Source organism: Streptomyces smaragdinus, from assembly GCF_009604385.1.
GTDB classification, from domain to species: domain Bacteria; phylum Actinomycetota; class Actinomycetes; order Streptomycetales; family Streptomycetaceae; genus Streptomyces; species Streptomyces smaragdinus.
In genome coordinates this window covers 1-57272 of record NZ_WEGJ01000028.1, presented here as the reverse complement: position 1 = coordinate 57272, position 57272 = coordinate 1, and the positions used below count along the sequence as shown (strand labels likewise).

Annotated in this window: 49 protein-coding genes and 1 tRNA gene (1 of these 50 running past the window's edge); 28 read left to right on the top strand and 22 right to left on the bottom strand. The window is 72.5% G+C overall.

Annotated features, from left to right (window positions below):
* Positions 1 to 1001: the 5' portion of a mechanosensitive ion channel family protein gene (locus SRB5_RS26370; RefSeq protein ID WP_323378503.1), read on the bottom strand. 25 nt of this gene lie to the left of the window's left edge; the window shows 1001 of its 1026 coding nt (coding positions 1-1001); it begins with the start codon at positions 999 to 1001; its stop codon lies beyond the left edge, outside the window.
* 291 nt (positions 1002 to 1292) lie between these two features.
* Between SRB5_RS26370 and SRB5_RS26365 the strand changes: the two genes are divergently transcribed.
* Entirely contained in the window at positions 1293 to 1832 is a 540-nt protein-coding gene (locus tag SRB5_RS26365) for an HNH endonuclease (RefSeq protein WP_323378502.1), read from the top strand.
* Between the two features lie 51 nt (positions 1833 to 1883).
* Here the strand turns inward: SRB5_RS26365 and SRB5_RS26360 are convergent, their stop codons facing one another.
* Positions 1884 to 3110 (bottom strand): threonine synthase, encoded by a 1227-nt coding sequence (locus SRB5_RS26360; protein WP_153455920.1) that lies wholly within the window; start codon positions 3108 to 3110, stop codon positions 1884 to 1886.
* Positions 3111 to 3328: 218 nt separating this feature from the next.
* On the opposite strand from SRB5_RS26360, the gene SRB5_RS26355 reads away from it, so the two are divergent.
* The 7 genes from SRB5_RS26355 to SRB5_RS26325 all read left to right on the top strand — a co-directional run bounded on the left by SRB5_RS26355 (position 3329) and on the right by SRB5_RS26325 (position 13905).
* Positions 3329 to 4792, top strand: a complete 1464-nt coding sequence (locus SRB5_RS26355; RefSeq protein ID WP_323378501.1) for a hypothetical protein — start codon at positions 3329 to 3331, stop codon at positions 4790 to 4792.
* Positions 4793 to 4830: 38 nt separating this feature from the next.
* Entirely contained in the window at positions 4831 to 5805 is a 975-nt protein-coding gene (locus SRB5_RS26350; RefSeq protein WP_228390458.1) for a glutamate ABC transporter substrate-binding protein, read from the top strand.
* A gap of 118 nt (positions 5806 to 5923) precedes the next feature.
* Complete coding sequence (locus tag SRB5_RS26345; RefSeq protein WP_153455951.1) at positions 5924 to 7195, top strand: hypothetical protein; 1272 nt, start codon at positions 5924 to 5926, stop codon at positions 7193 to 7195.
* A 40-nt stretch (positions 7196 to 7235) separates the two neighbouring features.
* Positions 7236 to 9863 (top strand): serine/threonine-protein kinase, encoded by a 2628-nt coding sequence (locus SRB5_RS26340; protein WP_153455918.1) that lies wholly within the window; start codon positions 7236 to 7238, stop codon positions 9861 to 9863.
* A gap of 15 nt (positions 9864 to 9878) precedes the next feature.
* Positions 9879 to 11258: a protein phosphatase 2C domain-containing protein gene (locus tag SRB5_RS26335; protein WP_153455917.1), complete on the top strand. Its 1380-nt coding sequence runs from the start codon at positions 9879 to 9881 to the stop codon at positions 11256 to 11258.
* Between the two features lie 101 nt (positions 11259 to 11359).
* On the top strand, positions 11360 to 12718 hold the full coding sequence (locus tag SRB5_RS26330; protein WP_153455916.1) for a vWA domain-containing protein: 1359 nt from the start codon (positions 11360 to 11362) through the stop codon (positions 12716 to 12718).
* A gap of 23 nt (positions 12719 to 12741) precedes the next feature.
* Positions 12742 to 13905 carry an FHA domain-containing protein gene (locus SRB5_RS26325; RefSeq protein ID WP_153455915.1) on the top strand — a complete coding sequence of 388 codons (1164 nt, stop codon included), beginning with the start codon at positions 12742 to 12744 and terminating at the stop codon, positions 13903 to 13905.
* Positions 13906 to 13914: 9 nt separating this feature from the next.
* Here the strand turns inward: SRB5_RS26325 and SRB5_RS26320 are convergent, their stop codons facing one another.
* Positions 13915 to 14898: a methyltransferase domain-containing protein gene (locus tag SRB5_RS26320; RefSeq protein ID WP_153455914.1), complete on the bottom strand. Its 984-nt coding sequence runs from the start codon at positions 14896 to 14898 to the stop codon at positions 13915 to 13917.
* An 80-nt stretch (positions 14899 to 14978) separates the two neighbouring features.
* Entirely contained in the window at positions 14979 to 15872 is an 894-nt protein-coding gene (locus tag SRB5_RS26315; protein ID WP_153455913.1) for a LysR family transcriptional regulator, read from the bottom strand.
* Positions 15873 to 15978: 106 nt separating this feature from the next.
* Here SRB5_RS26315 and SRB5_RS26310 point away from each other — a divergent pair, with 106 nt between their 5' ends.
* From SRB5_RS26310 to SRB5_RS26290, 5 genes are all read left to right on the top strand, one after another.
* Positions 15979 to 16809: an oxidoreductase gene (locus SRB5_RS26310; protein ID WP_153455912.1), complete on the top strand. Its 831-nt coding sequence runs from the start codon at positions 15979 to 15981 to the stop codon at positions 16807 to 16809.
* Positions 16810 to 16886: 77 nt separating this feature from the next.
* Positions 16887 to 17258, top strand: coding sequence for a globin (locus SRB5_RS26305; protein WP_153455950.1), 372 nt, complete (start codon positions 16887 to 16889; stop codon positions 17256 to 17258).
* Positions 17259 to 17408: 150 nt separating this feature from the next.
* Positions 17409 to 20741 (top strand): ABC transporter permease, encoded by a 3333-nt coding sequence (locus SRB5_RS26300; RefSeq protein WP_323378500.1) that lies wholly within the window; start codon positions 17409 to 17411, stop codon positions 20739 to 20741.
* Position 20742: 1 nt separating this feature from the next.
* Positions 20743 to 23616: an FtsX-like permease family protein gene (locus SRB5_RS26295; RefSeq protein WP_323378498.1), complete on the top strand. Its 2874-nt coding sequence runs from the start codon at positions 20743 to 20745 to the stop codon at positions 23614 to 23616.
* A 13-nt stretch (positions 23617 to 23629) separates the two neighbouring features.
* On the top strand, positions 23630 to 24610 hold the full coding sequence (locus SRB5_RS26290) for an ABC transporter ATP-binding protein (protein WP_407703982.1): 981 nt from the start codon (positions 23630 to 23632) through the stop codon (positions 24608 to 24610).
* Here the strand turns inward: SRB5_RS26290 and SRB5_RS26285 are convergent.
* The 3 genes from SRB5_RS26285 to ettA are packed head-to-tail and all read right to left on the bottom strand — an operon-like array spanning position 24607 to position 27330.
* Entirely contained in the window at positions 24607 to 25251 is a 645-nt protein-coding gene (locus SRB5_RS26285) for a hypothetical protein (RefSeq protein WP_153455911.1), read from the bottom strand. The genes SRB5_RS26290 and SRB5_RS26285 overlap by 4 nt on opposite strands.
* Positions 25248 to 25619 carry an acyl-CoA thioesterase gene (locus SRB5_RS26280; protein ID WP_153455947.1) on the bottom strand — a complete coding sequence of 124 codons (372 nt, stop codon included), beginning with the start codon at positions 25617 to 25619 and terminating at the stop codon, positions 25248 to 25250. Before SRB5_RS26280 ends, SRB5_RS26285 begins: the two co-directional genes overlap by 4 nt.
* A gap of 46 nt (positions 25620 to 25665) precedes the next feature.
* Positions 25666 to 27330, bottom strand: a complete 1665-nt coding sequence (ettA, locus tag SRB5_RS26275) for an energy-dependent translational throttle protein EttA (protein ID WP_153455910.1) — start codon at positions 27328 to 27330, stop codon at positions 25666 to 25668.
* A 183-nt stretch (positions 27331 to 27513) separates the two neighbouring features.
* Here ettA and trxA point away from each other — a divergent pair, with 183 nt between their 5' ends.
* On the top strand, positions 27514 to 27903 hold the full coding sequence (gene trxA / locus SRB5_RS26270) for a thioredoxin (protein ID WP_153455909.1): 390 nt from the start codon (positions 27514 to 27516) through the stop codon (positions 27901 to 27903).
* Positions 27904 to 27971: 68 nt separating this feature from the next.
* Here the strand turns inward: trxA and SRB5_RS26265 are convergent, their stop codons facing one another.
* The 6 genes from SRB5_RS26265 to SRB5_RS26240 all read right to left on the bottom strand — a co-directional run bounded on the left by SRB5_RS26265 (position 27972) and on the right by SRB5_RS26240 (position 34739).
* Positions 27972 to 28247, bottom strand: coding sequence for a metal-sensitive transcriptional regulator (locus SRB5_RS26265; RefSeq protein WP_323378495.1), 276 nt, complete (start codon positions 28245 to 28247; stop codon positions 27972 to 27974).
* Between the two features lie 139 nt (positions 28248 to 28386).
* Complete coding sequence (locus SRB5_RS26260) at positions 28387 to 28890, bottom strand: cyclic nucleotide-binding domain-containing protein (RefSeq protein WP_153455908.1); 504 nt, start codon at positions 28888 to 28890, stop codon at positions 28387 to 28389.
* Positions 28891 to 29095: 205 nt separating this feature from the next.
* Positions 29096 to 30496, bottom strand: a complete 1401-nt coding sequence (locus tag SRB5_RS26255; RefSeq protein WP_153455907.1) for a thioester domain-containing protein — start codon at positions 30494 to 30496, stop codon at positions 29096 to 29098.
* A 243-nt stretch (positions 30497 to 30739) separates the two neighbouring features.
* A complete protein-coding gene (locus tag SRB5_RS26250) occupies positions 30740 to 31186 on the bottom strand; it encodes a single-stranded DNA-binding protein (protein WP_153455906.1) in 447 nt (148 codons plus the stop codon).
* A 119-nt stretch (positions 31187 to 31305) separates the two neighbouring features.
* Positions 31306 to 33120 carry a GTPase gene (locus SRB5_RS26245; protein ID WP_153455945.1) on the bottom strand — a complete coding sequence of 605 codons (1815 nt, stop codon included), beginning with the start codon at positions 33118 to 33120 and terminating at the stop codon, positions 31306 to 31308.
* The gene (locus tag SRB5_RS26240) at positions 33120 to 34739 is read right to left on the bottom strand and encodes a dynamin family protein (RefSeq protein ID WP_323378494.1); all 1620 of its coding nucleotides are present in this window, start codon (positions 34737 to 34739) and stop codon (positions 33120 to 33122) included. Before SRB5_RS26240 ends, SRB5_RS26245 begins: the two co-directional genes overlap by 1 nt.
* Before the next feature lie 317 nt (positions 34740 to 35056).
* Here SRB5_RS26240 and SRB5_RS26235 point away from each other — a divergent pair.
* The 10 genes from SRB5_RS26235 to SRB5_RS26190 all read left to right on the top strand — a co-directional run bounded on the left by SRB5_RS26235 (position 35057) and on the right by SRB5_RS26190 (position 45948).
* A tRNA-Arg gene (locus tag SRB5_RS26235) sits at positions 35057 to 35129 on the top strand.
* A 323-nt stretch (positions 35130 to 35452) separates the two neighbouring features.
* Positions 35453 to 36457, top strand: a complete 1005-nt coding sequence (locus SRB5_RS26230; protein WP_153455905.1) for a hypothetical protein — start codon at positions 35453 to 35455, stop codon at positions 36455 to 36457.
* A 73-nt stretch (positions 36458 to 36530) separates the two neighbouring features.
* Positions 36531 to 38063, top strand: a complete 1533-nt coding sequence (locus tag SRB5_RS26225; RefSeq protein ID WP_153455904.1) for an amino acid permease — start codon at positions 36531 to 36533, stop codon at positions 38061 to 38063.
* A complete protein-coding gene (locus SRB5_RS26220; RefSeq protein WP_323378492.1) occupies positions 38060 to 40501 on the top strand; it encodes a nitrate- and nitrite sensing domain-containing protein in 2442 nt (813 codons plus the stop codon). Before SRB5_RS26225 ends, SRB5_RS26220 begins: the two co-directional genes overlap by 4 nt.
* Complete coding sequence (locus tag SRB5_RS26215) at positions 40498 to 40941, top strand: roadblock/LC7 domain-containing protein (RefSeq protein ID WP_153455903.1); 444 nt, start codon at positions 40498 to 40500, stop codon at positions 40939 to 40941. The genes SRB5_RS26220 and SRB5_RS26215 overlap by 4 nt, the downstream gene beginning before the upstream one ends.
* Positions 40941 to 41297: a DUF742 domain-containing protein gene (locus SRB5_RS26210; RefSeq protein ID WP_153455902.1), complete on the top strand. Its 357-nt coding sequence runs from the start codon at positions 40941 to 40943 to the stop codon at positions 41295 to 41297. Before SRB5_RS26215 ends, SRB5_RS26210 begins: the two co-directional genes overlap by 1 nt.
* On the top strand, positions 41284 to 41892 hold the full coding sequence (locus SRB5_RS26205; protein ID WP_153455901.1) for a GTP-binding protein: 609 nt from the start codon (positions 41284 to 41286) through the stop codon (positions 41890 to 41892). Before SRB5_RS26210 ends, SRB5_RS26205 begins: the two co-directional genes overlap by 14 nt.
* 39 nt (positions 41893 to 41931) lie before the next feature.
* Positions 41932 to 43359: an FGGY family carbohydrate kinase gene (locus SRB5_RS26200; RefSeq protein ID WP_323378490.1), complete on the top strand. Its 1428-nt coding sequence runs from the start codon at positions 41932 to 41934 to the stop codon at positions 43357 to 43359.
* Positions 43352 to 44722: an NAD(P)/FAD-dependent oxidoreductase gene (locus tag SRB5_RS26195; RefSeq protein ID WP_323378489.1), complete on the top strand. Its 1371-nt coding sequence runs from the start codon at positions 43352 to 43354 to the stop codon at positions 44720 to 44722. The genes SRB5_RS26200 and SRB5_RS26195 overlap by 8 nt, the downstream gene beginning before the upstream one ends.
* On the top strand, positions 44719 to 45948 hold the full coding sequence (locus SRB5_RS26190; RefSeq protein WP_323378487.1) for an NAD(P)/FAD-dependent oxidoreductase: 1230 nt from the start codon (positions 44719 to 44721) through the stop codon (positions 45946 to 45948). Before SRB5_RS26195 ends, SRB5_RS26190 begins: the two co-directional genes overlap by 4 nt.
* Here SRB5_RS26190 and SRB5_RS26185 read toward each other — a convergent pair.
* Both SRB5_RS26185 and SRB5_RS26180 read right to left on the bottom strand, forming a co-directional pair.
* On the bottom strand, positions 45945 to 46460 hold the full coding sequence (locus SRB5_RS26185; protein WP_228390457.1) for an N-acetyltransferase: 516 nt from the start codon (positions 46458 to 46460) through the stop codon (positions 45945 to 45947). The two genes, SRB5_RS26190 and SRB5_RS26185, sit on opposite strands and share 4 nt — an antisense overlap.
* A 31-nt stretch (positions 46461 to 46491) precedes the next feature.
* A complete protein-coding gene (locus SRB5_RS26180) occupies positions 46492 to 47412 on the bottom strand; it encodes a helix-turn-helix domain-containing protein (RefSeq protein ID WP_153455899.1) in 921 nt (306 codons plus the stop codon).
* Between the two features lie 371 nt (positions 47413 to 47783).
* On the opposite strand from SRB5_RS26180, the gene SRB5_RS26175 reads away from it, so the two are divergent.
* Together SRB5_RS26175 and SRB5_RS26170 are read left to right on the top strand one after the other, a co-directional pair.
* Entirely contained in the window at positions 47784 to 48938 is a 1155-nt protein-coding gene (locus SRB5_RS26175) for a pyridoxal phosphate-dependent aminotransferase (protein WP_153455898.1), read from the top strand.
* Entirely contained in the window at positions 48935 to 49864 is a 930-nt protein-coding gene (locus SRB5_RS26170) for a 2-hydroxyacid dehydrogenase (RefSeq protein WP_194293036.1), read from the top strand. The genes SRB5_RS26175 and SRB5_RS26170 overlap by 4 nt, the downstream gene beginning before the upstream one ends.
* A 120-nt stretch (positions 49865 to 49984) precedes the next feature.
* Here the strand turns inward: SRB5_RS26170 and SRB5_RS26165 are convergent, their stop codons facing one another.
* Positions 49985 to 50314, bottom strand: a complete 330-nt coding sequence (locus SRB5_RS26165; RefSeq protein ID WP_153455896.1) for a helix-turn-helix domain-containing protein — start codon at positions 50312 to 50314, stop codon at positions 49985 to 49987.
* A gap of 117 nt (positions 50315 to 50431) precedes the next feature.
* Here SRB5_RS26165 and SRB5_RS26160 point away from each other — a divergent pair, with 117 nt between their 5' ends.
* Positions 50432 to 50716, top strand: a complete 285-nt coding sequence (locus SRB5_RS26160) for a ribosomal protein L7/L12 (protein ID WP_153455895.1) — start codon at positions 50432 to 50434, stop codon at positions 50714 to 50716.
* A gap of 15 nt (positions 50717 to 50731) precedes the next feature.
* Here SRB5_RS26160 and SRB5_RS26155 read toward each other — a convergent pair whose 3' ends face one another.
* Positions 50732 to 50956, bottom strand: coding sequence for a GntR family transcriptional regulator (locus SRB5_RS26155; protein ID WP_323378485.1), 225 nt, complete (start codon positions 50954 to 50956; stop codon positions 50732 to 50734).
* Positions 50957 to 51119: 163 nt separating this feature from the next.
* On the opposite strand from SRB5_RS26155, the gene SRB5_RS26150 reads away from it, so the two are divergent.
* Positions 51120 to 51422, top strand: a complete 303-nt coding sequence (locus tag SRB5_RS26150; RefSeq protein ID WP_153455893.1) for a hypothetical protein — start codon at positions 51120 to 51122, stop codon at positions 51420 to 51422.
* A gap of 51 nt (positions 51423 to 51473) precedes the next feature.
* Here the strand turns inward: SRB5_RS26150 and SRB5_RS26145 are convergent, their stop codons facing one another.
* The 5 genes from SRB5_RS26145 to SRB5_RS26125 all read right to left on the bottom strand — a co-directional run bounded on the left by SRB5_RS26145 (position 51474) and on the right by SRB5_RS26125 (position 56771).
* Positions 51474 to 51995, bottom strand: a complete 522-nt coding sequence (locus tag SRB5_RS26145) for a hypothetical protein (protein WP_153455892.1) — start codon at positions 51993 to 51995, stop codon at positions 51474 to 51476.
* Positions 51996 to 52010: 15 nt separating this feature from the next.
* A complete protein-coding gene (ctaD, locus tag SRB5_RS26140) occupies positions 52011 to 53648 on the bottom strand; it encodes an aa3-type cytochrome oxidase subunit I (protein WP_323378512.1) in 1638 nt (545 codons plus the stop codon).
* Between the two features lie 263 nt (positions 53649 to 53911).
* Positions 53912 to 54712 carry an endonuclease I family protein gene (locus tag SRB5_RS26135; protein WP_153455891.1) on the bottom strand — a complete coding sequence of 267 codons (801 nt, stop codon included), beginning with the start codon at positions 54710 to 54712 and terminating at the stop codon, positions 53912 to 53914.
* A 162-nt stretch (positions 54713 to 54874) separates the two neighbouring features.
* Complete coding sequence (locus SRB5_RS26130) at positions 54875 to 56131, bottom strand: neutral zinc metallopeptidase (RefSeq protein WP_153455890.1); 1257 nt, start codon at positions 56129 to 56131, stop codon at positions 54875 to 54877.
* A gap of 151 nt (positions 56132 to 56282) precedes the next feature.
* Positions 56283 to 56771, bottom strand: coding sequence for a hypothetical protein (locus tag SRB5_RS26125; protein ID WP_323378483.1), 489 nt, complete (start codon positions 56769 to 56771; stop codon positions 56283 to 56285).
* Between the last annotated feature and the right edge of the window lie 501 nt (positions 56772 to 57272).

The window sequence follows — 57272 nt, the reverse complement described above, 5'->3', positions numbered from 1 at the left end:
GAAGCCACCGACGACTGCGGCGACGCCGGATTGGCCAGCGCCGACGGCGGCGCCACCGTCGCCGTCAGGTCCTCCGTCCCCGCCGCGGGCGCCGGCACCGACGCCTGCATCCGGATCCCGACCGCGTCCAGCGACCGCTTGATCCGCCAGCGCAGCTCCCGCTCCACGTCCACGGCCTTCCCCGGCATCGTCTTGGCCTGCACCCGCAGCACCACCGACTCCAGCGTCACCTCGGACAGCCCCAGGACCTCCACCGGCCCCCACAGCTGCTCGGCGAACGGCTCCGTCTTCGCCAGCTCCTCGCCGGTCTCCGCGATGAGCCGCCGCACCCGGTCGAGGTCCGCGTCGTGCCGGATCTGGACGTCGACGCAGGCCGTGGACCAGCCCTGGGAGAGGTTGCCGATGCGCTTGACCTCGCCGTTGCGCACGTACCAGACCTCGCCGTTGTCCCCGCGCAGCTTCGTCACCCGCAGCCCGACCTCGACGACCTCGCCGGAGGCGACGCCCGCGTCGATGGTGTCGCCGACCCCGTACTGGTCCTCGACGATCATGAAGACTCCCGAGAGGAAGTCCGTGACGAGGTTGCGCGCGCCGAAGCCGATCGCCACACCCGCGACACCCGCGGACGCGAGCAGCGGCGCGAGGTCGATCTTCAGCTGGCTGAGGACCATCAGGAACGCCGTGCCGAGGATCATGAACGACGCCACGGAGCGCAGCACCGAGCCGATGGCCTCCGACCGCTGGCGGCGCCGCTCGGCGTTGACCAGGAAGCCGCCGAGCGCCGTGTCCTCCACGGCCTCCGCGGTCCGGTTCATCCGCTGTATGAGCCGGGTCAGCATCCGCCGCACCAGCGTCCGCAGCACCACGGCGATCGCCAGGATCAGCACGATCCGCAGCCCGGCCGCCGTCCAGTTCTCCCAGTTCCGGTGGATCCAGCCGGCCGCCGCGAAGGCTTCGGCCGCCGAGGCGGAGGTGTGCGGGGCGGCGGCTGACGAGAGCACTGCGGGGCCTTCCGGGAGCGGGGCGCGGGACCCCACCACAGTATCCGGAGCCCTTCCGGCCGCCCGGAAGGCCCGGAGAAGACCGCCCGCCAACGGGGGTGTGGACCGCCCCGGTTGCGGGGATCATGCGTACGAGCAGGGCTCCCGGGGGTGCGACGCGGTCTGCGATCTACGTCACGTTCCCTGCCCCGTTTACCTGTCCGTGGTGGCGCGAACAGAGTGCGCCGGGACACACTGTGACCAGATCGTCCACGGCGCGAGCCACGCGCCGCCGGCGTATGAGGAGGCACCGTGCCGCATGTCCTGGTCCTCAACGCGTCGTACGAGCCGCTCGGCGTCGTACCGCTTCGCCGAGCGCTCGTCCTCGTGCTTGACGGCAAGGCCGTCAGCCTGGAGGACTCGGGCGCCTTTCTGCACAGCGCCACGAAAGTCGTCGCCGCGCCCAGCGTGGTCCGCCTGAAACGCTTCGTGCGGGTCCCCTACCGGGGGCCCGTACCGCTGACCCGCCGCGCCCTGTTCGCCCGCGACGGCGGGCGCTGCGCCTACTGCGGCGCGGTCGCCACCAGCGTCGACCACGTCATCCCGCGTTCCCGGGGCGGCCAGCACCGCTGGGACAACGTGGTGGCCGCGTGCCGCCGCTGCAACCACGTCAAGGCGGACCGCCATATCGCGGAGCTCGGCTGGCGGCTGCGCCATCAGCCCGCGCCGCCGTCGGGGCTCGCGTGGCGGATCATCGGGACGGGCCATAGGGACCCGCGCTGGCTGCCTTACCTGCAGCCATTCGGCGCGGACGAGGCCCTGGCCCGGATCGACGGCGTTCCCGCCGCTTAGATCCGGGCCTTTGTTCGCTCTGCGTGAGCTCGCGGAGGCGGGTGACCGGCGCTAGACGTCGATCCCCGCCTCCCGCAGCGCCGCCGCCACGCTCCCCCACGAGGGGTCCATCGGCTCCGGCTGCTCCCCGGCCCCGGTCGTCCGGTCCTTGAAGCCGCCGGACGTCGACACGACCACCACCGGCCCGTCCGCCGGTGGTCCGCCCCGCTGCCGCAGCCCCGCCAGGCCCGCGGCGGCGGAGAGCTCCGTCCACAGTCCCGCCCGGCCCAGCTCGGCCCGGGCGGCGCGCATCTCGTCGTCGGTCACGAGCAGCGCCCCGCCGCCGGACTCCGTGACGGCGTGCACCCCGCGGTAGCCGCCCACCGGGCAGGCGATGCCGTACGCGTCGGTCGTGCCCACGGTGACGGACGCGGCGGGGGTGCCGGCGCCGAGGGCGGCGTGCAGGGGGCCGCCGGCGGCCGGTTCGCAGGCGTACAGGCGGGGGACGACGGTGGTCAGGCCGAGGGCGCGCAGTTCGGCGAAGCCCTTCCAGACGCCGAAGAGGGTCTCCGCGTAGCCGGTGGGGACGTACACCGCCTCGGGGACGCCGAGGTCGAGGAAGATCTCGTACGCGATGGTCTTGTAGCCCTCGGGGCCGAAGGGGTGGCCGGTGTGGGTGACGGTGCGGTTGCTCACGGGGTGGAAACCCAGGCGTTCGACGAGCTGGGTGGTGAGCGCCCAGGTGTGGTCGGGGGTGACCGGGAGCACCGCCGCGCCGTAGCCCCGGAGGAAGGACCGCACGGCGGGCGGGGCGGTGGCGTTGAGGACGACGCAGCGCAGGCCCGCGCGGGCGGCGTAGGCGGCGGCGGAGGCGCCGTGGTTGCCGGAGGAGGCGACGACGATCCCGGGCGCGCCGGCGCCGATCGCGGCGCTCACGGCCACCCGGTTGAGGCGGTCCTTGTGGCTCCAGGTGGGGTTGCGGGACTCGTCCTTGACGTACACCCCGTCGCCCAGGCCGATCAGCGGGGTGCCGCCCTCCCCCAGCCCCGGCGCCCGCAGCGGCGGCAGCAGGGGCGCCCACCGTTCGAGGCCGGTGCCGCCCGGGACGGCGGTGGGGGTGAACAGGGCGGGGTCGAGGGCCTCGTAGGCGTAGGTGACCTCGAGGGGGTAGGCCACCTCGGGCGTGCTCGTCCGGGGGCAGCCGGACGTCAGGGGCGGCCAGAGCGGATAGTCGAGCCCCGTGTCCCCGAGCGAACGCTGCCCGGTGGCGAGGGACTCCCCGAAGTCGGCGTCGTCCATGGTGGGAGTCTAGATCGGCGGGAACCGCCGCAGGCTTGTGTCGCGTATGAATGAGCAGACACGCATCGTCGAACTACCGGCCGGGACTTCTGTCGCAATACGAACAAGATCCCGTCATAAATGGTGTGGCCACACGCACTCGCGGCCATACTCGACAGCGGTGTCACGCGCCGCCCGTATGGTGGGGCGGTGAGCAAGTGACCACAGGGGGAGGTCTCGTGTCGTACCCGTCGCCCGCCGGCAGTGCGGCGCCGCCGGTGCAGCCGGCGGCTGCCGCCGTGCCCGCGCAGCCAGGTCCCGGGGGCCCGCCGGTCCCGCCGCCGTCCGCCGCGCCGCCGGAGCGGCGCAGCGCGTTCGCCGAGGGGATGGATCGTTTCCGCAGGGCGGCGGTGACCGAGCCGGGCCGGCTGCGGATCATCGGGGCGGTCCTGGCCGTGCTGGTGGTGGTGTTCGGCGCCGTGACGGCCTGGCAGGTCACGGACCGGTCGTCCGCCGCCGACGACGTACTGCTGCGCAGCCAGCCGCTGAGCCGGGACGCCGCCGAGATCTACCGCTCCCTCGCGGACGCCAACACCACGGCCGCCAGCGGCTTCCTGGCCGGCGGCGAGGAGCCGCGCGAGGTGCGCAAGCGGTACGAGGACGACATCGACCAGGCGGGCACGCTGCTGGTACGGGCCGCGGCGAACAGCCAGGGCGCGGCGGCGGCCCGGACGAAGATCACCGAGATCAACCGCTGGCTCCCGCAGTACACGGCCGCGATCGAGACGGCCCGCGCCAACAACCGCCAGGGCCTGCCGCTGGGCGGCGCCTATCTGCGGTATGCCAACGGGCTGATGGACGAGAAGCTGCTGCCGGCCGCCTCGGAGCTGTACGAGGCGGAGACCGCCCAGCTGAACGACGACTACGCGGCGGCGAAGAGCTGGCCCTGGCTCGCGCTCGCCCTCGGCGTGGTGGCGCTGGGGGTCCTTCTCTGGGCGCAGCGCCGGCACTACCGGCGGACGAACCGGGTGTTCAACCAGGGCATGGTGGTCGCCTCGGCGCTGACCGCGGTGGTGCTGCTCTGGCTGGCGGTCGGCCACACGCTCGCCCGGGCGGGGCTGAACGACTCCGACAAGAACGGCGCGCAGTCGCTGATGGTCCTCAACCAGGCGCGGATCGAGTCCCTGAAGGCCCACGGCAACGAGGGGCTGAAGATGGTCTCCCGCGGCGCGGTGACCAAGGGGAACGACCAGGACGCGTACGAGGTGGACTACGGCGCGAGCATGACGGACCTGGCCGGGAAGGACGCCGAGACGCTCGACGACTCCCTGATGGAGAAGGCCCTCGCGCTGGCCGGCGACGACGACGCGGGCCGGGTGCCCGTGGAGAAAGCCGTCGACGGAGTACGCGAGTGGCAGACCCGGCACAAGGCGATGCTCGAGGCCGACAACGCCGGCAACTACGACAAGGCCGTGCACCAGGTGATCGGCGGCGCGAACGAGAAGGCCACCGGCGAGTGCTTCGACGTCGTCAACAAGGCGCTGGCGCAGGCCATCGACCACGAACAGCAGCAGTTCGACGCGGCGGCCGCCGACGGCCGGGACGCCCTGGGCGGACTGTGGATCGGTGCCGCGGTGCTCGCGGTGCTGGGCGCCGCGGGAGCCCTGCTCGGCATCGGCCGCAGGCTGTCGGAGTACCGGTGAGGGGGAACGCCGAAATGCCAGGGAAGAAGGCAAGGACCATGAGGCTGCGCGGCTGGGGCGGGGTGGCCGCCATGGCCGCCGCCACGGCGCTCACCGCCGCCCTGCTGCCGCTGGCCGCCGGTGACGGCGCCGGCGGCGCCGCGTCGGGCTCCGCGCCGGCGCACGGCAGCCAGGTGCTGGACCGGCAGTCCTCGGACGACGAGTGCGCGGGCGGCCGGCCGCCGGGCGAGCCGCAGCGCAGCTGGCGCCCGTCCGGCGCGAGCGGCCCGGCCGTCCAGCGGATCCTGGACAACGAGCAGCTGGTCGTGGGCATCGACCAGAACAGCTACCAGTGGGGCTACCGCGACCCGGAGTCCGGCGAGCTCCGGGGCTTCGACATCGATCTGGCCAAGGCGATCGCCGCCGATCTGGGTCTCGACGAGAGCGACCTCGTCTTCCGGGCCATCCCCACCAGCCAGCGGGTGCCGGCCCTGCAGGACCGCAAGGTGGACATGGTGGTCCGTACCATGACCATCAACTGCGACCGGCTGAAGGACGTCGAGTTCTCCACGGCCTACTTCGAGGCCGGCCAGCAGGTGCTGGCGCCCAAGCACTCGGACATCAAGGGCTTCGACGACTCCCTCAACGGCAAGCGGGTGTGCGCGGCGGAGGGTTCCACGGCCGAGGACTTCATCAAGGAGAAGCTGACGGACGCGACGGTCGTGCCCGTGGCGAACCAGCTCGACTGTCTGGTGCGGGTGCAGCTGGGCCAGGCCGACGCCGTGATCACGGACAACGCGCTGGCGGCCGGGCAGGCCGCGCAGGACCCCTCGATGGAGCTGAAGGGCGTACCGCTCACCGAGGAGTACTACGGCGTCGCGATGAACAAGAACGACCGGGATCTGGTGGCACGGGTCAACAAGGTGCTGGCGGACTACGACAAGAGCGGCAAGTGGGACCGGGCGTACGAGGACTGGCTCAAGGACGTCATGCCGGGTATCACGGGCCCGCCCAGGCCCGAATACCTCGACTAGCGTGACACTGGGGGCACTTCCGCCGCGGACGGTGCCCGTCCACAGTGGGGTGAGAGGCCGGCGGCACAGGAACGTGGAAGGGGATTAGATGGGGGCTCCGGACGAGGCCGGACCCGTCATGGGCCGCGAGGAGGTCGACCGTGCCCTGGCCCGGCTGGGCGCGGAGCACGAGGCGATCGAGACCTCGCTGCTCGCCCTCCAGGACCACGCGGGCCGCCGGCTCCTCGAGGGCGCCGAGCTGTCCGGGGTCACGGCCGAGCGCTGGGCCGCCGCGGAGGCCGCCGTCACCCTGCTGTGGTCGTACTTCGACGCGTACACCGACGCCCTGACCAGGGCGCGGGAGATCCGCGGCCGGCGCCGCTGGCCGGGCGGCGCGGAGCTCGCCGAGCTGACGCTGCTGCTGCGCGACTCGGGGATCACGATCCCGGCGGCGGGCCCCGCCGCGGGACCGGTGTCGATCACGGGCCCGGCGAAGCTGTCCGAGCGGCTGCGGCTGGACGTGCTGGTCGAGCGGATGAACGGGTACTACGCCGAGGTGCTGGACGTGGTGGCCGCCGCCGACTCGGTGTGGTCCGCGCTGCCCGCGCGGATCGATCTGCTGGCCGCCGAGCTGCAGCGCACCCGTTCGCTGGCCCAGTCGGTGGGCGTACGCCCCGGCGAGCATCCGGCGGGCGACGACCTGGAGCACATCACCCACGAGCTGTCCGCGCTGCGCCGGCAGGTGATCGCGGATCCGCTGGAGTTCTGGCGCCGCTCCTCCGCCAGCGCCGCCCCGGGCGGCGGGCGGCCCGACACCACGCGGTACGACACGGCGGCGCGGGCCCTGGAGGACGTGCGCCGGGAGATCGAGGCGGTGCTGCACGTCCGGCAGGACGCCGAGGCCCGCCTGGTGCGGCTGCGCGACGTGCTGGGCCGCGCCGACCGGGTGCTGACGGAGGCCCGGACGGCACGCGGGGAGGTGCTGGCGAAGATAGCGGCGTCGGAGGTGCCGGCGGTCAGCGGGACGCCGACGGTGCTGCACGAGCAGCTGCGCGCGGCGTTCGACTACCGCCGCAGCGCGCAGTGGCACAAGCTGTCGCCGCTGCTGGAGGCCCTCGAGCAGCGCGCGGACGACGAGCTGACCCGGGCCCGTGAGTCGCTGTCGGCGGTCACGGCGCCGCTGGCGGTGCGGGCCGAACTGCGCGGCCGGCTGGACGCGTACAAGGCGAAGATGGCCCGGCACGGGCTGGCGGAGGACCCGCTGCTGATCGAGCGGTACGAGCGGGCCCGGCGGATGCTGTGGTCCGCGCCCTGCGACCTGATCGCCGCCGAGCAGGCGGTGCTGCGCTACCAGCAGGCCGCGGCGGAGGCCCTGAGCGGGCCGGTGGACAGACCCAGGGGGACGCGATGACCGGCGCGCCCGGACAGGTACACGGATACATGGGGGTGTCATGAGCGAAGCAACCTCCTGCCAGCGGCCGGGCTGCGCGGGGACGTACGAGGACATGGGCGGCGGTGAGATGTACTGCGACACCTGCGGCCTGGCGCCGGTCGTCGCCCCCGACGCCATGCTCGGCGCGGCGCCCACGGGGCTGACCGCCCACCGGGCGGGCTCGAGCAGCGCGTCCTCCGCCTCGTCCGGGACCTCCTCGCGTTCGTCGCGCAGTTCCTCGCGCTCCTCGCGCCGCTCGGTGTCGGGCCGGCTGTCGCGCGCCCTGACGGGGCAGCAGACCACCGGGCGTTCGGTGTCGGTGCGTTCGTCGCGTACGTCGGCCGTCGGCAGCGGGCGGGACAAGCTGGGCGCCGGTCTGGTCAAGGTGCCGGAGGTGCCGCGGCCCGACCCGCGCGCCGCGGTGCTCGAGGACCCGCAGGTGCCGGAACGCAAGCGGTACTGCAGCCGCAGCGACTGCGGCGCCCCCGTCGGCCGGGCGCGCGGCGAGCGGCCGGGCCGTACCGAGGGCTTCTGCACCAAGTGCGGTCACCCGTACTCGTTCGTGCCGAAGCTCGAGGCGGGCAACGTGGTGCACGGGCAGTACGAGGTCGTGGGCTGTCTCGCGCACGGCGGGCTGGGCTGGATCTATCTGGCCATAGACCGTGCCGTGTCGGACCGCTGGGTGGTGCTGAAGGGCCTCCTGGACACCGGGGACGAGGACGCGCTGGCCGCGGCGGTCTCCGAGCGGCGGTTCCTGGCGGAGATCGAGCACTCCAACATCGTCCGCATCTACAACTTCGTCGAGCACCTCGACCAGCGCACGGGCAGCCTCGACGGCTACATCGTGATGGAGTACGTCGGCGGCAAGTCGATGAAGGAGATCGCCAACGACCGGCGCACGCCGGACGGCAGACGTGATCCGCTGCCGGTGGAGGTGGCCTGCGCGTACGGGCTGGAGGCGCTGGACGCGCTCGGCCATCTGCACAGCCGCAATCTGCTGTACTGCGACTTCAAGGTCGACAACGCCATCCAGCAGGCCGACCAGCTGAAGCTGATCGACATGGGCGCGGTGCGCCGGATGGACGACGAGGAGTCGGCCATCTACGGCACGGTCGGCTACCAGGCGCCCGAAGTGGCGGAGCTGGGGCCGTCGGTGGCCTCGGATCTGTACACGGTGGCGCGGACGCTGGCCGTGCTGACGTTCGACTTCCAGGGCTACACCAACGTCTTCGTCGACAGCCTGCCGGACCCCGACTCGATCGACGTGTTCCAGCGGTACGAGTCCTTCTACCGCTTCCTGGTCCGTGCCACGGACCCCGACCCGGCCCGCCGGTTCGCCTCCGCGGAGGAGATGTCGGAGCAGCTGACCGGGGTGCTGCGGGAGGTCGTCGCGCTGCAGACCGGGCGGCCGCGGCCGACGCTGTCCACGCTGTTCGCGCCGGAGGGGCGGGTGGTGGACACGCTGCTGTTTGCCGACGCCGCGCAGGTCGCCCGCGAACCGGCGGGCGGCGGGGTGTCGTCGCTGGGCGCGCGTGCCCTCGTACGGGGCAAACGGGACAAGCTCCCCGCCAAGCAGCTCCCCGCCGCGCTCCCGGCCCAGCTCACGGGCGGCGCCCCCGCCCCGGGCCAGCTGCCGCCCCCGCCGCCGCAGGGCCCGCCCGGGCACCCCGCGCAGCCCCAGCAGCAGCCGCGGGTCCCGGGGCAGATCGCCGTGACGCTGGAGCTCGACGGGCGGGCCGCGGCGCTCGCCCTGCCGGTGCCGCGGGTGGACGCCGGGGATCCCAACGCCGGTTTCCTCGCCGGTCTGCTGGCGTCCGCGCCGGCGGAGGTGTCGGCGGCGCTGCAGGCGGCGCCCTCGCCGTCGCTGGAGCTGAAGCTGCGCCAGATCCGGGCGTGGCTGGACAACGGGGACTACTTCACGGCCGCCGAGGCGCTGCGCGGGCTGGAGTCCGAGTACCCCGACGACTGGCGGGTGGTCTGGTACCGCGGGCTGACCTCGCTGACCACCGGGGACCGTGAGACCGCGGCGCTCGCCTTCGACGCGGTGTACGACGCCTTTCCCGGCGAGCCGGCGCCGAAGCTGGCCCTGGCGGTGTGCGCCGAGGTGCTGGGGCAGCTGGACAACGCCGCCGAGTACTACCGGCTCGTCTGGTCCACCGACCCGTCGTACGTGAGCGCGGCGTTCGGGCTGGCGCGGGTGAAGCTGGCCGCCGCCGACCGGACCGGCGCCGTACGGGCGCTGGAGTCGGTGCCCGAATCATCCATCCACTACACGGCGGCGCGCGTCGCCGCCGTCCGCGCGCGGCTGCGCCAGCGCGGTCCGCACGAGCCGCTGCTGCCCGATCTGCAGGCCGCCGCGACGCAGGTCGAGAAGCTGCACGACTTCGGCCTCGACCCGCTGCGCCGGGAGCGGCTCTCCACGGAAGTGCTCGGCAGCGCCCTGGACTGGGTACTGTCGGGGCGTTCGGGCGGCCAGCAGGCGCCGTCCCCCGCGGAGGGTCTGCTGGGCAGCCCGGTCGACGAGAAGGGCCTGCGGTTCGGCCTGGAACGGTCGTACCGTGCCCTGGCCCGGCTGGCGCAGCGCGGCGACGAGCGGATCGCCCTGATCGAGCAGGCCAACCGCTTCCGACCCCGGACCTGGCTCTGAGAGGTGTCCCTGAATATGGCTCTTAAGGCAGGGCAGCTCGCCATGTGCCCCAACTGCGCGGCGCCGACGGTGTCGGGCGACCTCTTCTGCGAGGAGTGCGGTACGAATCTGTCGGCGGCCCCCCGGAGCGCCAACGGCACCCCCCCGGTGCCGGGCGGCGCGCCGTCCACCGACAGCTTCCGTATCGCCCCCGCGGCGGCGGCCCCGGCCCCGGCGGCACCCCCCGCCGCGCCTCCCCGTAACGCTTCCCCGCGCGCGTCGGCGCCCCCCGCGTCGCCGCCCCCCGCCGCGGCACCCCCTGCCGCGGCACCCGCCCCCATGGCGCCGACCCCCGTGGCGCCCGCCCACGAGCACCCGGGCGACGGCTATCAGCCGGCGGCGCCCGAGGCCGACCCGGAGCACTACCGGATCGCCGAACCCCTGTCCGGTGCCGTGGATCCGCGGGCCGCTCTCGGCGCGCCTGACCCCGCGCCGGCGGTCGAGGCTGAGACCGTCCCGGAGATGAAGACCTGTGTCGCCTGCCGTACGGGGACCATCGACGCCGACGGCTACTGCGAGAACTGCGGGCACGCCCAGCCCCGCGAACGCGACCGGATGGAGCGGGAGCTGGACGGCCCCCCGTATCTGGCCGCCGTCAGCGACCGCGGGCTGCGCCACCACCGCAACGAGGACGCGTTCGCCATCGACTCCGTCCGCCTCCCCGGCGGTACGACCGCGGTAATCGCCGTGGTCTGCGACGGCGTGTCCTCCGCGACCCGCCCCGACGAGGCGTCCGAGGCCGCCGCGCGGGCCGCCCGGTCCTCCCTGCTCGGCGGGCTGGCCCAGGGCACCCACGCCCAGCAGGCCATGCACGAGGCCGTGCTGGCCGCCGCGCACTCGGTGTCGGCCCTCGCCGAGGACCCCGCCAACCGCGTGGCGCACACCAACGCCCCCGCGTGCACCATCGTCTCGGCCGTCGTGGCGGGCGGGATACTGACCGTCGGCTGGGTCGGCGACTCCCGGGCGTACTGGGTGCCCGACGACCGCACCGCGCCGTCCGCGCGGCTCACCGAGGACGACTCGTGGGCGGCGCAGATGGTCGCCGCGGGTCTGATGTCGGAGGCCGACGCGTACGCCGACCAGCGGGCGCACGCCATCACCGGCTGGCTCGGGGCGGACGCCCACGAGGTCGACCCGCACACGGCGTCCTTCAAGCCCGAGGGGCCGGGGGTCGTGGTGGTGTGCACCGACGGCCTGTGGAACTACGCGGAGTCCGCCCAGGAGATGGCCGCGGTCGTCACCCCCGACGCCCGCGTCCGGCCGCTGCACAGCGCCCAGGCGCTCGTCGGGCACGCGCTGGACGGCGGCGGGCACGACAACGTAACGGTCGCCGTGGTCCCGTTCCCCGCGGGGTAGAGGTTCAGTCCCGGAGTCTTCCGGCGCCGGTCCCCCGGCGGCGGAAGACGTATCGCCCACTCATGGTCTTTCGAGTTCTCAGGATTCGCGGGAGCGGATAGATGGCCAACTTCTCCAAGTCCAACGCGCCGGAGTTCTCCGTCGAGGTCTACCAGAACGAGTTCCTGCCGGAGGGCGGCCGCGAGGTCAACGCGATCGTCACGGTGACCTCGACCGGCGGCGGCACGACCGGCGGGCTGCCGCTGCCCGCCGCCGACCCCGGCCGGGTCACCCTGTCCGCCGGCGGGTCGGACGCGGCCGTCGTCCTGATGGTCGACTGCTCGGGCTCCATGGACTATCCGCCGACGAAGATGCGCAACGCCCGCGACGCCACGGCCGCCGCGATCGACACCATCCGCGACGGGGTCTCCTTCGCCGTGGTCGGCGGTACGCATCTGGCGAAGGAGGTCTACCCGGGCAACGGCCGTCTCGCCGTGGCCGACTCGGCGACCCGGGGCCAGGCCAAGGAGTCCCTGCGCCGCCTCAGCGCCGGCGGCGGTACGGCCATCGGCACCTGGCTGCGGATGGCGGACCGGCTGCTGAACTCGGCCGACGTGTCGATACGGCACGGCATCCTGCTCACCGACGGCCGCAACGAGCACGAGTCGCCGGAGGCGCTGCGCGACGCCCTCGAGGCCTGCGCGGGCCGCTTCACCTGCGACGCCCGCGGCGTCGGCACGGACTGGGAGGTCAAGGAAGTCACCGGGATCGCCTCGGCGATGCTCGGCACGGCCGACATCGTCGCCGACCCGTCGGGGCTGGCCGCGGACTTCACGCGGATGATGGAGACCGCGATGGGCAAGGAGGTCGCGGACGTGGGTCTGCGGCTGTGGACGCCGCAGGGCGCGGAGATCAAGTTCGTCAAGCAGGTCGCGCCGACCATGGAGGAGCTCACCTCCCGGCGCACGGAGTCGGGGCCGCGCTCGGGCGACTACCCGACGGGTTCGTGGGGCGACGAGTCCCGCGACTACCACGTGTGCGTGGAGGTCCCCTCGGCCGGAGTGGGCCAGGAGATGCTCGCCGCCCGGGTCTCCCTCGTCCTCCCGCAGGGCGACGGGAGTGTGACAACTCTCTCGCAGGGTCTGGTGCGCGCGGTCTGGACGGACGACATGGCGGCCTCCACGCGGATAAACCCGCAGGTCGCCCATTACACCGGTCAGGCCGAACTGGCGCAGGTCATCCAGGCCGGACTGGACGACCGCAAGGCCGGCGACGTCGACGGCGCGACCGCGAAACTGGGCCGCGCGGTGCAGCTCGCGGCGGCTTCCGGCAACGAGGACACCGCCAAACTGCTGTCGAAGGTGGTGGACGTGGTGGATGCGGCGAGCGGTACTGTTCGATTGAAGGCAAAGGTCGCGGAGGCCGACGAAATGACGCTCGAGACGCGGTCCACGAAGACGGTCCGCGTCAAGAAGCAGTAACCGAGACAGGGGGATCCACCACCATGGCGACCTGCCAGAACGGCCATACCTCGGCGGCCGATGACTGGTGCGAGGTGTGCGGCATCCGCATGGCACCCCCCGCCGGGCCGCCCGTGGCGCCCATGACGGGCGCGCCCGTGCCCCCGCCCCCGCCGCCGGGCCCCGCGATGGGCGGCGGCTACGGCTACCCGGGCGCCGGACCCGAGCCGACGCAGCAGGCCGAGCTGTGCCCGCAGTGCCGGACGCCGCGGGAGGCGATGGCGCCGTTCTGCGAGGAGTGCCGGTACAACTTCCTCACGCACTCGCCCACCACGTACATCCCGACCGGGTCCGCGATGGGGATGACCGGCGGCGCCGGCTATCCGTCGCGCCAGGACGGCGGGTACACCTCGTCCCGCCCCTCGCAGATGAACCGCCCGGCCGAGCCCCTGCAGGGCTTCCCCCAGCAGGACCCGCGCGGCGCCGGACCGGGCACGGGCGGCGGCGACTTCCTGCTCCCCCCGCCGCCCCAGGACCCGTACGCCCAGCCACCGCAGCAGCCGCAGCAGCCCCAGCCCCCGCGCCAGCCGCAGCCGGACCCGTACGCGGCGCCCCAGCCCCCGCAGCAGCCGCAGTCGCCGCTGCACCAGGCGCCCCCGCAGACGCCCCTGCACCAGCAGCCCCCGCAGCCCGACCCGTACGCCCCCCGCCCGCAGGATCCGTACGCGCCGCCGCCCCAGCAGCAGCAGCCGGACCCCTACGCGCAGGGCGGCCCCGGTCCCGGCCAGCAGTACGCCCCCCAGGCCGGCTGGGTCGCCGTGGTCGTCCCGGACCGCGAGTACTTCACCGCGATGATGTCCCGCAGCGGCCCCGAGGCGTCCGGGCTGAACCTGCCCGCGTACTCCCCCGAGCAGAAGATCCCGCTGCAGGGCCCGCAGATCACCATCGGCCGGCGCCGGCAGTCGACGGGCGAGTCGCCCGACATCGACCTGTCCCGCCCGCCGGAGGACCCGGGCGTCTCGCACAACCACGCGGTGCTGGTGGAGCAGCCGGACGGCTCCTGGGCGGTCGTCGACCAGAACTCGACGAACGGCACGACGGTCAACGGCGGAGCCGAGCCGATCCAGCCGTACGTCCCGGTCCCGCTCCAGGAGGGCGACCGGGTGCACGTCGGCGCCTGGACGACGATCCGCCTCCAGCGCGGCTGACGGACGGCGTCAGCGCGGGACGGGCCACCGGTACGGCCCGTCCGCGCTGTCCAGCCACACCCACTGCTCCCCGCCCCGCACGCTCACCCCGAAGCGCTCGCGCTCCGGCTGCCCGGCGTCCTCCCACACCTCGTACAGCTCCCGCGCCGGCACGACGCCCGCGGTGAGCGCCAGCGCGAAGCGGAACGCGTCGGAGCCCAGCGCCCGCCGCGGCACACCCGAGGTGTCCTCGTACGGCTCCTCCCGTCCGCCGCCCCGCAGCGGCACGAAGTACGCCGGGGTCTCCAGGAACCGCCCGGACCCCTCGCCGGGGGCGGTGACGCGCAGCCGCAGCAGCCCGGTGCCCAGCGGCGCGAGGATCAGCGCGTCCGGGGCGCACTGGGCGAGCCAGGCCGCGGGGACAGCGGTCAGCATGCAGGTGGCGATGATCCGGTCGTACGGGGCGTGCGCGGCGCAGCCCCTCGACCCGTCGCCGGTGACGACCGCGGGGTGGTGGCCGGCGTCGGCGAGGTGGGCGCGGGCGGCCTCGGTGATCTCCGGGTACAGGTCGACGGTGGTGACGAAGTCGTCGCCGAGGCGGTGGCAGAGCAGCGCCGCGTTGTAGCCCGTGCCGGCGCCGATCTCCAGCACCCGGTGGCCGGCGCGGACGTCCAGGGCCTCCAGCATGCGGGCCATCAGGGACGGCTGGCTGCTGGAGGAGATCAGCTCCCCGTCCCGTACCCGCGTGGCCAGCGGCGTGTTCGCGTACGCCCCCTCCAGCCAGCGGCGCCGGCGGTCCTCGTCGGGGTCGTCGCGCCACAGGCGTTCGTAGCCGCCGGGGGTGCCGGCGTAGTAGTACGGCACGAACAGATGCCGCGGCACCTCCTCGAACGCCCGCCGCCACGCGGGGTCCGTGAGCGCCCCGTCCCGCCGGATCGCCCGGACGAGCGCGGCCCGCTCCACGGCCCCTCGGCCGGCGAAGGGGTCGGACTGCCGCGCGGTCCCGGTACCCATGCCTCCAGGGTGCTGCGCGAACGGCGGGGACGCGACCTCCGGCGGGCCGGTCACCCCACGGCCGGTCACCCCACGGGCGCTCACCCCACGGCCGCCGCCGCCCGGGCGCAGGCGTGCACCAGGGGCCGGGTGTCGCCGGCGCGCCAGGCCAGCGCGTACCGGCTCGGGGCCACCCCGCGCACCGGGACGGTGACGACGCCGCCGCGGGTGAGCAGCGGCGCGTTGCCGGCGGCGACCAGGCAGACGCCGAGGCCGGCGACGAGCGCCTCGTAGGTCTCGTCGACGCCGGCGATCTCGCCCCCGATCACGGGCTCGCGGCCGGCGCGGGCGTCCAGCGCGAGCCAGTGGTCGCGCAGCTCCGGCGCGGAGTCCGGGAGCGCGAGGAACGGCTCGTCCAGCAGCTCCGCGAAGTCCACCTCCGTCCGCCCCGCCAGCCGGTGTCCCTCGGGCAGGGCGACGGACAGCGGCTCCTCGGCCACCACCACCCAGCGGAAGCGCTCCGGCGCGGGCAGCGGCAGCCAGACGAACGCCACGTCGCTGGCGCCGTCCGCCAGCCCGGCCGTCGGGTCCTCCCAGCCGACCTGGCGCAGCCGCATCCCGGCCCCGGGCCGGGCGTCGGCCAGGCGCGAGCGGATCGCCGGGAGCAAGCCGCCCCGGCCGGGGCCGGTGCTCATCCCGACGGTGAGGGTGTTGCTCCCCTCGGTCCGGGCGGCCCGGACGGCTCCGGCCGCCGCGTCCCAGGCGGCGAGCACGGCGCGGGCGTGCGGGAGGAGCGCGGCGCCGACGGGCGTGAGGGCGACGGAGTGCCGGTCGCGGTCGAAGAGCCGCGCGTCGAGCTGCCGCTCCAGGGCCCGGATCTGCTTGCTCAGCGCCGGCTGGGAGACGTACAGGCTCTCGGCGGCCCGGGTGAAGTGCAGCTCCTCCGCGACCGCGACGAAGTACCTGAGGTCCCGGACGTGCGCGTCGTCGGTCATGCCCGTTGGCTATCACGAAAGGTCTTGGACGGACAACCGGGTTGTGGCGCAGGCTCGTTACCGGCGTCCGGGAGAGACCGGGACGCGCACGACAAGGAGTACCGACATGGACAAGGTATGGCTGATCACCGGCGCCAACAGCGGGTTCGGCCGCGCCTTCACCGAGGCCGCGGTCGCCGCCGGGGACGTGGTGGTGGCCGCCGCGCGCCGCCCGGAGACCCTGGCCGGTCTGGTCGAGGCCCACCCCGACCAGGTGGACGCGGTGGCGCTGGACGTCACCGACCCGGCGGCCGTGGCGCGGGTGGTGGCCGGGGTCGCCGAGCGGCACGGGCGGATCGACGTGCTGGTGAACAACGCGGGCCGTACGCACGTCGGATCCGTCGAGGAGACCGGCGACGCCGAGCTGCGCTCGCTGTTCGACGTGCACCTCTTCGGCGCGGCGGCGCTGACCCGCGCGGTGCTGCCGCACATGCGGGCCCGGCGGTCCGGGGCGATCGTGCAGCTGAGCAGCGTCGGCGGGCAGATGTCGATGGCCGGGTTCGGGGCGTACAGCGCCACCAAGTTCGCCCTGGAGGGGCTGTCGGAGGCGCTCGCCGCCGAGGTGCGGCCGCTCGGCATCGACGTGCTGATCGTGGAACCGGGGGCGTTCCGTACGGCCCTGTTCGGCAACCACAGCCTGAGCGAGGACGGCATCGCCGACTACGCGGACACCGTGGGCGCCACCCGGCGGATGGTCGAGACGTCCGGCGGCACCCAGCCCGGCGACCCGGCGAAGGCCGCGGCGGCCGTGCTCGCCGCCCTGGACGCCGATCACACCCCGCTGCGGCTGGCCCTCGGGGACGACTGCATCGACACCCTCCACGGCCATCTCGACCAGGTACGGGCGGACCTGGCCGCCTGGGAGAAGACGGGCCGGGACACCAGGCTGGACGCGTGAGAACCCGGCGGAGGCCTACGCCCGGAGTCCTCCGCCGGGGCGGGTGAGAGCATGGACGGGTGAGCGATACGCAGCAGATGAGCTTCTACGACCAGGTCGGCGGCGAGGCCACGTTCCACCGGCTGGTGCACCGCTTCTACGAGGGCGTCGCGGGGGACCCCGACCTGCGGGCGATGTATCCCGAGGAGGACCTGGGGCCGGCGGAGGACCGGCTGCGGCTCTTCCTGATCCAGTACTGGGGCGGCCCCCGCACGTACAGCGAGAACCGCGGCCATCCGCGGCTGCGCATGCGGCACGCCCCCTTCACGGTGGACCGCGCGGCGCACGACGCCTGGCTGCGCCATATGCGGACGGCCGTCGAGGAGCTGAAGCTGGACCCCGCGCACGAGCAGCAGTTGTGGGACTACCTGGTGTACGCGGCCGCCTCGATGATCAACACTCCCGACTGACCACCGGTCCGTACCGGGCCGGTCACCACCGGTGATCGGCTCGGTCACGAATACATTCCGACCGTTATCCGGACGCTGTGTTCGGCAAGCGCCTTCTGCCACGATCGGACCCAGCACCGGGGGGTGCACATCTGAGCTACGGGGGGTTGTGTGCCCGGATTTGTCTTTCTGCGGGTACGGGCACATCGGCTGCTGCTGGCGGCGGCGGTGCTCACCGTCCTGCTCACCACGGCGGTGCTCGCGGCGCTGACCGCCTTCTCCACCACCATCGGTGACGCCGGACTGCGCCATGTGCTGCGCTACGGCTCGGCGGTCGACGCCGCGCTGGTGGTGAAGACCCCCACCCTGCCCCAGTCCAGGGCGGCCACGGCCGACAACGCTGTCCGGAAGCAGGCGGCGCGGGCGTACGACGGGCTGCCGGTGGCCGTACAGCCGCTGCTGCGCTCCGGCCCGTACGCCCTGCCGGACACGCTGCGGCCCGCGGGCGCCGGCACCGGCGAGGACCCGGACCTCACGTACTTCGCCCAACTCGACCGCACCCAGGTGGAGCTGGTCGACGGCGCCTGGCCGAAGGCCGGCGGCGAGGCGCGCCAGGCCGCGCTGCCGGAGAGCGCCGCGCGGGCGCTGCGGCTGGGGCCCGGCGACGAGTTCGCGCTGACGGGCCGCTCGAAGGAGGACAAGCCGGTCACCGTCCGGCTCTCCGGCGTGTACCGGCCCAAGGACCTCGACGCCCCGTACTGGCAGCTCGACGACGCCGGGGGCCGGGGTGTGCGCACCCTCGGCTACACCACGTACGGGCCGCTGATGGCCGACCCCGCGGACTTCGCGGCGGGCCGGCTGCGGACCGCCGCCGGCGGCTGGGTGCTGCGCGCCGACTTCAGCCATGTCACCGCGGACCGGATCGACGCCCTGACGGACTCGGTGAAGGCGGCGACGGAGACCCTGCCCGACATCGAGGCGCTGGGTCCGGCCACCGCGACCACCCATCTGCCGGACGTGCTGGAGACGGCCGACCGGGCGCTGCTGGTGAACCGTTCCACCCTGCTGATCGTCGCCCTGCAGCTGATCCTCCTCGCCGGCTACGCGCTGCTGCTGGTGGCCCGGCTCCTCAGCGACGAACGCGCCGGCGAGAACGCCCTGCTGCGCGCCCGCGGCGGCTCCCGCGGCCGGGTGGCAGGGCTGGCGGCGACCGAGGCCCTGCTCCTGGTGCTGCCCGCCGCGATCGTGGCGCCGCTGCTGGCGGGACCGATGATCGGGCTGCTGTCCGGTACGGGCCCGCTGGAGCGCGCCGGCGTCGAGGCGGCCACCTCCCTCACCCGCACCACCTGGCTGGTCGGGGTCGGCGCGGCGCTGGGCTGCGCGCTGGCCGTCACCGCGCCCGCGCTGCTGCGCGCGGCCGGTGACCGGACGCTCGCCGTGGGCCGGGCGCGCGCGAAGCCGCTGCCGGCGCCGCTGCGGGCGGGGGCGGACCTGGGGCTGCTGGTCGTCGCGGGGGTGGCGTACTGGCAGCTGGACCGGCAGACGTCCGGCGGCGGTGCGCTGAACACGGACACCTCCGGCACCCTGGGCGTGGACCCGGTGCTGGTGGCGGCGCCCGCGCTGGCGCTGCTCGCCGGCACGGTGCTGACGCTGCGGCTGCTGCCGCCGACGGCGAGGCTGGCGGAGCGGCGCGCGGCGTCCGGCCGGGGGCTGCCGGCGGCGCTGGCCGGGTGGCAGCTGTCGCGCCGCCCGCTGCGCGGCGCGGGTCCCGTACTGCTGCTGGTGCTGGCGGTGGCGATGGGCATGCTGGCCATCGCCCAGGGCGCGTCGTGGGAGCGTTCGCAGCGCGACCAGGCGGCGTTCCGGGCGGGCACGGACATCCGGGTGCTGTCGACGAGCCTGTCGGCGCTCGGCCAGGGCGGCGTGTACGCGAACGCGCCGGGCGTGGAGCAGGCGTCGCCGGCGACGCGGATGTCGATGCCGCTGGCCGAGGGCCGCAGCGCCGACATCCTCGCCCTGGACACGGCCACCGCGGCCGAGGGCATCCGGCTGCGCGGCGACCTCGCGGACGGCCCGGCGGAGGAGAAGCTGGCGGCGCTCGAGCGCAGGCCGGCGAAGACCGTCGGGCTGACGCTGCCGAAGGGCACCGAGCGGCTGGAGATGACCCTGCGCATCACCTCGGACCCGGAGCCGCAGCGGCTGGGCGCCCTCCCCGGGATGACCGACCCGGTCACCGTGCGGCTCGAGGACCGTTACGGCCTGCCGTACGAGGTCTACGCCGGCGAACTCCCGGTGGACGGCCGCGACCACACCGTCACCCTCGATCTGGCGAAGGCCGCCGGCGCGGGCGGGAAGCCGGCCGAGCCGCTGCTGGTGACGGGCTTCGACTTCGACTTCACCATCTTCGACCGCAACTCCAACCGCGACGTGACCATGAGCGCGATCACCGCCGTGACCGGCGGGAAGCGCACCGGGGTGACGGTACCGCGCACCCTGGAGTGGGAGGTCTCGGAGAGCGCCGACGGCAACGTGATCGACAAGACGCCGCGGTCCGGCCTGCCGGTCGAGGGCGACACCGGCACCCCCCTGCGCTTCAACCACAGCACGGGCACCGCACCGTACGGCGGTTACGGGGCGCGGGCCACCGGCGGCATGACCGTCCGGGCCGAGCAGCCGCCGGCGCCGGACCTCGGGGCGATCGCCACGGACCAGTTCCTGACGTCCACGGGCCTGAAGGTCGGCGACGTCCTGAACGTCTCCTTCGGCGGCACCGACATCCAGGCGAAGATCGTCGACACCCTGCGGGAACTCCCCACCACCGGCCCCGGCTCCATCTCCCGGCTCGGCCCCGTCACCCCCGCCCAGGACGGCGGCGCGCTGCTGGTCGACTTCCGTACGGCCAGCCGGCAGATCGTGCGGGCGGACGGCAATCCCCTGCGGCCCACCGAGTGGTGGCTGCGCACGGCGCCCGGGCAGACGGAGAAGACGGTCACCTATCTGCGCGGACGCGGCGACAGCGATCCGTCGGACATCATCGCGCGCGACGAGCTGACCGAGCAGCTGAGCTCCGACCCGCTCGGCGCCGGCCCGCAGGCGGCGCTGACGGCGACGGCCGTGGTCGCGGCGCTGCTGGCGGCGATGGGCTTCGCGGTGAGCGCCGCCGCCTCGATCCGGGAGCGGACGAACGAGTTCGCGGTGCTGCGGGCGCTGGGCGCGCCCCAGCGGCAGCTGGCGCGGATGTTCGCGGCCGAGCAGAGCGTGCTCATCGGGCTGGCGCTGGCCGCGGGGCTGGTGCTGGGGGCGGTGCTGTCACGGACGGTGGTGCCGCTGACGACGCTCACCGCGTCCGCGGCGAAACCGCATCCGCCGGTGCTGGTGGAGCTGCCGTGGACGTCGGTGGGACTGGTGATCGCGGGTGTCGCGGCCGTACCGCTGCTGATCACGGCGGCCGTGGCGCTGCGGCGCGGCGATCCGGCGACGGCACTTCGACTGGGGGGTGAGTGAGGTGGCACGCGGGAATCTCGACGCGGGCTGGGTACGGACCCGGCTGCGCACCTCGAAGGGCGGCGCGGTCGCGCTGGGGCTGCTGGTGTTCTTCACCGCGTTCCTGGCGGCGGCGTTCCCGCGGGCGGTGGACACGTACCAGGACGGCGCCCTGCGCGAGGCGGTGACGGACGCGCCGCCGACGACGCGCGCGGTGACCGCCACGGTGGACCACAAGCCGCTGCGGGCGTTCGGCGACCCGGGCGCGGCCCAGCGGGTGCCGCTGCGGGGCGCGCAGCTCGAGGACGCGGCGCAGACGATCCGCAAGCAGCTGAGGGCCCCGCTGGAGATCCGCGACGAGGACGTGGCGTACGGCGTGCGCACCGGGTCCGGCGTACGGGCCTACGACCGGTCGCTGCCCCGCCCGGACGGGGAGGACGCGCAGTTCCAGCTCGACGCCCGGGCCGGCCTCGCGGACCACTCCCGGCTCGTCGACGGCGCCTGGCCGAAGGGCGGCGGCGAACGCGGGGCCGGCGGCGTGGCGTTCCGGGCCGCGGTGACGCGGGACACCGCGAAGGCCCTGAAGCTGCGCGTCGGCTCGAAGCTCCACTTCCGGCGGGAGGGGACGGTCCGCAAGGGCCCGCGGGGAACGGACGTCGCGCTCGGCGACGCCGTCGTGACGGTCACCGGGATCGTCGAGCCCGTGGAGCCCGGCTCCGAGTACTGGGCCCTCGACCCGCTGCTGCTCTCCGCCCGGGAGATCGACATGCCGCGCTCCCCGGGATCGATCGGGCTGCCGCCGCGGATCATGGCCGGCGCCCTGCTGCTGCCGGAGGGCGCCGGGCCGGACCTGTTCGAGGAGTTCAACCCCGGTTTCCTGCCCTACACCCCCGTGTCCGAGCCGCAGGTCTACTGGAAGTTCCCCGTCGCCGCCGGCGCGCTGCACGGCGACGACGCCGCCGCGATCCGCGCCGTGCTGAACCAGCTGGCGGTCGGCCCCGCGCTGATCAGGCTGCAGGCCGGCATCAGCCCCGATCTGGCCGTCGGCTCCGGGCTGCTGGACGTCCTGGCCGGCTACGAGCAGCTGCGCGACGCCATCGCGCCCGTCGTCTCCGTCGCCGCGTTCGGGGTGGGGACCACGGCGGCCGTGGTGCTGCTGATGACGGGCGGGCTGGCCGTCGTACGGCGGGGTCCCGAGCTGCGGCTGATGCGGTCGCGCGGCGGGTCGCTGGCGGGGCTGTCCGCGATGCTGGCCCTGGAGGCGGCCGCGGCCGTGGTGCCCGCGACGCTGGCGGCGCTGCTGCTGGCGGTTCTCGTGCTGCCGGACGGCCGGCTGCTGCCGGCGGTGGCGGGCGCCGGGGTGGTCGCGGTGCTGGCCGTGGTCGCGCTGCCGGTGCGGGCGGCGGCCCAGCTGCGCCGGGTACGGCCCGCGGGACGGCAGGACCTGGTCGCCGCCCGGCCGTCGCGGCGGCGCACGGTGCTCGAACTCACCGGGCTGGCGCTGGCGGTGGGCGCCATCGTGGCGCTGCGCCGCCGGGGGGCCGCGCCGGGTGACGTGGACGCGCTGCTGAGCGCGGCGCCGGTGCTGGCGGCGGTCGTCGCGGCGTCGCTGTTCGTACGGCTGTACCCGCTGCCCCTGCGGCTCGCGGCCCGTCCGGCGGCGCGCGGGCGGGGGGCGATCGGGTTCCTGTCGCTGGCCCGGGCCGGGCGCACCCACGCGGCGGCGGCGCTGCCGCTGCTGGCCCTGCTCGTCGCGCTGACCACGGCCTCCTTCGGCGGTTCGGTGACGGCGGGCGTCGAGCAGGCCCGTACCGAGGCCGCCCTCTACGCCACCGGGGCCGACGCCCGGATCGAGTCCGGCTCGGGCGGCGCGTTGCCCGCCGGGCTGGCCGGCCGCGTGGCGAAGGTGCCCGGGGTCAGCGGCACCGTCGGGGTCACGCTCGAGCCGGGGCTGGGCCTCGACGAGAGCGGCTCGCTGGTCACCCTGGTGATCGCCGAGCCGCGCGCCTACGCGGACCTCACCGCCGAGCTGGGCTTCGCGGCGTTCTCCGCCGAGGCGCTGACCGGCGACACCCAGTCCTCGATGCCCGCCCTGATCTCCCCGGGGGTCGAGGAGGCCCTGGTGGAGGGGACGCTGACGCTGCAGCCCACCATGGGGCAGCTGCGGGTCCGCGCGGCCGCCGTGCTGGAGAGCACCCCGGCATGGCCGGGCGGCAACTTCGTGGTCGTCAGCTCCGAACAGGTCGCGAAGGACTACCCGGACTTCGCCGCCGATCCGCTGAACCGGCCCGACACCCTGCTCCTGGACGGCTCGGGCCCGCAGGGCTCCGGCATCGACGCCGGCGCGCTGAAGAGGACCGTCACCGCCTCCGGCGGCGAGACCGCGGTCAAGCTGCGCGCCGAGGCCAAGGACGCGTTCGACGACTCGCTGCTCCAGCGCGGCGCCGAACGGCTCTACGTCAGCGCCACGTTCGCCGGCGCCGCGTTCGCCGTCCTGGCCGTGCTGCTGTCGCTGCTGCAGGCCGCCCCCGAACGCAAGGCCCTGCTGGCGCGGCTGCGCACCATGGGCCTCACCCCCGCCCACGGCCGGCGGCTGCTCGTCCTGGAGGCGCTGCCCCAGGTGCTGCTGGCCGGCGGGGTGGGCGTGCTGCTGGGCATCGCCGCCGTCCGGCTGGTGGAGCCCGGCATCGACCTCGCCGTCCTGGCGGGCGCCCTGACCGGCTCCGACCCGGACGTCCAGGGAATGCTGGACGCCCGGCTGGTGCCCGACCCCGCCGCCCTGCTGCTGCCGTCGCTGGCCGTCCCCGCCCTCGTCGTCGCCGCGGTCCTCACCCAGTCGTGGTGGACCGGACGGCAGCGGGCGGCGACCGAACTCCGGGCGGGAGACCGCGAATGAGCCTCACGAAAGGATCCCGCGCGTGACCTCGACGACCACATCCCTCGCCGAACTCGAGCGCCAGGCCGCCGACCGCACGTCGCGCGCCGGCTTCGGGCACGACGCCCTCATCGCCTGCGACCAGGTCGTCCGGATCTTCACCGCCGACGGCGTGGAGGTCCAGGCGCTGCAGGGCCTGGACCTGCTGGTCGCCGAGGGCGAGCTGATGGCCCTCGTCGGCGCGTCCGGCAGCGGCAAGTCCACGCTGCTGAACATCCTCGCCGGACTCGACGTCCCGTCCGCCGGACAGGCGTCGGTGGGCGGGAACAACCTGCTGACCATGGACGCCGCGCAGCGGCTGCGCTACCGGCGCGAGACCGTGGGCTTCGTCTGGCAGCAGACGGCGCGCAATCTGCTGCCGTATCTGACGGCCCTGCAGAACGTGATGCTGCCCATGCAGCTCTCGGGCGCCCGCAGCCGCCGCCGGGTCCGGGTGGAGCGGGCGGAGGAGCTGCTGGAGCTGATGGACCTCGCCGACTGCCGCGACCGGCGGCCGGGGGCGCTGTCCGGCGGTCAGCAGCAGCGGGTCGCGATCGCCGTGGCGCTGGCCAACCGGCCGGAGGTGGTGCTGGCGGACGAGCCCACCGGTGAGCTGGACTCGGCCACCGCGGAGCAGATCTTCGCGGCCTTCCGTACGGCGAACGAGGAGCTGGGCACGACCATCGTGATCGTCACGCACGACCAGTCGGTGGCCTCGGAGGTACGCCGCACGGTCGCCATCCGCGACGGCCGCACGGCGACGGAGGTGCTGCGCCGCACGGAGATCGACGAGCACGGGCGGGAGTCGGTCGTGGCCCGGGAGTTCTCGGTGGTGGACCGCTCCGGGCGGCTGCAGCTGCCCCGGTCGTACACCGACGCCCTGGACATCCGGCACCGGGTGCTGCTGGAGCTGGAGCAGGACCACATCGGCGTGTGGCCGGACCACTCGGCGGACGAGCAGGCCCGGGACCGCTAGACGGGCGTGACCCCCAGCCCCGGCAGCCCGCCGCTGCGGCGAACCGCGACCGAGCCGTACGGGGTGCGCAGCCGCAGCCAGGCGCCGGCCGTGACGAGCGCCGCGCCGGCGTCCGGGCGCAGCAGGCCGAAGACGTGCGCGGCGTGGGCGGCGCGCAGCGGCAGCGGGGTCTCGCCCAGGGTGCGGCCCCAGATGTCGGCGCCGATCCGGTCGAGCTCGGCCCGGGTGCGCCCGTCCTGGGGCAGCCCCTCGACGCGGGCCCTGAACTCCTTGACCGCCGCGCCGACCGCCCCGTGCAGCTCCGCCGCGGTCGGCAGCCCGGCATGCGGCTGCCATCCGGTACGGGGCGGGAGCAGGCCGGTCCAGGCGGGGCCGGTGACGGGGGCGGGGACGGTGGCCTCCGCGCCGGTCACGGACTCCAGCAGCTCGCCGGCCGAGACGGTGACGTCCAGCTCGGCGGGGGTCGCCAGCCGGGCGGTGCGCACGACGACGGCGTCCAGCGCCGGGGCCCGGCCGAACACGGCGAGCGCGTCGCCGGACGCCTGGAGCCGGACGGCGGCGGCCCGGTCGTAGCGCAGCAGCCGGGTCAGGAGGGCGGCGAGGGCCGCCCCCTCCTGCGGGCCGGCGAGGGTCAGGCTCATGCCTCGTCCTCGCGGTACTTCTCCAGGAACGCCGTCTCCTCGTCCGTCAGCCGCCGCGGGCGGTTGGCCTTGAAGTCGAACGGCACGATGACGGTCGACGCCCGCGCGTACACCAGGTCGTCGTCCTTCACCTCGTAGGCGAGGACCGCCGAGGCGGCCCTGATCTTCGTCACCCACAGGTCGATGTCGACCGGGGAGTGGCGGTGCTTGAGCTGGTGCCGGTAGTCGATCTCGTGCCGGGCGACCACCGACCCGCCCTTGAAGGACGCGTCGCCCTCGCCGGGCGCCAGGCGGAACATGAAGTCGATCCGGGCCTCCTCCAGATAGCGGAGGAAGGCCACGTTGTTGACGTGCCCGTAGGCATCCATGTCCGCCCAGCGCAGCGGGCACCGGTAGGTGTGGCGGGCCAACGCGTCAGCCCCGCGTCAGCTTCTTGTACGTGGCACGGTGCGGGCGGGCGGCGTCGGCGCCGAGCCGCTCGACCTTGTTCTTCTCGTACGACTCGAAGTTGCCCTCGAACCAGAACCACTTGGAGTCGCCCTCGTACGCGAGGATGTGCGTCGCCACGCGGTCCAGGAACCACCGGTCGTGGGAGATGACCACGGCCGCGCCGGGGAACTCCAGCAGGGCGTTCTCCAGGCTGGAGAGGGTCTCGACGTCGAGGTCGTTGGTCGGCTCGTCGAGGAGCAGCAGGTTGCCGCCCTGCTTGAGGGTGAGCGCCAGGTTGAGGCGGTTGCGCTCGCCGCCGGACAGGACGCCGGCCGGCTTCTGCTGGTCGGGGCCCTTGAAGCCGAAGGCGGAGACGTACGCCCGGGACGGCATCTCGACCTGGCCGACGTTGATGTAGTCCAGCTCGTCGGAGACGACGGCCCACAGCGTCTTCTTGGGGTCGATGTTCTCGCGGGACTGGTCGACGTAGGAGATCTTGACGGTCTCGCCGACCTTGATGTCGCCGGTGTCCGGCTTCTCCAGGCCCTGGATCATCTTGAAGAGCGTCGTCTTGCCGGCGCCGTTCGGGCCGATGATGCCGACGATGCCGTTACGGGGCAGGGTGAAGCTCAGGTCGTCGATGAGGAGCTTGTCGCCGAAGCCCTTGGAGAGGTTCTTGACCTCGACGACGACGCTGCCCAGCCGGGGGCCCGGCGGGATCTGGATCTCCTCGAAGTCCAGCTTGCGCATCTTGTCGGCCTCGGCGGCCATCTCCTCGTACCGCGCCAGACGCGCCTTGGACTTCGCCTGGCGGCCCTTGGCGTTGGAGCGGACCCACTCGAGCTCGTCCTTGAGCCGCTTGGCGCGCTTGGCGTCCTTCTGGCCCTCGACCTTGAGGCGGGCGGCCTTGGTCTCCAGGTACTTGGAGTAGTTGCCCTCGTAGCCGTGCAGCCGGCCGCGGTCGACCTCGCAGATCCAGCCCGCGACGTTGTCCAGGAAGTACCGGTCGTGGGTGACGGCGACGACGGTGCCCGGGTACTGGGCGAGGTGCTGCTCCAGCCACTGGACGGACTCGGCGTCCAGATGGTTGGTGGGCTCGTCGAGGAGGAGCAGGTCGGGCGCCTCGAGGAGGAGCTTGCAGAGCGCGACGCGGCGCTTCTCGCCGCCGGAGAGGTTGACCACGGGCCAGTCGCCGGGCGGGCAGCCCAGGGCGTCCATGGCCTGCTCGAGCTGGGCGTCGAGGTCCCAGGCGTTGGCGTGGTCCAGGTCCTCCTGGAGCTTGCCCATCTCGTCGAGCAGGGCGTCCGAGTAGTCGGTGGCCATCTGCTCGGCGATCTCGTTGAACCGCTTGAGCTTGCCCATGGTGCCGGCGACGCCGTCCTGGACGTTCTCCAGGACCGTCTTGGACTCGTCGAGCGGGGGCTCCTGGAGCAGGATGCCGACGGTGTAGCCGGGCGTGAGGAACGCGTCGCCGTTCGACGGCTGCTCCAGCCCTGCCATGATCTTCAGCACCGTGGACTTACCGGCACCGTTCGGGCCCACGACACCGATCTTCGCGCCCGGCAGGAAGCTCAGCGTGACATCGTCGAGGATCACCTTGTCGCCGTGCGCTTTGCGCGCCTTGCGCATGGTGTAAATGTACTCAGCCAACAGAAACCATCCGGCAGTGTGGGTCGAACGATGGGTAGTCGGACTCCATCTTGCCCGACCGGGGTGCCCGGACGAAAACGAGATGGCGGGCGCGCGGGCCCCGGCGGGTTCCGCCGGGCACCCCGCGGGGAAATCACGCATGGTGGTACGTGACGGGCCGGCGGACGGACGAGAGGGCGGCGGATGGCAGCGGTCGAGCTGACCAAGGACAACTTCGACGAGGTCGTGGGCGGCGCGGACATCGCGCTGGTCGACTTCTGGGCGGCGTGGTGCGGGCCGTGCCGGCAGTTCGCGCCGGTCTTCGAGAAGGCGGCCGAGAAGCACGGCGACATCGTGTTCGGGAAGGTGGACACCGAGGCGCAGCAGGAGCTGGCGGCGGCGTTCCAGATCACGTCGATCCCGACGCTGATGGCCGTGCGGGAGAAGGTCGTGCTGTACGCGCAGCCCGGCGCCCTGCCGGCGACCGCGCTGGAGGACCTCATCGCGAAGGTGCGCGAGGTGGACATGGCGGAGGTCCACCGCGAGGCGGAGGCCCAGCGGCAGGCGCAGGGCGGGCCCGGCACACCGGCCTGAGGCGCCGCGGTCGGGTCGCGTCCGGCGACGGGCCGGGCCCTCCGGGGTGCGGTGCGGTCGGGCCGCTGTCAGGCCAGGGCGAGGAAGAGCTTCTCCAGCTCGGCCTCGGTCATCGGCGGGGCGTCGGCGCCGCCCTCCTCGGCGGCGGCCAGGCACTGGCGCATACCGCTGGCCACGATCTTGAACCCGGCCCGGTCCAGGGCGCGGGAGACGGCGGCGAGCTGCGTGACGACGTCCTTGCAGTCGCGGCCCGCCTCTATCATCGCGATGACGCCGGCGAGCTGCCCCTGCGCCCGGCGCAGCCGGTTCAGCACGGCGGCCTGCGCTTCCTCTTCCACCCGCACGGGGCCCCTCCTTCGTTCAGTACGCCCGATTTTACCCCAGGGGGTATAACCGAAAAGGCTCCGTACGATTTGTCTCACACTGTGAGCACGGTCACGGGGACCGTTATTCCCCCGGCAGCGGCGCCTCGTCCCCAGTGTGTCAGTTGGGGTTGGCGTCGTCGTCCCCCTCGTCGTCGGCGTCGGAGCCGCCGGGGCGGCCCGTCCCGTAGGGACCGTACAGCTCGAGGATGTGCCGGCGGGCGGCCCGCAGCCGGCTGCCGATGACCTCGGCGACGTGCAGGACGACGGCGCGGCCGAACTCCGGGTCCGTCTCGCAGAGCTCGCGCACCACGTCCGCGTCGAACTCCAGCACCTGTACGTCGTTGACCGCGCGGGCCGCGAGATGCCAGGTGTAGGGCGGGAAGAGCCAGGACCAGCCGACGAGGTCGCCGGACTGCAGCGACTCCACCGTGACGGGCTGGCGGCCGGGGACCCGCATGTCGAGCCGGACGTTCCCGCGCCGGATGATCCAGAACCGGTCGGCCCGGCGGCCCTCCTCGAAGATCCGGGTGCCCGCCGGGAACTCTGTCTCCTTCGCGAGCTCCGTCAGCCGGTCGCGGCTTTCGGGCGGCAGCGTGTCGAGCAGATGAGCCGTCACGGCCATGAGACCCGCCTCCCTTTCCCTCCGGCCGGGGGTCCGGGGGTCGTCCCCCGGCGGAAAGCAGCAGTCCGCTTCGATTATCCGGCGCCCGGCGGCGCCCCGCTCGGCGAGGCACCCGCCCACGGCCCCGGGCGACGCCTTTGCCCACGGCCCGTAAGGGAGGAGGCCGGACCCGTACGGGTCCGGCCTCCCGCTCAGCTACTCACGCTCACGCGCTCGCGCTGCCGCCCTTGCGCCGCACCACGAAGACCACGGCGCCGCCCGCGACCACGAGGGCCGCCGCGATACCCGCGATCCACGGGGTGGCGCTGCTGCCACCGGTCTCGGCGAGGTCGCCGCCCTGGTCGCCCGACCCGCCGGCCGAGGCCGGGGAGGGCTGGGGCGCCGGGGTGGTGTCCGTGGTCTTGCAGTCCAGGACACCCTCGAAGACCTTCTGGAAGCCGTTCGCGCCCGAGATGGTGATCTTGTACCGCTGGTCCTCCTTGACGGGGACCGTCACGGTGCGCGACTCACCCGGCAGGACCTCGTACGACTCGCCCGCCAGCTCGAACTTGAACGCCTCGTCGCCCTCGTTCTTCGCGGTCACGTCCACGCCGCCCTCGGCGCAGTTCTTCTCGGCGGTGACCGCCGGGATCGCGCCCTTCTTCGCCCAGGTGGCGGAGGCCGCCGCGGTGACCGTGGAGGCCTCGGAGCCGGCCAGGATCTGCACCTGGCTCTCGGCGAACTTCCCGACGCCCGTGAACGCCCGGCCCACCGGCACCGTGGTCTGCGCCTGCGCGGTGACCGACGCCGCCCCGTCCGGGGTCCCGGCCGGGACGTCCAGGAAGAGCTCGGCGCCGTCGGCCGCGGAGGTCACCGGCGCGCCGTTCTTGTCGACGACCTTGACGCCGGCGGCCGCGCCCTCCGGGGAGACGGAGACGGCCGCGGACTCGGCGTCGGTGCGCACGGTGATCGGGCCGAGCTTGTCACCGGACTTGCCGGAGACGGCCGCGGGCTCCAGGCGCAGGGACGCGCCGGGCTCCTCGGTGCTCTGCGCGCTCTTCTCGAGGTAGTCCGCGAGCTTCTCGGCGTCCGCGTTCTTGGCCTCGACGTTCACCTTGTCCGAGAAGCGCCAGATGGCGACCTGGGTGCCCGCCGCGGCGGTCTTCTCGGTGAGGCTGCCCGCACCGGCCTTGCTCGCGAGCGCGGCCAGGTCCTTGACCTGCGGGTAGGAGTTCTGCAGGATCCAGCGGATCTTGCCGGCGTCCGGGTTGTTGTGCAGCGAGGACTCGGCCCAGGGCACCTCCTGGTACTGGGCACCGCCCTGGGTCGGGTGGCCGAAGTCGATGCAGTACGTCTGCAGCGCGCCGCCCTTGTCGGTGGTCATCTCGAAGAGACCGGCGCTCAGGTTCCGCTTCGAACCGTCCGCGTTGGTCATCACGGCACCGTCGGAGATCTTCAGGCCGCCGAGCGTCGCCGACGCTCCGCCCGCCTCGGCGGGCGGGGCGTCCTGGGCGGCGACGGGCCCGGCGGTGGCTATCGCACCGGCGCCCAGCATGGCCGCGGCGGCGATCGCCGCGGTGAAACGAGCGGACCGCTTGGAACGGCGCGGCCCCGTAACGGAAATCATCGGTTGTGTATCCCCTCCCGGCGGGTCAGCTCCGTGGGGGTTTCCCGCCAGCGAATCGGCTCACGGCCGTCGGCCGTGACGATCCGCGCATCCTAGGGAAGCGCTTGTCCCTTGAGTCCCCGAATGTCCCCGGCCTCTCGGCCGATCCGGACGGAACTGTTACACCACCGTCTTCAGAAACCCCCCGGAACCCCATCGGAACGGAACACCCCGCCCCCGCCCGCCACTTGGGCCCGGCGCGGCTCACCCCGGCGCCCCGCTCAGCGCCGGCTCCGCGCGTCCGCCGTCCGCCGCCGCGGCACCGTCGCCCCGGGTCCGCTCCCCCGTCTCCCTCGTCGTCCGGTGGAACGCCGACGTCCCCCGGGCCAGGTCGTGTCCGATCGACGCGGCGTCGATCTGCGCGTCGCTGTACTGCTTCCCCTCGTGCTCCCGCTCCCGTACCCGCAGCCTCCCGCTGAGGATCACCGGGTCGCCGATGGCCAGCGACGAGGCGGCGTGCTCCGCGAGGGCGCGGTACGTCCACACGGTGTAGAAGCTCGTCGACCCGTCCACCCAGCCCCCGGCGCCCTGGTCGAAGCGCCGCTCGGTCGTCGCCACCCGGAAGCGGCACGCCGGGGTGTTGTTCTGCGTGAGCCGGAAGTCGGGCGTCGTCGCCACGTTCCCCACGACCGTCACCTGTGTGCTGCTCATAGCGGGTCCTCCCCCGAAGTCGTCCTTGCCCGCACCATGTTTCCGAAGCGCGGGCCGGGCCGCGACCCCCTGTGGACAGCGCCGGCGATGTGCGCAACCCGGCCACCCGCGGGGGTGAATCAGACCCGCGCCACCCCGCCCGCGGCCACCGCGTACTGCTCCCGTACCTCCTTGTACCGCAGCAGTTCCGCCGCGACCGGCTCCAGCACCCGCGCCCGCCCGCACCCCGCCGCCGCCTCGCGCAGCCGGCGTTCGGTGTCCTGCCCGTGCCGCCGGGCCGGGCCCCGGGCCACCAGCCGGCACACGATCGCCGTGAGCGGACCGCTGCCCGAGCAGACCAGGGCGAAGCCCAGCAGCATCTGCCAGGCCACATGGGCGAGCCCGGTGGCCGCGCACAGCAGCCACAGCAGACACAGCATCTGCAGCATGAACAGGGCGTTCTGCGTCGCCCCGACCACCGACCACCACCGCGGCCGCTCCGGCACCCGCCCCGCGCCCACCACCCCCGCCGCCGCGTCCAGCTCCTCCGCCAGCCCCGCCGCCCCGCGCCCCGACGCCTCGTGCACCGCCTGCGCCCACGGCCCCGGCAGCCCCGCGGCGGCCGTCGTCGCGACCGCCCGTACCGCCTGCTCCACCACAGCCCGCGACGCGGACAGCGCACCCCCCGCAGCACCCCCCGAAGCACCCCGCCGCCCCGCCTTACGCACCCGCTCCCCCCTCTCCTCCTCCGCCGTATCCCCCCGCCGCCGACGCCACCACGCGAACACCTGCCCCCAGCACGACCCGTACGCCCGCTCCGCCTCCGCCCGCCACTGCCGCTCCGCCGCCAGCCCCGCCGCCCGCGCGCCCACGGCCTCCGCGAGCCGGTCCTCGAACTCCTCCCGCGCCGGGCCGCTCAGCACCGCCGGCCCCTCCGACACGTACACCTCCTCCAGCCGCGCCACGGCACCGTCCAGATCGGCCGTCAGCCGCCGCTCGGCGGCGCCCCGCTCCGAGACCAGCCCGGCCAGCTCGCCCCGCAGGTCCGCCACCCCGTCCCCGGTCTGCGCGGACACCGCGAGCACCATGGCGCCGGGCTCGCCGTGTTCGCCGAGGGCGAGGCCGTCCTCGTCGAGCAGCCGCCGCAGGTCGTCGAGGACCTGGTCGCAGGCCGCTCCCGGCAGCCGGTCGGCCTGGTTGAGGACGACGAACGTGACCTCCGCGTAGCCGGCGAGCGGACGCAGATAGCGCTCGTGCAGCACCGCGTCGGCGTACTTCTCCGGATCGACGACCCACACGACGGCGTCCACCCGGCCCAGCAGCCGCTCCACGTCCGCCCGGTGGGTGTCCACGGCGGAGTCGAAGTCGGGCAGGTCGAGCAGGACGAGGCCGCGCAGCGCCGGGTCGTCCTCCTGGGGGCGCAGCGCGCGCGGCGGCAGGCCGAGGCGTTCCAGGAGCTGGAAGGGGGCGTCGTCCTGCGGCCCGCGCCAGGCGCAGGCGCTCGCCTCGTCGGTGGTGGGGCGGCGGGGGCCGACCTCGGCGAGGGCGCAGCCGGCGAGGGCGTTGAAGAGGGAGGACTTCCCGCTGCCCGTCGTGCCGGCAACGGCGACGACGGTGTGCTCGAGGGAGAGCCGCTGCCGGGCGGCGGCCTCGTCGAGCACCCGGCCGGCCTCGGCGAGGGTGCGTCCGTCCAGGCGGGTACGGGAGAGGCCGACGAGTTCGCGCAGCGCCTCCAGCCGCGCCCGCAGCGGGGCGGAGATCCGGCAGGCGGATTCACGCCCCGGGGCCGCGCCCTCCCCGTCGGCCGCCGTCCGCGGTCCGGGCGGCGCGGGCTCGGCCTCGGGGGCGAGGTGCCACGCCTGTGCGGCGAGCCAGGGGTCGTCGTCCAGCCTGACGCCCTGTCCGCCCTCGTCCCACTCCTGCGCGCGGCGCGCGATCAGCCCGTCGTCCCACATCACCGCTTCTCCCTCAGCTTCTCCAGTACGGACAGTGCCGCGATCAGTTCCACCTGCTGGTCCGGTCCGGTGCGCAGCGCGTCCACCGGGGCGAGCCGGCGCGTCCGCTCGCCCTCCAGCACCCGTTCGAGGCAGTCGATGAGCAGCCGGCGCACCCGGTCGTAGCAGGCGCGGGCCTGCTCGGTGCCGATCAGCGTGCCGAGCGTCTGCGCCGCGGGCCGGGAGCGCTCCTCGCCGCCCAGGAGGGTGACCGCCAGCAGCGCGGCGGCCTCCTCCGCGTCGCCGTCGGCGGCGCGTTCGCTGTCGCGTACGGCCTCCTCGGCGAGCTCCTCCAGACAGCGCCGCCAGCGCCGGGCGGCGAGATGGACGCGCTGCGGGGGGTCCTCCGGTTCGGGCGGCCGGCGGTCCAGGCCGGCGGCGCCGGCGGCGGGCTCCTTGCGCAGGTCGGCGGCGGCGCGTTCGTCGGCGGCGGCGACGGCGCAGTGCAGCAGGGCGCCGAGTCCGGCGGCCACCGCGTCGAGGAATTCGGCGTCGTCCCCGGGGCGGCTCTCCCAGAGGGCGAGCGCGTCGCCGGACAGGACGGCGCCGGCGGAGATCTCCGCGCGGACGTGCTCCACGGCCTCGTCGTACGCGGCGTCGATCCGCCCGGCGATGCGCTGGACGGCGGCCAGCTGGGACGCGGAGGCGGAGGCCAGCGCGGGCAGCCGGCGGCGCAGCGAGGCCAGCGCGCCGCGGGCGGTGCGTTTGGCGGCGGCGGCGCGGGCGGCCGGGTCCTGGGCGCGGTGGGCGAGCCAGCCGCGGAGGTCCTGGACGGCGGTGGCGGGCAGCAGTCCGCTCGCGCCGCCGGCGGACTCGGGGAGCTCGGGGATGGTGAACCGGGGGGCGTTGCCCAGGCCCCCGCGGGCCAGCAGCGCCCCGTACTGGCGGGACAGCTCGCCGGCCACCTGGTGCGGCACCCGGTCCAGCACGGTGAGCAGAGTGACGTCGAGCTCCTTGGCGCTGCGCAGCAGATGCCAGGGCAGGGCGTCGGCGTACCGGGAGGCGGAGGTGACGAGGATCCAGACGTCGGCGGCGCACAGCAGCTCGGCGGCGAGGTCGCGGTTGGCGCGGACGGCGGAGTCGATGTCGGGGGCGTCGAGCAGCGCGAGCCCCTGCGGCAGTCCCTCGTCCGGTACGAGCCGCAGGCACCGGCCGGGGGCCTCGCGGCGCTCGTCGTCCTCGGCGTCGTCGTCGGGGGCGCTCTCCCCCAGCTCGCGGGTGAAGCCGGGCAGGATCCGCTCGCCGGCGAACCAGCCCAGGTCGTCGGGGTGGCAGACGAGCACCGGCAGCCGGGTGGTGGGCCGCAGCACCCCCGCCTCGGTGACGCGCCGGCCGACGAGGGAGTTGACCAGGGTCGACTTCCCGGCGCCGGTCGAGCCGCCGACGACGGCCAGCAGGGGGGCGTCGAGGCTGCGCAGCCGGGGGACCAGATAGTCGTCGAGCTGCGCCAGCAACTCGGCCTGCCCGCGTCCGGCCCGCGCGGCCCCCGCGAGGGGCAGCGGGAACCGGGCGGCGGCGACGCGCTCCCGCAGCTCGGTGAGAGCGTCCATCATTTCGGGCCGTACATCCAAGGACACCACGAGCGAAGAATGCCCAATTTTGGTGACTTTTGAAAGGATATGATGCGTGTACGCGCCACAGTGCCCCACGGATGCGGGAGCCGCCCGCCGATTCCGTGGGCCGTCCCACCGGTAACGACTGCACAACACAGCCGCCACTGGGCGGAAAAAGCGCTGCGGGAATCCCACTCACCTGCGATTATCAGGACGCTTCACCGATCCTCCACACGCTGACACAGCGGTGGAGCGGTACGTGGCAGAGCTCCCCGGACCTCTATCCTTGTCCTGGCAAGGACCCGGCCCCACGGAGCCCCGCCCGCACCACATGCCACACACCGGCCCGCGTAGCTCAGTGGATAGAGCAGGCGCCTTCTAAGCGCTTGGCCGCAGGTTCGAGTCCTGCCGCGGGCGCCGCACGGCGTGCGGCCCCGAGCCCCGCCGACGCCTCCGCCATCCCCGCGCACGCGCCGTCCCGGCGCGCCCCGCCTCGGGCAATCGGTCGAATCCGGTCCCACGGCTTCCGAATCCGTACGAGAATGTTCCGTCGTCGATTACACATGCGGCCCTTGTGTCGCTACGATCCACAACTGCCCCGTAACTCACGGGAGTTGGCATGCGCAACGCCGACGCGCACGCCACTGCGGCAGTGAGCCCGAGGATCCGATGTACTCCACCGAGTTACTACCGCTTCACCAGCAGCTCAGCCCACCCCCCATACCCGCCGGGAGGCTCGGATGAGGCTGGGCCGCTCCTCCTCGGGGCGCGGCGAGTTCCGGCCCGTCTACCACCCCGCGGGCCTCGACGACGCGTTACGCGCGGCGCTGGACGATCTTCTCGTGGGCCGCTGGATGGCGACCCGTACCCTGCTCGCCCGGACCGGAGACGACTTGGCGCTGCGCACCTCCCGCTCCCAGGTGCTGGGGGTCGGGGCCGCCCGCTCCGCCGTGGTGCAGGTGTGGCTCGACGAGGAGCCGCACAGCGTCGACGCCCGGATGATCCGGGCCCGCGTCGCCACCCACCGCGCGGTGCAGGCCGCCCGGCGGCGGCTGCCGGGCGCCGCGCAGCTCGAGGACGAGGCGCGCGCCCTGTGCCATGAGGCGGCGGAGGCCGCCTGGGACCCGGTGCCGTGGATCTGTCTGCTGACGCTGGCCCAGCTCGACGCCGGCCAGCGCCGCCCGGAGCACCGCGAGCTGCCCCCGGAGACCCTGCTGCAGCGCGGGCCCTGGGGGCTGCTGAACGAGGCCGTCAAACGCGACCAGTACAACCGCGAGGCCTTCCACCGCATGCTCCAGCTGAGCACGCAGCACGGCGGCTCGCACGCCTACGCCCTGGACTTCGCCCGCTGGGTGGGCTCCTGGGCACCCGCCGGCTCGCCCCTGCTGGTCCTGCCGCTCTACGCGCACGCCGAGCACTATCTGAACGAGCGCAAGCGCGGTCGCGGCGACGCCCTGGTGCACCGCCAGTGGTCCCGCGAGGACATCCTGCGCGACACCCTGCGCGCGATGGACGGCTGGCTGGAGCGCTCCGATCCGGCGACCCGCTCCCAGCTGGACCTCAACTATCTCGCCCACGCCCTGTCCGCCGCCGGGCAGCACTCCGACGCCCGGCTGGTGTTCGAGGCCCTCGGTCCGTACGCGACCGAGCTGCCCTGGGCCTACGTCACCGACGACCCCGAACGTTCCGATCTGGCAACTGCGGAGTTCCTGCGCGCCCGCGCGCTGGCGCTCCGTAACACCTGACCGGTTCATCTGTACCGATTTGAGTGTCATGCCCCTGTCCCCGACACCCCCGTCCCCGTAACGGAGTAACTCCATGTCACAGACAACGACCCGCACCGGCGGGTCGCCCCAGCAACCGAGGCCCAAGTCCGACGACGCCCATCTGCGCGACCTCGGGTACGAGCCCGAACTCGCGCGCCGGATGAGCGGGTTCGGCAACTTCGCGATCTCCTTCTCCGTCATCTCCATCCTCTCCGGCTGTATGACCCTGTACGGCTTCGGGCTCAACACCGGCGGCCCCGCCGTGATGATCTGGGGCTGGGTCGCCGTCGGTCTGCTCGTGCTGTGCATCGGCATGGGCCTGGCCGAGGTCACCAGCGCGTACCCGACGTCGGGGGCCCTCTACTACATGGCGCACCAGCTCGGCGGCCCGCGCTGGGGCTGGTACACCGGCTGGCTGAACCTGCTGGGTCTGCTCGGTGCCATCGCCGGCATCGACTACGGGGCCGCGATGTTCACCGGCGCGTTCCTCAACATGCAGTTCGGCTTCGAGCCGACCGAGGAGAAGATCTTGATGATCTTCGCGGTGATCCTCATCCTGCACATGGTGCTGAACCTCTTCGGTGTGCGCCTCGTCAGCCTGCTGAACTCGATCAGCGTCTGGTGGCACCTGCTGGGCGTCGCCCTGATCGTCGGTGTACTGGCGATCGTCCCGGACCACCACCAGTCGGCCGGCTTCGTCTTCGGCGAGTACCACAACGGCACCGGCTTCTCGAGCGCCATCTATGTGACGGCGATCGGCCTGCTGCTCGCCCAGTACACCTTCTGCGGTTACGACGCCTCCGCCCACCTCTCCGAGGAGACCACCCAGGCGCAGGTCGCCCCGGCCAAGGGCATCGTCCGCGCCATCTGGGTCTCCTGGATCGCCGGCTTCGTGCTGCTCGTCGGACTGACCTTCGCCATCCAGGACTACGCCGGGACCCAGGGGTCGGAGACCGGGGTACCGCCCGCGCAGATCTTCATAGACGGCCTCGGCGAAGGCGGCGCGAAGGCGCTGCTGCTGGTGGTCATCGTCGCCCAGCTGTTCTGCGGCAACGCCGAGGTCGCCGCGACCAGCCGGATGGTCTTCGCGTTCTCCCGCGACGGCGCGCTTCCCGGCTCCAAGTCCTGGCGCCGGGTGTCGCCCCGTACCGGTATCCCCACCCGCGCCGTCGTGCTGTCCGTGGTCGTCGCCTTCTGCCTCGCGCTGCCGTCGCTGTACTCCGCCGAGGCGTACGGGGCCGTCGTCGCGATCAACGTCATCGGCATCACGCCCGCGTACGCCATCCCGATCTACCTGCGGCTGCGCGCCAAGGACAAGTTCGTGCCGGGGCCGTGGAACCTGGGCCGCTGGAGCAGCCTGATCGGCTGGATCGCGGTCATCTGGGTCGCCGCCATCACCGTCGTGTTCTGTCTGCCGCAGGTGTCCCCGGTGACGGCCAAGAGCTTCAACTACGCGTCGGTCGCCCTGGTCGTCGTGCTGCTGCTGGCCACGATCACCTGGTGGGCCGCGGGCCGGCGCTCGTACAAGACGCCGATCTACAGCGTCGACCCCGAGCTGGCCGCGGTCGGTAAGGACCTCGTGTGACGTCGGATCGTCTTCCGGCCGCCCCGCGGCGGCGCTCGCCCAGGCTGCGCTCCCTGCAGCGCATCCTGGCGGGCGCCGTCGCGGCGGCCATGATCACCATCGTCGTGGTCGCCACGGCCCGCGAACTGGGCCGGGCCGAGTCGGTGCGGGACTACGGCACCGACCTGGACCGGCTCGCCGGGCCGACGCTGACCCTGGTCTCCGCCCTGCAGGCGGAGCGGCGGACCACCGCCGCGTACTGGAACCACCGGGCGGACGAACTCGCCCTCCACGACCAGCAGGACCGCACCGACCTCGCCGCCGGCGTCTGGCACAGCGCCGCCGCCTCGTCGGCGGACACCCAGGCGGTGCAGACCGTGCTCAACGGGCTGGCCGGCGTGCACTCCCTGCGCGACCGGATCTCCGGCCGCGACGGCGACCGTGACGCCGTGCTCACCCCGTACACCGCGATCATCGACCGGGTGATCAGCGTCCCGCGCGCCCTGCGCCCGTCGGACGGCGACGTGGCGTACGGGGTCGGCCCGCTGACCGGGTTGCTGCAGGCCCAGGAGGCCCTGGCCCGCGAGGACACCCTGCTCGCGGGCGCCGCCCACGGCAGCACGCTGACCGCCGGCGAACGGGTGCGGTTCGCGGAGGCGGTGGGCGCGGCGCGGTCCTCGTTCGCCTTCAACGCCGCGGACCTGCCGGACGAGTCGCGTACCGCGTACCGCAGCCTCACCTACTCCCCGGCGTGGGGCGTCCTGATGCACGCCGAGGACCTGGTGCTGCAGGCCGAATCCGCCCCGGACGGCACGCTCGTCCTGCCGCCCGAGGCCGTGGAGTGGACCGAGGCGTACGCGAACCTGCGCGCCGGACTCGACGGCATGACCGAGGACACCATGCGGGCCCTGGCCGACCGGGCCCGGGACAAGGCCTCCGCCCGGCGGGCCACCGCGGTGTGGCTGGCCGCCGGGGCCGGGCTGCTCACCTTCGGCGCCGTCGCCCTGCTGGTCCTGCTGCTGGGCCGGCTGGTGCGCCGTACCGAGGAGATCCGCTCCAGCGCCCTGGACGTCACCCGGCGCCAGCTGCCGCCGCTCATCCTGAAGCTGCAGCGCGGCGAGGACGCCGACATGTCGGTGCTGCCCCCGCAGACCGCCGAGAACGACGAGTTCGGCGAGATCGCCAACGTTGTCGCCAAGCTGGCGGAGGAGGTCGCCGACGCGGCGAAGGCGGTGTACGAGGAGCGCTTCGGCTTCGAGAAGTTCGCCGAGGGCGTCACCCTGCGCGCCGTCACCCTGATCGTCGCCATCCTGCGCTCCCTGGACGATCTGCAGGACCGCTACGCCGACACCGACTCGGAGCTGCTGCGCGAGCTGTACGAGCTCGACCACCTCACCGTGCGGGTGCGGCGCCAGCTGGAGAACCTCCTGGTCCTCTCCGGCGGCGCGGTCGCCAACCCGCACACCGAGCCCGTCCACGTCGCCAACCTGATCGTCGACGCGGCCGGCGAGGCCCGCGGCTTCGCCCAGGTGACCAAGGAGTTCCGGGCCGAGGCGTGGGTGGCCCCCGATGTGGCCGGCCAGCTCACCCACCTGATCGCCGAGCTGATCGAGAACGCCACGACGTACTCGCCCAGCGGGTACGAGGTGACGGTCCGGGCCGCGGACGTGCCCGGCGGCGTCGCCGTCGAGGTGGAGGACCAGGGCCGGGCGCCCGAGCACTGGTACTTCCAGTCGCTCAACAGCCGCCTGCTGGACGTCCCGTCCTACGCGGTGCTCGCCAAGTCCGCCGACCAGCTGGGCCTGTTCGTCGTCGGCCAGCTCGCCCAGCGCCACGGCGTCCAGGTCTCCCTGCGCGAGGGCCGCCGCGGCGGCGTCCTGGCGTCGGTGCTGGTGCCCGACGCGCTGCTGACCCGCGAGCCCGCGGGGGCGGCGCAGTACGCCTCCCTCCCGCCGCGCAAGCAGCCCTCCCGGCAGCGGACGCAGCCGCACGCGGCGGAGATCCTGCCGGAGACGACCCCCTCGGGGCTGGCCCGGCGGCTGCCCACCCGCACCTCGCAGCAGCACCCCGCCACCGCCCGCACGCAGGAGCCGCCCGTGCGACCCGCCGCCGCCCGCCCGCCGGAGCCGACGCCCGACCCCCAGGCCGCCGCCGCGGTGCGCGAGGCCCTGGTCCGGCAGGCCGTCGCGCGGGAGATCCCCCGGCGCGCCACACCCCCCGTGCGCAAGCCCGCCGCGGGCAAGGGGAGCGGCCCCCTGCTCCCCCAGCGCGTACCGGGCGAGAACCTCGTCACGCAGCTGCGCAAGGAATCCGCCAAGAACACCCCCGCCCGCGACGAACGCCCCATGGACGACCGCCCGCTGGACGACATCGAGTCCGCGTTCACCGGCCTCCAGGACGCCCTGACCGCCCCCGCCACCCCTGCGGCGAACCCCCACGACAAGGACAGCGAACGATGAACACCCTCCTGCGCCTCTCCAACGTCATCCCCGTGCACCCCCACGACACCCCCGTCTTCGACAACCTGCGCGACAATCTGCAGCTCGTCCCCGACATCATCGGCTTCGTCCTGCTCGCCGACGACGGACTGGCGCTCTGCGGCTACGGGCACGGCTGGACGCAGGACGACGTCCAGACCATCGCCGCCGCCTGCTCGGGCCTGGCGAGCCTCGCCGACGGTCTGTCGCAGCCGGTGTCCGGCGGCTCCGTACTCCACCTGAACATCACCATGGAGCACGCCCATCTGATCCTCACCGCCTGCGGCAACGGCTCCACCCTCGTCGTGTACACCTCCGGCCCCGAGTCCATCGGGCTGGCGATGCGCGAGACGGTCCGGGTGGCCCGGGCCTTCAAGCCCCAGCTCGGCGTGGGCAACCGCGCCGGCGTACCGATCCGCTGATGACCGGCCAACGGGGATCACGCAGGACACGCGCCTTCGCCCTGTCGGCCTCGCGGTCCGAGACGGCGGCCGGCGACGGGATCAGCATGCACTCCACCATCCGTGCCGCTGTCCCGCCCGACCAGGCGCGCAGCATTCCGGAGGAGTGGCAGGACATCCTGCGTGTCTGCGCACCGCCCGGTGTGGCCGTGGCCGAACTGGCCGCCCGCACCGGGCGCCGCCTCACTCCCACCACGGTGCTGCTGGGACAGCTGCTGGCGAGCGGCCTCATCGACCACAGCCCACCGCTGAGTGACGCGGAAGCGTCCAACATCGAATTCCTCCTACGACTCAGGAGCGGCATTGAGCGCGCTTGACCACACCGGCGCCGTTTCCCGGCCGGGACCCGTCCTCCCGTCCGTCAAGATCCTCATCGCCGGCGGCTTCGGCGTCGGCAAGACCACCGCCGTCGGCGCCGTCAGCGAGATCACCCCGCTGCGCACCGAGGAGCAGCTGAGCACCGCCGGCGAGGGCATCGACGACCTCTCCGGCATCGAGCACAAGACGTCCACCACCGTCGCCATGGACTTCGGCCGGATCACCCTGGACGTGGCGGTGCTGATGCTGTTCGGCACGCCCGGCCAGGAGCGGTTCTGGTTCATGTGGGACGACCTGCTGCGCGGGGCGCTCGGCGCGCTGGTACTCGTGGACACCCGGCGGCTGTCGCACTCGTTCGCGGCGGTCGACTTCTTCGAGAACCGCAATCTGCCGTTCGTCGTCGCGACCAACTGCTTCAACGGCGAGCAGGAGTTCGAGCCCGACCAGATCCGTGAGGCGCTGTCGCTGAAGGACCCGACGACGCCCGTCGTACTGTTCGACGCGCGCGAACGGGACTCGGTGCGCGGGGTGCTGCTCGCGCTGATGGACCATCTGATCGCCGCCGCGCAGTCGGCGCACGCGGGGCAGCGGTAATCTCGTGATCTCCGTGATTCGTCGGGAAGAGGCCGCCGCGTGACCGTACTCGCGATCGACCAGGGCACATCCGGTACGAAGGCCCTGGTCGTCGACCCCGCCGACGGGGTTCTCGCGGTGGCCGAGGTGCCCGTGACGCCCGAGTATCTGCCGGGCGGCGGCGTCGAGCAGGATCCCGGGCAGCTGCTCGACTCCGTGCTGGAGGCGGGCCGCCGGGCCGCCGCCGAGGCCGGGCGCCCGCTGCGGGCCGTGGCGCTGGCCAACCAGGGCGAGACCGTCCTGGCCTGGGACCGCGCCACCGGTACGCCGCTGTCCCCGGCCGTCGTCTGGCAGGACAGCCGCTCGCAGCCCCTGTGCGACGAGCGCGCGCACGCCCGCGACTGGGTCGCCGCGCGTACGGGCCTGGTCCTGGACCCGTACTTCTCCGCGCCGAAGATGACCTGGCTGCGGGAGAACGTCACCCGCGAGGGCGTCGTCACCACCACCGACACCTGGCTGGTGCACCGGCTCACCGGCGAGTTCGTCACGGACGCCGCCACCGCCGGGCGGTCCCTGCTCCTGGACCTCGACAAGGTCGACTGGGACCCGGAGCTGGCCGACCTCTTCGCGCTGGACCCCGCCGGCTTCCCGCGCATCGTGGCCTGCGACGAGGTCGTCGGTACGACCACGGCGTTCGGCGCGGAGCTGCCGGTCGCCGGGCTGGTGGTGGACCAGCAGGCGGCGCTCTTCGGCGAGGGGTGCCTGACGGCGGGCACCGCCAAGTGCACGTACGGGACGGGGGCGTTCCTCCTCGCCCACACCGGCTCCACGGCGGTGCGGTCGGCCGCCGGGCTGTCGTCGTCGGTGGCCTGGCAGGCGCGGGGCGCCACCGGGTACTGCGTGGACGGCCAGGTGTACACGGCGGCCTCGGCCGTGCGCTGGCTCACCGACCTGGGGCTGATCGGCTCCGCCGCCGAACTCGACGCGGTCGCCGCCTCCGACGCCGGCGGCGTGGTGTGCGTGCCGTCCTTCGCGGGGCTGGCGGCGCCGTGGTGGCGGTCGGAGGCGACGGCGACGTTCGCCGGGCTGACGCTCGCCAGCCGGCGGGAGCATCTGGTGCTGGCCGTGCTGCAGGGGGTCGCGGCGCAGATCGCGGAGGTCGTCTCGCTGGCGGCGGCCGATCTGGGCTCGCCCCTGACCCGGCTGCGGGTGGACGGGGGGCTCACGCGCAGCCGGACGCTGATGCAGGCGCAGGCGGATCTGGCGCAGGTGCCGGTGGACGTGTATCCGTCGCCGCACGCCACGGCGCTGGGGGCGGCCGGGCTGGCGCGGCTGGCGCTGGAGCCGTCGCTTCGTGTGGAGGACGCGGTGCCGGCGTGGACACCGGGGCGGACGTACGAGCCGGTGTGGTCGCGGGACCGCGCGTCGGAGTTCCTCACGCGGTGGCGTGCGGCGGCTGCGTCCGCGCTGGAGTCCGTCCGTGACTGAGGGGCCCTCGTACGACGTCGCGGTGATCGGTGCGGGAGTCGTCGGGGCGGCGATCGCGCGGGAGCTGTCGGGGTACGACCTGCGGGTGGCGCTGCTCGACGCCCGGGACGATGTGGGCGAGGGGACGAGCAAGGCCAACACGGCGATCCTGCACACCGGTTTCGACGCGTCGCCCGGGACGCTGGAGTCGCGGCTGGTGCGGCGGGGGTACGCGCTGCTGTCGGCGTACGCGGAGACCACCGGGATCCCCGTGGAGCGGACGGGGGCGCTCCTCGTCGCGTGGACGGAGGAGGAGCTGGAAGCGCTGCCGGGGCTGCGGGAGAAGGCTGTTCGTAACGGCTACTCGCACTGTGCGCTCGTCTCCGCCGCCGAGGTGTACGAGCAGGTCCCGGCCCTGGCGGCGGGCGCGCTCGGGGGGCTGACGGTCCCGGACGAGTCGATCATCTGCTCCTGGACGACGACCCTCGCGTACGCCACGGAGGCGCTGTCCCGGGGCACCGTCCTGCTCCTCGGCCACCGGGTGTCGTCGGTCGAGCCCGGCCCCTGTACGACGACGCTGCACACGGACCGGGGCCCCGTTGTCGCCCGCTGGGTGGTCAACGCGGCGGGGCTGGGCGCGGATCTCGTGGATCGTCTCTTCGGGTTCGACCGCTTCACGGTGACCCCGCGCCGGGGCGAGCTGCTGGTGTACGACAAGTTCGCCCGCCCGCTGGCGCCGCGGATCGTGCTGCCGGTGCCGAGCTCGCGAGGCAAGGGGGTGCTGATCAGCCCGACGGTGTACGGGAACGTGATGCTGGGGCCCACGGCGGAGGATCTGTCGGACCGTACCGATACGTCGACGTCGGCTGCGGGGCTGGAGTTCCTGCTGGCCAAGGGGGCGGCGCTGATGCCCCGGCTGCTGGAGGAGGACGTGACGGCCTCGTACGCGGGGCTGCGGGCGGCGATCGACCGGTCGGACTACCTGATCTCGGCGGATGGGTCGCGGCGTTATCTGCTCGCCGGGGGGATTCGCTCTACGGGGCTGTCGGCTTCGATGGCCATCGCGTCGTACGTGTGCGAGCAGTTGATGGTCGCCGGTCTCGCGCTGGTCCCCCGGTCCGACCTGCCGTCGCCGCCGCGGATGCCGCAGATCGGGGAGGCTTTTGTGCGCCCGTATCAGTCGGACGAGCTCATCGCCTCGGATCCGGCGTACGGGCGGGTGGTCTGCTTCTGCGAGAAGGTCACCGAGGGCGAGATCCGCGATGCCCTCGCCTCTCCCGTGCCCCCGGCCGGGGTGGACGGTCTGCGGCGGCGGACTCGGGCGATGAATGGGCGGTGCCAGGGGTTTTATTGCGGGGCGAAGGTGCAGGGGATGTTGCTGTGAGCGCCACTCTTACGCCTGATGTCGTGGTCGTCGGCGCTGGTCCCGCTGGGCTGACGGCGGCGGCTCGGCTGGCTCCCCGGGTGTCGGTGCTGGTTCTGGAGCGGGAGGCTGTGGCGGGGGGTGTTCCGCGGCACTGTCATCATCCGGGGTTCGGGGTGCGTGACCTGCGGCGGTTCCTGTCGGGGCCTGCCTATGCGCGGGCGCTCGCCGCTCGGGCTGTGGCTGCGGGGGCGGAGATCCGTACGGAGGCCACGGTCACGGGGTGGGAGGGGGACACTTCCCTGACGGCGACGACGCCGCAGGGACTCCTCCGCGTCACGGCCCGCGCGGTGCTGCTGGCCACCGGGGCGCGGGAACGGCCCCGGCCGGCGCGGCTGATCCCGGGTGACCGGCCGCGGGGGGTGTACACCACGGGGCATCTGCAGAACCTGGTCCACCTCGAGGGGGGCTCCCCCGGCAGGCGGGCGGTGATCGTGGGGGCGGACCCGGTGAGCTGGTCGGCGGCGCTGACGCTGCGCTCGGCGGGGTGCCGCCCGGTCCTGCTGACGACGGAGCACGCGAAGCCCTCGTACGCCCCCCTCTCGCTCCCCCTCCGCGTCCCGGTGGCCCGCAACACCCGCATCACGCGCATCAACGGCCACGACCGCGTCACGTCGGTGGACCTGACGGACCTCACCACAGGCACCCCCCGCACCATCCCCTGCGACACGGTGATCCTCACGGCGGACTGGACCCCCGACAACGAACTGGCCCGCACCGCATCCCTCCCCCTCGCCCCCGGCAGCCGAAGCCCCCAAACGGACCCGGCCCTCCGCACCCCCCGCCGCGGCGTCTTCGCCGCGGGAAACGTCCTCCACCCGGCGGCCACGGCCTCCGTAGCGGCCCAAGACGGCACCCACGCGGCAACTCAGCTCATGCGCTGGCTGACGAACGACACCAAATGGCCGACCCCCTCGCTCCAACTCCTCCCGGACCCCCCGATCCACTGGGCGTTCCCCACCCTGATCCACCCCACCACCACACCCCCACCCGGCAACCACCTACTCCTCTGGCCGACCACCCCCATCCGCCACCTGACCCTCCGCCAGGACAACCACACCCTGACCGAACACACCCTCCGCCGCCCGGCGGTCCCCGGCGGAGTGCTGCGGGTGCCGTGGCGGCTCCTCACCGGGCTGAACCCGGAGGGCGGGCCGGTGCGCGTCGGGAGCGGGAGCACGGGCTAGCGGTTGACCAGATCCGGCTCCATCAGACGGGGCGAGTAGTCGAAGCCGTCAAACGGCCATGCCTCAGTGAGCCAGCTGCTGACCTGCTCGTAGAGAAGCTTGTCGAGGTGGGCGTAGGTCTCACTGACCCACGAGCGGACCGTCGCATGGCGGGGACGGCCTGTTGGGTTGATGTACACGCAGCCCACTACCTCCTCACCCCTGAGCACCGAGTAGGCGAACTTGCTCCTACTCCTGAACTCGCTTTGGTGTGTTTCGAGATCACTCAGGTTCTGCTTGAGGGTCATGTTGTCGATCGGCCAGTCGTAATCCTCGAAGCCTGGAGTACGCCGGATGTGATCCAAGCTGTCCTTCCAAGCCTTGAAGTCACGATCATTGTGCTCGGGACCGAGTGGGACGAGGAGGAACTCGGGACACTCGTATCTCGTAGGGACGATGAAGTCGGAAGGAACAAAAAGATCTTCTGTCATAATCAGAAATTCACCCGATTCGTCTCGATTGCCCTCCATCACAGGAGGGCATCGTACCGAAGCTCGGCGAACGTCAGATGGGTCTTGCTACAGCCCAGTCCCGGTTGAACTGACGCAAGGTCGAACTGAGATAGGTGGGTTCTATCGTAACGCCACCCTGCGCGTCGGGGCGCTCAATGCTTAGGTAGGCCCAAGTTCCGCCTGGGGAGATGTTGTCCTGATGCCTCTCCCAGAGGATCGGCTCCTGCCGCTTGATCAGCTCGACGTCCAGATCCAGCAGGCAAACCGAACTGATCAATTCCTGAGACAGCCACCGGAACTGCAGATTCTGGCGCAGCACCTCGACCGGGACACCGCTTCGGACGACAAGATCCCGGAAGCGCTCAACGGGAACAGTCCACGTCTCGCCTTCTCCGTACAGCAGGTACTGGTACGTACGGCCGATTCTGAGATTCTGAATCACTACATCGAGGAACGCGCCCGGCTCGCCCTCGTTGACGTCAGATTGGAAGAGGCGAGTCATGATCCGCATCCGGGTCACGCAGGCCTCCATGCCAATGGCCTCCGCATCAGTCACGAATCCAACGGGCCCATGCGTCTCCCCTTCCTCTCTGAGCACACGAGCCGCCTCATCAATTTTGGCATGCAACTGGCGGCTGATGCGGGTCACCAGATCGAGGTGACGGCCACTCGCGTCACTTGCTTCGATCACGGCCCTCCTGATCTGCGCCCTGACCCCGGCCGTGCCCTCGTCCGAGGCGACATGCGGACGTTCTCCGAAGACCAGGTAGTCCAGGCTCACGTTGTAGTACTGCGCGATCTGCACCAGCGTGTCGAAACTGGGTCTGATGCGACGCGTGAGGTAGTGGGAGATTGTCGCCTCGTTGACGCCTATGGCGCGCGCCAACTTCTTTCTGCCTCCGGATATCACCGGCGCCTCGAGAAGATCTCGAAGAACTGTCTCCAACACAACCTGACGCTCGCCCTGGACCATGATTGTTACCTCAGCACAGTAGGTGGGCTTCCCTCCGCGGCCATCGAGTTACCAACGATAGCGGGGGTCGCTTTCGCAGTAAAGAGGCTCCTTGCCGCCCACTCGAGCGCTTTGTATCGTGGAGGTGCTGGAAGGAGAAGCAGCATGACAAGGGGGATACTCCGGTCGTCGCGTTTACGGATGACACGGAAACAACTGGCCTTCAGAGGCCTCCTGGTAGGACTCTCCGCAACTCTGATCACCCGCCCTGATCTATGGCAATACCTCACGGCAATTCTCCTGGTGCACGATCTCCTGATGCGTGTCCACGGGTCCGAGCGAAATGCGACTGAAGACGGGACCACCCGTCAGACCAACGGCAAGGAGCTCCCATGACACGCCTTCCGAACCTCACGCAGTACGAACGGATCGGGATCGAACGCGAATTGAATCTGGCGGACGGCCACGCCCGCCAGCTGTCCGACTCCACGCAGCGTGAGATCACGGCTCTGCTACCGGCGCTCTACACGCAATGCGAGAGCGTCGGCCAGCAGAGTGTGGAGGCGCTTTTCCAGGACACGTTCTACAGGTTGGCCGGCCAACAGTCCGCACGCACCCACACCTCCACCCTGATGTGCTATTCAGCATCGCTCGCAACAGACCTCGTCGCCGCGTTCCTCGCGGCGGAGAGAATCCGGGTCGGCCTGCTGACTCCCTGCTTCGACAATTTGGCCGGGCTCCTCAGACGCCGCGGAGCAGACCTCGTCCCGGTACCCGAGGAGACTGTGGCCACCGATGCCCTGGGCAGCCTTCTCCTCGGCCCTGACGCACCCGGTGCCCTGTTCCTCACCCTCCCCAACAACCCAACCGGGTTCAGCCTCACCCCCGACGCCTTCGAACGGGTCGTCGACATATGCGCGGTCAGTGGCACGCTGTTGGTAATCGACTGGACCTTCCGGTTCTTTGCCAACCACGGCACATGGGATCAGTACGCGGTGCTGGAGCGCTCGGGTGTGCGTTACCTCTGCGTCGAGGACACAGGGAAAACCTGGCCCACGCTCGACCTCAAGTGCAGCATCCTGGCCACCAGCGCCTCACTCTTCGGCCGCGTCGAGGAACTGCACAACGACCTACTGCTGAACGTCAGCCCCTTCGTCCTGCGGCTGCTGGTGGCCTATCTCAACGACTCCCTGGAACGAGGGCTGGAGAGTTCGGTGTGCCATGTGGTGCGCCTCAACCGGGAGATGCTGCATTCGGCACTCGACGGCTCGATCCTGGTTCCGGCTTCCCGCGGAAATTCCCTGAGTGTCGAATGGCTGCGTATCACGTCACCAGCATTGACCGGCATCGACGTCGTAGCACTTCTGGCTGAACTGGGCATCGCTGTCCTGCCCGGCGATCATTTCCACTGGGACGCGCCGGACATTGGCTCCCGATTCGTACGCTTCGCTCTCGCCCGCGATCCCGAGATGTTCGCCAGAGCCTGTTCCCGGCTGCGTTCCGCCATCGACACCCATCCGCAGCTGTCCCGAAGGGTCGAGGCGTGAAGCTCATCTATCTGGACGAGCCGACGTACCTGCCGGACCAGTGGCGCCACAGATTCGCCGCACTGGGGGATTTCGAGGTCTTCTCCGACCGGCCCGACGCCGACACCGCCGTCCACCGGCTCTGCGATGCCGACCTGGCGATCGTGGAGTGGACGCGACTGACCGCCGACATGCTGGACCGGGTGACCCGGCTGCGCTACCTGACCGTAGTCACCAGCGCCTTCGACGGCATAGACCTCGACGCCGCCCGGCGCGCCGGGGTGACGGTAGCGCACTGCCCGAACTACTCCCGGCAGGCGGTCGCCGAGCACGTCTTCGCCACGCTACTCTCCCTCGTCCGCCGCATACCCGCCGCGGACCGTGCGACCCGAGACGGTGCAAGCCACCTCTACCCGCCTTTCCTCGGTCGGGAATTGCACGGCCAGACGCTGGGCCTGATCGGCACAGGCCGTATCGCAGTGATAGTGGCCTCCATGGCCAAGAGCTTCGGGATGCAGGTAATCGCCACGAACCGCAGTCAGTCGACCTCGACCGGGCTCACCCTCCTGTCCCTGGAGGACGTGCTGCACAACAGCGATGTCGTATCGCTCCACATCCCGCTCGATTCCAGCACGCGCGGCCTTCTGAACGAAGAGCGCCTCGAACTACTCCGTTCGACCGCAGTAGTGGTCAATACCTCCCGGGCAGGTCTCGTGGACCAGCACGCTCTGGTCCGGATGCTCTCCACCCGGCGACTGGCCGGCGCCGCGCTGGACGATATCTCCGATGAGGACGCGGAAACTCTACGCACACTCGACAACGTGCTCCTGACTCCCGGAATCGGCTGGTACACCGACAGGTCCCGGTCCGAGAACCTTCAGGAAATATACGACAACCTCGAAAGCTACCTGGCTGGCCGCCCGCTCAATGTCCTGACCAGACACTGAACAACCCGCGCGCGTCGTGTCCTGCGCCGGGAGGGAGCGGCATCGAAACAAGGCCACGTGACCAACTCGGAGATACAGCGAGTCCGGCCGCGTCCGCCGAGCCGTCATTCACGGATTCGTTCAGGCAACCTTCACAGCATGCGGTCCAATGCCGACAGTAACATCTACATGGCCGCCGAGGGCTGCGGCGTAAGCACGCAGGGTCTCCAGCTCCATCGAGTCGAGATCGCCGTTCTCGATCTGGGAGATCCGCGACTGAGAGACCTCGATCGCAGCGGCGACGTCAGCCTGGGTCTTGCCGACCAGTCGGCGCAGCTCCCGCAGGTGGAACCCGGCGATCTGCGCGTCCAGCTCGGCATCCGCACGCTCCCGCAGCCGCGGGTCGTGGAGCTCCGGGTGACGTCTGTGCGCCTCCGCCTTCACATCCTGCCAACGACGTGCAGGGCTCATCGGCCGTCCTCCTTCGCCTCGCAGTCCCGAACACCACTCGATCAACGAGCGTGGCCGACCACGGATGTTCCGCCGTATAGGGTCTCACCCTTCAGCGTGCGCAATAGGGTCCCCGGCATGGAATACATACTGCTCGCCGCAGTCCTCATGCTCGTCGTCATGGTCTCCCTCGCGCTGCCGTCCGGGAAGAACGCGAAGGTCGAGCAGCAGCTTGCCCGGCTGGAGCGGAAGGTTGATCTGCTGCTCGGGCATCTGGGCGTGGAGGAGCCCCAGATCCCGGGGATGGAGCGGGTCTACGAGCTGATCCGGCAGAACAAGAAGATCGCGGCCATCAAGGTGTATCGGGAGCTCACCGGGGAGGGGCTCAAGGAGTCCAAGGAAGCCGTGGAGCGGATGAGTTGAGGCTCCGGGCGGCGGTCAGCCGGCTACGAACGAGCCCATTCCCGGCGTCGTGGTGATCAGGCCCTCCTCGCGGAGGGCCGCCGTGGCCTTGCGGACCGTGATGCGGGCTACGCCGTAGTCCCGTTCCAGCTGCACCTCGGAGATCAGGGTTCGCGGCGGGTACTCGCCGCTGGCGATCTTCGCGCGCAGATCGTCCGCGATCTGCGTCCACTTGGGCTGGGTCGGGTCGAACTCAATCACCATTGGACTGTACGCATGGCTCCACAGTCGAACATAGAAGCTAGCAGTAATAGTTAGCTATAGACAGGAGCTAACAGCCGGTTTACGGTGAGGGACGCAAGACGCCCCGGCGAGGTTGTGGGACCTCCCGGGGCACGGCCGATCTGACAAGGAGCAGACCGACATGCGCCACCCTATCCACCCCCAAGGCAGCGGAGACGAACCCCGCCTCCTCCCCTGGCTCTCCCCCGAAGGCAAGCGGTGCTTCCTCATCACCGGTGAAGGCGGCGGGCTTCTCTCCCGGCTCGCGGACGTGACAGAGGCCGAACTCCTGAGCGTCGGCGCCGACATCCTCGGCGAGGCGATGGAGATCCTGGACGACCCCCTCTCCGACTACACCGAGGTCCGCTACACCGGACGACGGCTCGCCCGCTCCCTGCGCGACGTGCTGCGCGTCGCCGAGGCGCGTGGGATGCGGCTGTCCTGACCCGCGAAAAGGCTGCCTCCGGTCACGCGACCGAAGGCAGCCGAATCGCCGTCAGGCCCGGTGCTGCGCCCCCCGCGGCAGGCGCGCCGCCGCCAGCAGGAGGAACGCCGCCGTGGCCGAGGCTCCCGTCAGCAGGGCCAGGGTGATGCGCGGGGCCACGGGAGTGGACTGCGCCGCCAGCATGACCACCACCGACAGGACCAGCCCCGTCGACAGCCCCGTGACCGTCCAGGCCGCGAAGGCGCGCTGGGGCGGTCGAGCGACCGTCGGGAGGATGTCCACCCACGGCGCCCGTTCCGCGCGGGCCACCAGGGCGGCGCGCACGCGCAGGGCCGAGGCCAGCGCCAGCCCCGCCCCCGCCGCCGTCAGCGGGGCGAGCCAGGACGAGGTCAGGGCCAGCGAGACCGCGACGGCGATCAGCGTGCCCCAGGCCGTGAGGACCGCCGCCGCCGCGCAGCGGCGGGAGGCCGGGCGGTCCTCCCCTGCCCGGACCGTGGCCAGGGCGGGGACGTACCAGACGCAGCCCGCGAGGGTGGTCGCGGCGCAGCCGAGGGCGAGGACGGAGTGGTGCATCACGGTCCCTTCCGGTCAGGCCGGTTCGAGTTCGGTACGGGCGTGCTCGGGGTGGTGGAGGTCGAACGCCGGGGACTCGGAGCGGATCCGGGGCAGGGTGTGGAAGTTGTGCCGGGGCGGCGGGCAGGACGTCGCCCACTCCAGCGAACGGCCGTACCCCCACGGGTCGTCGACCTCGACCTTCTTGCCGTACTTGGCGGTCTTCCAGATGTTGTAGAAGAACGGGAGGAAGGAGAGCCCGAGGATGAACGTGCCGATCGTCGAGACCATGTTGAGCGCGGTGAAGCCGTCGGCCGCGAGGTAGTCCGCGTACCGGCGCGGCATGCCCTCCACGCCCAGCCAGTGCTGGACGAGGAACGTGGTGTGGAAGCCGACCGTCAGGGTCCAGAAGGTGATCTTCCCGAGGCGTTCGTCGAGCATCTTGCCGGTGAACTTCGGCCACCAGAAGTGGAAGCCGGCGAACATCGCGTACACGACGGTGCCGAACAGCACGTAGTGGAAGTGGGCGACGACGAAGTACGTGTCCGAGACGTGGAAGTCCAGCGGAGGCGAGGCGAGCAGGACGCCCGTCAGACCGCCGAAGAGGAACGTCATCAGGAAGCCCGTCGTCCACAGCATCGGCGTCTCGAAGGACAGGGAGCCCTTCCACATCGTGCCGATCCAGTTGAAGAACTTCACGCCCGTCGGTACGGCGATCAGCATCGTCATGAAGGCGAAGAACGGGAGCAGCACGCCGCCCGTGACGTACATGTGGTGCGCCCAGACCGTGACCGACAGGCCCGCGATGGAGATCGTCGCGCCGATCAGCCCGATGTAGCCGAACATCGGCTTGCGGGCGAACACCGGGATGATCTCGGAGACGATGCCGAAGAACGGCAGCGCCAGGATGTACACCTCCGGATGGCCGAAGAACCAGAAGAGGTGCTGCCAGAGCAGCGGACCCCCGTTCGCCGGGTCGAAGATGCTCGAGCCGAAGCGGCGGTCCATCTCCAGCGCGAACAGGGCGGCGGCCAGCACGGGGAAGACCATCAGGATCAGCACGGCCGTGAGCAGCACGTTCCAGGTGAAGATCGGCAGCCGGAACATGGTCAGGCCGGGCGCGCGCATGCACAGGATCGTGGTGATGAAGTTGACCGCGCCCAGGATGCTGCCGAAGCCGGACAGCGCCACGCCCATGATCCACAGGTCGGCGCCGAGGCCCGGCGAGTGGGTGGCGTCGGACAGCGGTACGTACAGGAACCAGCCGAAGTCCGCCGCGCCGCCGGGGGTGAGGAAGCCGAGGGCGGCGATCGTGGAGCCGAACAGGAAGAGCCAGAAGGCGAGCATGTTCAGCCGGGGGAAGGCCACGTCCGGGGCGCCGATCTGCAGCGGCATGATCCAGTTGGCGAAGCCGGTGAACAGCGGCATCGCGAACATCAGCAGCATGATGCTGCCGTGCATGGTGAACGCCTGGTTGAACTGCTCGTTGGAGAGGATCTGCAGCCCCGGCCGGGCCAGCTCGGCGCGCATCGCGAGGGCCAGCACGCCGCCGACCAGGAAGAAGACGAAGGCCGCGATGAGGTAGAGCGTCCCGATCTGCTTGTGGTCGGTGGTGGTCAGCCACTCCACCCAGACCCGTGAGGGTTTCCTCGTGCGTCCCGTCGGGACGGGCACCGCCGCCTGGTCCCTGGGCACGTCAATTGTGGCCACCGGTCTGCATCCTCCATCGCTTCAACTACGGGGGTGCCGGGAGGACGCGCGCCCAAGGGAAAGCGGCACGCCTCCCGGCCCACCGTTGATCAAACGACGGGGGCGAGGACAGTCACAGAGTCGACAGAACCCGCGCCGGAGGGCCGGTCGGCCCTGCGGAAAGGCCCCGTCCGGTCCGCCCGGGGAGGGCCGGACGGGACGGGGCCGGGTCCGGCGCCCTCAAAGGCTCACCAGATCGCCTCGACCCACTCCGGGTGGTCGATGAACGGGTTGCGGTTGTGCTGGTAGGTGTCGTAGATCACCTGGTTGCGGCGCTCCTCCCAGGCGTCCGGCGGGTCCTGCTCGTTCCACTGCTTCAGCACGGACAGCCGGCCGTGGTACGGGGCGCTGCCGTTCGACGTGCTGTCGTTGGGCTCGAGGTTCGGGAAGCCGTCGCCGCCCTCGTAGCGCACCGCCATGTAGAGGATCATGCGGGCCACGTCGCCCTTGACCGCGTCGCGCGGCTCGAAGGAGTCGGAGTCGGTGAAGCTGCCGGGGGCGCCGGTCACGGGGGAGCCGCCGTTGTCGAAGTCCTTGTTGCCGCGGATGGAGTTGACCTGGACATCCTCGGCGCGCATGTGGTGCAGGTCGGTGCCGGGGCCGGTGGCGGTGCCGAAGTCGCCGTGCGACTTCGCCCAGACGTGCTCGCGGTTCCAGTCGCCGACGTTCCCGCCGTTGAGGGACTTGGCGCGGGACTTGCCCGAGTAGATCAGGAGCACGTTGGCGCTGTTGCCCGGGTCCTGGTCGGTGACCTTCAGGGCTTCCCAGAGGGCCGCGTACGACAGCTTGCTCTGGGGGCCGATGATCGTGTGCAGCGCGGACTTGAGACCGGTGCCGGTCTTGCCGACGGCGTTCTTGTAGTACGTCGAGTCGTAGTCGTCGTTCGCCGCCGCCGGTGACGCGTTCGCGGCGAGGGCCGTCAGCACGGCGGCGGTGGCGAGGGCGAGGGCCTTCCAGCGGCGGGGGGCGGGCAACTGCGTGTCGGGCATGTGGGGTGTCCGTTCTACGCGGGTTGATTGACCGGTACGACGAGCGTGGCATGCGCATGCAAACGAAGCGGTCAACGCCGGATGACGGTCGGGTCACGGCAAGATAGCGAAAGGGGAGCCGGTCCTCACGGACCGACTCCCCTCGTACAAACGGGCGAAGACTCAGCTCACGTCGGGCGCAACCAGCGCCGGCAGCTGCGCCTCGAACAGATCGCCGAACGTCACGGCCGGCAGGATGTGCCCCTGTGCCCGCGCGTCGGCCGCCAGGTCGCCGCCCCAGGTGGACGCGGCGATGCGCTGGTTGGGCGTGCCGTGGTGGCCGGCGCTGGTGAACGAGCAGTCGCCGACCTCGTAGAAGGACTGGCTCGACCCCAGGTAGCGCTCGGCGTTGAGCGCCTCGCCGCGCGCGTGGACCAGGAAGTACGTGCCGAACGCGTCCGCCATCAGCTCCGTGCGCCGGGTGGCCTCGGGGCCGGTGAGGTCGGTGTCCTCGTAGACGCCGGTCTCGAACTGGACGTGGTGGCCGAACTCGTGGGACATGATCGCCCGCGGCGCGTACTCGTCGAGGCCGACGGCCTGCATGCCGGTGAGGATGCCGTCACCCATGACGAGGGCGTCGCCGATCCCCTGGATCATCGGGTCGGGGTCGCCCTCGGCGGTGAACGCGAAGGCGTTGAAGGTGTAGATCGGGTTGTCCAGGCCCTGCGGCAGCGGCTCCATCAGCGCCATGATGGCGACGGCGACCGGCAGGTACTCCTCGTCGGTGTAGGTGTCGCCCTGCATCCAGGCGACGGTCCGCCCGACCTTGTACGGGTCCTTCATCGTGTCGTTCTTCATCGCCATCAGGTCGATGTCGCCGGACTCGATGTCCCAGAAGTTCCGCAGGTCACGGAAGGTGTGGGTGATCTCGTTCGAGTACTGGCCGGCCGTCCCGTACGAGTACGCGGCGTCGCGGTCGCCGAAGACCAGCGCGTCGTAGCTGGGGATGTCGAGGACGCCGTACAGCAGGATCACCAGGTACTGGGTGAGGGTGAGGCCCTCGAGCAGCTGGTCGCTGTAGGCGCCGAGAGCGGTGTTGGTGCAGACGTAGTCGTTCCCGTCGATCGCCGATTCGGCGGCCGCGTCGCGCAGCTCGGTCCACTCGGTGCCGATCGTGCCGGCGAGCTTGTCGGCGGCGGCGGTGTGCGGCTTGTAGTGGGCGATCAGGGTGTCGATCGCCTCCTGCGTACGCGGGTCGTCGGACCGGAGCAGCGACGGGTCGATGCCCGCCAGGTCACCGGCCTTGGCGGCGGCGACGGACGACTGGATCACGGCGGCGTCGGGTGCGGAGTCGGCGGCCTGGGCCGGGGCGGCGGAAAGGCCCAGGGCCGTCATCGCGCAGACGGTCAGCGCGCTCAGGAACGTCAGGGGTCTCTTCAACGTCTCTCCTCGATGAAGAACGGCCAACGGATCGCTGGTTACGGGCCGTTGACCGGCTGTACGACGCGGATTGATCTTGGCGTCGCGCGCCAATTCTGCCCACTGCGGGCCGAATGTAGATGTATCGAGAAGGTATCGGAACGGCAAAGGATCAGACGCCGGAGAGCCGGGCGGCACCCGGCGGCCACACCACGTCCACCTCGATGCCCAGCCCGCGCGCGTAGGCGACCAGATGCGCGGTGGCGTCGCGGGCCGTCGACCGCGAGCCGTCCCAGACGGCCAGCAACCGGCGGCAGGCGCCCACCAGTTGCTCGTCGGCGGTGATGTCGGGGACCGTCAGGGTGGGGTCGTACTCGATGAGCCGCACCTGGTCGGCGAGGAGCAGCGTCTCTCCCGCCGCGCCCGCGTCCCCGCTGCCGGGGGGCAGTGCGGGCAGCCGGTCGTACGCGGGCACCAGGGCGATGAGCCGCAACCCGGCGGCGCGCGCCGCCCGGCCGAAGGCGACCGACAGCCGGGAGCCGACCCGGGCCACGCCGTCGGTGGCCCGGGGGGTGAGGCCCTCCAGCCGGGTCCGGAGTTCGCCCTCCAGCAGCCGCAGCGACGGCGGGGTGAGATCCGCGTGTCCCACGATTCCGATCACGTGACCTACCTGTTCGGTGGGGTGTCCGTCCGCGTCACCCCGGCACCGGATCCCCACTCGGGGTGACCGGCGCGGACACCGTGACGCGATCCCGAGTGAAGCCGCGGGACATGGCGCGGCGACAGGGCCGGACGGCCGGGTCCCCGTGCCGACCGGCCCTGTCCGGCCCCCGTCACAAGGGCCGAGCGGTCCCCCAGGTGGGGTCGGTCGGTGGCCGGGACCGAGGGGTACGACCCTGCATGCTGGGCGGTGATCGAACCGCCGCCGGCCGCCGCCGGTGGCCGTACCCCGTGCCTGACCGGCGGCCACTCCCCCGTCACGGCCGCCGAACGGGGACGGCGTGCGGGGGCGTGTGCCGCGCGGTCCGATCGTCGCGTCCGGCCGCCCACCCCGGCCGGACGCCACAACCGTCCCGGTCCGGCGGGAGCCGGGCACACCGGCCCGGCCCGCTGGAGGGTGGGTGGGCGGCCCGCCGGCGGCGATCGGTGCGGTCGTCATCAA

Excerpts from the sequence above, each read along its gene's own strand:
- SRB5_RS26255 (WP_153455907.1), bottom strand. The coding sequence starts at position 30,496 with ATGATTTCCGTTACGGGGCCGCGCCGTTCCAAGCGGTCCGCTCGTTTC.
- trxA (WP_153455909.1), top strand. The coding sequence starts at position 27,514 with ATGGCAGCGGTCGAGCTGACCAAGGACAACTTCGACGAGGTCGTGGGC.
- SRB5_RS26330 (WP_153455916.1), top strand. The coding sequence starts at position 11,360 with ATGGCCAACTTCTCCAAGTCCAACGCGCCGGAGTTCTCCGTCGAGGTC.
- SRB5_RS26285 (WP_153455911.1), bottom strand. The coding sequence starts at position 25,251 with ATGAGCCTGACCCTCGCCGGCCCGCAGGAGGGGGCGGCCCTCGCCGCC.
- SRB5_RS26150 (WP_153455893.1), top strand. The coding sequence starts at position 51,120 with ATGCGCCACCCTATCCACCCCCAAGGCAGCGGAGACGAACCCCGCCTC.
- SRB5_RS26180 (WP_153455899.1), bottom strand. The coding sequence starts at position 47,412 with ATGGTCCAGGGCGAGCGTCAGGTTGTGTTGGAGACAGTTCTTCGAGAT.
- SRB5_RS26145 (WP_153455892.1), bottom strand. The coding sequence starts at position 51,995 with ATGCACCACTCCGTCCTCGCCCTCGGCTGCGCCGCGACCACCCTCGCG.
- SRB5_RS26175 (WP_153455898.1), top strand. The coding sequence starts at position 47,784 with ATGACACGCCTTCCGAACCTCACGCAGTACGAACGGATCGGGATCGAA.
- SRB5_RS26335 (WP_153455917.1), top strand. The coding sequence starts at position 9,879 with ATGGCTCTTAAGGCAGGGCAGCTCGCCATGTGCCCCAACTGCGCGGCG.
- SRB5_RS26210 (WP_153455902.1), top strand. The coding sequence starts at position 40,941 with ATGACCGGCCAACGGGGATCACGCAGGACACGCGCCTTCGCCCTGTCG.
- SRB5_RS26160 (WP_153455895.1), top strand. The coding sequence starts at position 50,432 with ATGGAATACATACTGCTCGCCGCAGTCCTCATGCTCGTCGTCATGGTC.
- SRB5_RS26215 (WP_153455903.1), top strand. The coding sequence starts at position 40,498 with ATGAACACCCTCCTGCGCCTCTCCAACGTCATCCCCGTGCACCCCCAC.
- SRB5_RS26350 (WP_228390458.1), top strand. The coding sequence starts at position 4,831 with ATGAGGCTGCGCGGCTGGGGCGGGGTGGCCGCCATGGCCGCCGCCACG.
- SRB5_RS26225 (WP_153455904.1), top strand. The coding sequence starts at position 36,531 with ATGTCACAGACAACGACCCGCACCGGCGGGTCGCCCCAGCAACCGAGG.
- SRB5_RS26320 (WP_153455914.1), bottom strand. The coding sequence starts at position 14,898 with ATGGGTACCGGGACCGCGCGGCAGTCCGACCCCTTCGCCGGCCGAGGG.
- SRB5_RS26280 (WP_153455947.1), bottom strand. The coding sequence starts at position 25,619 with ATGGATGCCTACGGGCACGTCAACAACGTGGCCTTCCTCCGCTATCTG.
- SRB5_RS26245 (WP_153455945.1), bottom strand. The coding sequence starts at position 33,120 with ATGTGGGACGACGGGCTGATCGCGCGCCGCGCGCAGGAGTGGGACGAG.
- SRB5_RS26250 (WP_153455906.1), bottom strand. The coding sequence starts at position 31,186 with ATGAGCAGCACACAGGTGACGGTCGTGGGGAACGTGGCGACGACGCCC.
- SRB5_RS26135 (WP_153455891.1), bottom strand. The coding sequence starts at position 54,712 with ATGCCCGACACGCAGTTGCCCGCCCCCCGCCGCTGGAAGGCCCTCGCC.
- SRB5_RS26310 (WP_153455912.1), top strand. The coding sequence starts at position 15,979 with ATGGACAAGGTATGGCTGATCACCGGCGCCAACAGCGGGTTCGGCCGC.
- SRB5_RS26230 (WP_153455905.1), top strand. The coding sequence starts at position 35,453 with ATGAGGCTGGGCCGCTCCTCCTCGGGGCGCGGCGAGTTCCGGCCCGTC.
- SRB5_RS26340 (WP_153455918.1), top strand. The coding sequence starts at position 7,236 with ATGAGCGAAGCAACCTCCTGCCAGCGGCCGGGCTGCGCGGGGACGTAC.
- SRB5_RS26360 (WP_153455920.1), bottom strand. The coding sequence starts at position 3,110 with ATGGACGACGCCGACTTCGGGGAGTCCCTCGCCACCGGGCAGCGTTCG.
- SRB5_RS26260 (WP_153455908.1), bottom strand. The coding sequence starts at position 28,890 with ATGGCCGTGACGGCTCATCTGCTCGACACGCTGCCGCCCGAAAGCCGC.
- SRB5_RS26305 (WP_153455950.1), top strand. The coding sequence starts at position 16,887 with ATGAGCTTCTACGACCAGGTCGGCGGCGAGGCCACGTTCCACCGGCTG.
- SRB5_RS26315 (WP_153455913.1), bottom strand. The coding sequence starts at position 15,872 with ATGACCGACGACGCGCACGTCCGGGACCTCAGGTACTTCGTCGCGGTC.
- SRB5_RS26325 (WP_153455915.1), top strand. The coding sequence starts at position 12,742 with ATGGCGACCTGCCAGAACGGCCATACCTCGGCGGCCGATGACTGGTGC.
- SRB5_RS26345 (WP_153455951.1), top strand. The coding sequence starts at position 5,924 with ATGGGCCGCGAGGAGGTCGACCGTGCCCTGGCCCGGCTGGGCGCGGAG.
- SRB5_RS26165 (WP_153455896.1), bottom strand. The coding sequence starts at position 50,314 with ATGAGCCCTGCACGTCGTTGGCAGGATGTGAAGGCGGAGGCGCACAGA.